This is a genomic window from Olegusella massiliensis (assembly GCF_900078545.1).
Taxonomy (GTDB): domain Bacteria; phylum Actinomycetota; class Coriobacteriia; order Coriobacteriales; family Atopobiaceae; genus Olegusella; species Olegusella massiliensis.
Window position 1 is genome coordinate 1 of the sequence record NZ_FLLS01000002.1, and the last position, 57,671, is coordinate 57,671.

General features: G+C 49.6%; 45 protein-coding genes (1 of these 45 running past the window's edge). 3 read left to right on the forward strand and 42 right to left on the reverse strand.

The window, feature by feature from the left end:
* Positions 1–355: 355 nt before the first annotated feature.
* The 17 genes from BN4314_RS00270 to ileS form a co-directional block, all read right to left on the reverse strand.
* Entirely contained in the window at positions 356–1,468 is a 1,113-nt protein-coding gene (locus BN4314_RS00270) for an IS110 family RNA-guided transposase (RefSeq protein WP_068539149.1), read from the reverse strand.
* Between the two features lie 224 nt (positions 1,469–1,692).
* Positions 1,693–3,063 (reverse strand): RNA polymerase sigma factor RpoD, encoded by a 1,371-nt coding sequence (rpoD, locus tag BN4314_RS00275; protein ID WP_021734834.1) that lies wholly within the window; start codon positions 3,061–3,063, stop codon positions 1,693–1,695.
* Positions 3,064–3,116: 53 nt separating this feature from the next.
* The gene (gene dnaG, locus BN4314_RS00280; RefSeq protein WP_068539151.1) at positions 3,117–4,979 is read right to left on the reverse strand and encodes a DNA primase; all 1,863 of its coding nucleotides are present in this window, start codon (positions 4,977–4,979) and stop codon (positions 3,117–3,119) included.
* Positions 4,972–6,045, reverse strand: a complete 1,074-nt coding sequence (gene ribF, locus BN4314_RS00285; RefSeq protein ID WP_068539153.1) for a riboflavin biosynthesis protein RibF — start codon at positions 6,043–6,045, stop codon at positions 4,972–4,974. Before ribF ends, dnaG begins: the two co-directional genes overlap by 8 nt.
* On the reverse strand, positions 6,042–7,013 hold the full coding sequence (gene truB, locus BN4314_RS00290) for a tRNA pseudouridine(55) synthase TruB (protein WP_068539155.1): 972 nt from the start codon (positions 7,011–7,013) through the stop codon (positions 6,042–6,044). Before truB ends, ribF begins: the two co-directional genes overlap by 4 nt.
* Positions 7,010–8,095 carry a DHH family phosphoesterase gene (locus BN4314_RS00295; RefSeq protein WP_068539157.1) on the reverse strand — a complete coding sequence of 362 codons (1,086 nt, stop codon included), beginning with the start codon at positions 8,093–8,095 and terminating at the stop codon, positions 7,010–7,012. Before BN4314_RS00295 ends, truB begins: the two co-directional genes overlap by 4 nt.
* 8 nt (positions 8,096–8,103) lie before the next feature.
* Complete coding sequence (rbfA, locus tag BN4314_RS00300; RefSeq protein WP_021734991.1) at positions 8,104–8,502, reverse strand: 30S ribosome-binding factor RbfA; 399 nt, start codon at positions 8,500–8,502, stop codon at positions 8,104–8,106.
* A 64-nt stretch (positions 8,503–8,566) separates the two neighbouring features.
* Positions 8,567–11,197, reverse strand: coding sequence for a translation initiation factor IF-2 (gene infB / locus BN4314_RS00305; protein ID WP_068539158.1), 2,631 nt, complete (start codon positions 11,195–11,197; stop codon positions 8,567–8,569).
* A gap of 49 nt (positions 11,198–11,246) precedes the next feature.
* On the reverse strand, positions 11,247–12,506 hold the full coding sequence (gene nusA / locus BN4314_RS00310; protein WP_021734940.1) for a transcription termination factor NusA: 1,260 nt from the start codon (positions 12,504–12,506) through the stop codon (positions 11,247–11,249).
* A 78-nt stretch (positions 12,507–12,584) separates the two neighbouring features.
* On the reverse strand, positions 12,585–13,079 hold the full coding sequence (locus tag BN4314_RS00315; RefSeq protein ID WP_068540728.1) for a ribosome maturation factor RimP: 495 nt from the start codon (positions 13,077–13,079) through the stop codon (positions 12,585–12,587).
* A 135-nt stretch (positions 13,080–13,214) separates the two neighbouring features.
* Complete coding sequence (locus BN4314_RS00320) at positions 13,215–14,618, reverse strand: L,D-transpeptidase (protein WP_068539160.1); 1,404 nt, start codon at positions 14,616–14,618, stop codon at positions 13,215–13,217.
* A gap of 81 nt (positions 14,619–14,699) precedes the next feature.
* The gene (gene leuS / locus BN4314_RS00325; RefSeq protein WP_068539162.1) at positions 14,700–17,249 is read right to left on the reverse strand and encodes a leucine--tRNA ligase; all 2,550 of its coding nucleotides are present in this window, start codon (positions 17,247–17,249) and stop codon (positions 14,700–14,702) included.
* Positions 17,250–17,366: 117 nt separating this feature from the next.
* Positions 17,367–18,887 (reverse strand): IMP dehydrogenase, encoded by a 1,521-nt coding sequence (locus BN4314_RS00330; protein WP_068539164.1) that lies wholly within the window; start codon positions 18,885–18,887, stop codon positions 17,367–17,369.
* 133 nt (positions 18,888–19,020) lie between these two features.
* Complete coding sequence (locus tag BN4314_RS00335) at positions 19,021–20,340, reverse strand: glycosyltransferase family 2 protein (protein WP_068539166.1); 1,320 nt, start codon at positions 20,338–20,340, stop codon at positions 19,021–19,023.
* 47 nt (positions 20,341–20,387) lie between these two features.
* Positions 20,388–21,431 (reverse strand): RluA family pseudouridine synthase, encoded by a 1,044-nt coding sequence (locus BN4314_RS00340; protein ID WP_068539168.1) that lies wholly within the window; start codon positions 21,429–21,431, stop codon positions 20,388–20,390.
* Positions 21,424–22,008, reverse strand: coding sequence for a signal peptidase II (gene lspA, locus BN4314_RS00345; protein WP_068539170.1), 585 nt, complete (start codon positions 22,006–22,008; stop codon positions 21,424–21,426). Before lspA ends, BN4314_RS00340 begins: the two co-directional genes overlap by 8 nt.
* A gap of 3 nt (positions 22,009–22,011) precedes the next feature.
* A complete protein-coding gene (gene ileS / locus BN4314_RS00350) occupies positions 22,012–24,831 on the reverse strand; it encodes an isoleucine--tRNA ligase (RefSeq protein ID WP_068539172.1) in 2,820 nt (939 codons plus the stop codon).
* 168 nt (positions 24,832–24,999) lie between these two features.
* On the opposite strand from ileS, the gene BN4314_RS00355 reads away from it, so the two are divergent.
* Positions 25,000–26,910: a fructose-bisphosphatase class III gene (locus BN4314_RS00355; RefSeq protein WP_068539174.1), complete on the forward strand. Its 1,911-nt coding sequence runs from the start codon at positions 25,000–25,002 to the stop codon at positions 26,908–26,910.
* A gap of 2 nt (positions 26,911–26,912) precedes the next feature.
* Here BN4314_RS00355 and ftsH read toward each other — a convergent pair whose 3' ends face one another.
* Positions 26,913–28,808: an ATP-dependent zinc metalloprotease FtsH gene (ftsH, locus tag BN4314_RS00360; protein ID WP_068539176.1), complete on the reverse strand. Its 1,896-nt coding sequence runs from the start codon at positions 28,806–28,808 to the stop codon at positions 26,913–26,915.
* Between the two features lie 77 nt (positions 28,809–28,885).
* Positions 28,886–30,427: a L,D-transpeptidase family protein gene (locus BN4314_RS00365; RefSeq protein ID WP_068539178.1), complete on the reverse strand. Its 1,542-nt coding sequence runs from the start codon at positions 30,425–30,427 to the stop codon at positions 28,886–28,888.
* A gap of 136 nt (positions 30,428–30,563) precedes the next feature.
* Between BN4314_RS00365 and BN4314_RS00370 the strand changes: the two genes are divergently transcribed.
* On the forward strand, positions 30,564–31,382 hold the full coding sequence (locus tag BN4314_RS00370; protein WP_068539180.1) for a TrmH family RNA methyltransferase: 819 nt from the start codon (positions 30,564–30,566) through the stop codon (positions 31,380–31,382).
* An 8-nt stretch (positions 31,383–31,390) separates the two neighbouring features.
* Here BN4314_RS00370 and ffh read toward each other — a convergent pair whose 3' ends face one another.
* From ffh to BN4314_RS00450, 16 genes are all read right to left on the reverse strand, one after another.
* The gene (gene ffh / locus BN4314_RS00375; RefSeq protein ID WP_068539182.1) at positions 31,391–32,809 is read right to left on the reverse strand and encodes a signal recognition particle protein; all 1,419 of its coding nucleotides are present in this window, start codon (positions 32,807–32,809) and stop codon (positions 31,391–31,393) included.
* A 54-nt stretch (positions 32,810–32,863) separates the two neighbouring features.
* Entirely contained in the window at positions 32,864–33,772 is a 909-nt protein-coding gene (gene ftsY, locus BN4314_RS00380) for a signal recognition particle-docking protein FtsY (RefSeq protein WP_021735114.1), read from the reverse strand.
* Positions 33,772–37,314 carry a chromosome segregation protein SMC gene (gene smc / locus BN4314_RS00385; RefSeq protein ID WP_068539184.1) on the reverse strand — a complete coding sequence of 1,181 codons (3,543 nt, stop codon included), beginning with the start codon at positions 37,312–37,314 and terminating at the stop codon, positions 33,772–33,774. The genes ftsY and smc overlap by 1 nt, the downstream gene beginning before the upstream one ends.
* A complete protein-coding gene (rnc, locus tag BN4314_RS00390) occupies positions 37,314–38,081 on the reverse strand; it encodes a ribonuclease III (RefSeq protein WP_021734887.1) in 768 nt (255 codons plus the stop codon). The genes smc and rnc overlap by 1 nt, the downstream gene beginning before the upstream one ends.
* Positions 38,082–38,090: 9 nt before the next feature.
* Positions 38,091–38,327 carry an acyl carrier protein gene (locus BN4314_RS00395; protein ID WP_035097881.1) on the reverse strand — a complete coding sequence of 79 codons (237 nt, stop codon included), beginning with the start codon at positions 38,325–38,327 and terminating at the stop codon, positions 38,091–38,093.
* A gap of 67 nt (positions 38,328–38,394) precedes the next feature.
* Complete coding sequence (plsX, locus tag BN4314_RS00400) at positions 38,395–39,393, reverse strand: phosphate acyltransferase PlsX (protein WP_021735026.1); 999 nt, start codon at positions 39,391–39,393, stop codon at positions 38,395–38,397.
* A gap of 99 nt (positions 39,394–39,492) precedes the next feature.
* Positions 39,493–39,672 (reverse strand): 50S ribosomal protein L32, encoded by a 180-nt coding sequence (gene rpmF / locus BN4314_RS00405; RefSeq protein ID WP_021735096.1) that lies wholly within the window; start codon positions 39,670–39,672, stop codon positions 39,493–39,495.
* A 163-nt stretch (positions 39,673–39,835) separates the two neighbouring features.
* Positions 39,836–40,387, reverse strand: a complete 552-nt coding sequence (locus tag BN4314_RS00410) for a YceD family protein (RefSeq protein ID WP_035097883.1) — start codon at positions 40,385–40,387, stop codon at positions 39,836–39,838.
* 5 nt (positions 40,388–40,392) lie between these two features.
* Positions 40,393–40,884 carry a hypothetical protein gene (locus tag BN4314_RS00415; protein ID WP_021734844.1) on the reverse strand — a complete coding sequence of 164 codons (492 nt, stop codon included), beginning with the start codon at positions 40,882–40,884 and terminating at the stop codon, positions 40,393–40,395.
* A gap of 89 nt (positions 40,885–40,973) precedes the next feature.
* The gene (coaD, locus tag BN4314_RS00420) at positions 40,974–41,483 is read right to left on the reverse strand and encodes a pantetheine-phosphate adenylyltransferase (RefSeq protein ID WP_068539186.1); all 510 of its coding nucleotides are present in this window, start codon (positions 41,481–41,483) and stop codon (positions 40,974–40,976) included.
* A complete protein-coding gene (gene rsmD / locus BN4314_RS00425) occupies positions 41,464–42,099 on the reverse strand; it encodes a 16S rRNA (guanine(966)-N(2))-methyltransferase RsmD (protein WP_232309692.1) in 636 nt (211 codons plus the stop codon). Before rsmD ends, coaD begins: the two co-directional genes overlap by 20 nt.
* Positions 42,096–44,198 carry an ATP-dependent DNA helicase RecG gene (locus tag BN4314_RS00430; RefSeq protein WP_325062662.1) on the reverse strand — a complete coding sequence of 701 codons (2,103 nt, stop codon included), beginning with the start codon at positions 44,196–44,198 and terminating at the stop codon, positions 42,096–42,098. The genes rsmD and BN4314_RS00430 overlap by 4 nt, the downstream gene beginning before the upstream one ends.
* 84 nt (positions 44,199–44,282) lie before the next feature.
* On the reverse strand, positions 44,283–45,947 hold the full coding sequence (locus BN4314_RS00435; RefSeq protein ID WP_021734882.1) for a DAK2 domain-containing protein: 1,665 nt from the start codon (positions 45,945–45,947) through the stop codon (positions 44,283–44,285).
* Positions 45,948–46,034: 87 nt separating this feature from the next.
* Complete coding sequence (locus tag BN4314_RS00440; protein ID WP_035097790.1) at positions 46,035–46,379, reverse strand: Asp23/Gls24 family envelope stress response protein; 345 nt, start codon at positions 46,377–46,379, stop codon at positions 46,035–46,037.
* Between the two features lie 162 nt (positions 46,380–46,541).
* A complete protein-coding gene (gene rpmB, locus BN4314_RS00445; protein WP_021626077.1) occupies positions 46,542–46,730 on the reverse strand; it encodes a 50S ribosomal protein L28 in 189 nt (62 codons plus the stop codon).
* A 275-nt stretch (positions 46,731–47,005) separates the two neighbouring features.
* Complete coding sequence (locus tag BN4314_RS00450; protein ID WP_021735091.1) at positions 47,006–47,209, reverse strand: FmdB family zinc ribbon protein; 204 nt, start codon at positions 47,207–47,209, stop codon at positions 47,006–47,008.
* A 133-nt stretch (positions 47,210–47,342) separates the two neighbouring features.
* Between BN4314_RS00450 and BN4314_RS07970 the strand changes: the two genes are divergently transcribed.
* Positions 47,343–48,701 (forward strand): thiamine diphosphokinase, encoded by a 1,359-nt coding sequence (locus BN4314_RS07970; RefSeq protein ID WP_082911102.1) that lies wholly within the window; start codon positions 47,343–47,345, stop codon positions 48,699–48,701.
* A 56-nt stretch (positions 48,702–48,757) separates the two neighbouring features.
* Here BN4314_RS07970 and BN4314_RS00460 read toward each other — a convergent pair whose 3' ends face one another.
* The 7 genes from BN4314_RS00460 to BN4314_RS00490 form a co-directional block, all read right to left on the reverse strand.
* The gene (locus BN4314_RS00460) at positions 48,758–50,194 is read right to left on the reverse strand and encodes an RsmB/NOP family class I SAM-dependent RNA methyltransferase (RefSeq protein ID WP_082911103.1); all 1,437 of its coding nucleotides are present in this window, start codon (positions 50,192–50,194) and stop codon (positions 48,758–48,760) included.
* Positions 50,194–51,120: a methionyl-tRNA formyltransferase gene (locus BN4314_RS00465; RefSeq protein ID WP_325062663.1), complete on the reverse strand. Its 927-nt coding sequence runs from the start codon at positions 51,118–51,120 to the stop codon at positions 50,194–50,196. Before BN4314_RS00465 ends, BN4314_RS00460 begins: the two co-directional genes overlap by 1 nt.
* Before the next feature lies 1 nt (position 51,121).
* Entirely contained in the window at positions 51,122–51,673 is a 552-nt protein-coding gene (gene def, locus BN4314_RS00470) for a peptide deformylase (RefSeq protein WP_021734881.1), read from the reverse strand.
* A 104-nt stretch (positions 51,674–51,777) separates the two neighbouring features.
* Positions 51,778–54,111 carry a replication restart helicase PriA gene (gene priA, locus BN4314_RS00475; RefSeq protein ID WP_021735038.1) on the reverse strand — a complete coding sequence of 778 codons (2,334 nt, stop codon included), beginning with the start codon at positions 54,109–54,111 and terminating at the stop codon, positions 51,778–51,780.
* A gap of 14 nt (positions 54,112–54,125) precedes the next feature.
* A complete protein-coding gene (locus BN4314_RS00480) occupies positions 54,126–54,908 on the reverse strand; it encodes a TetR/AcrR family transcriptional regulator (RefSeq protein ID WP_187369517.1) in 783 nt (260 codons plus the stop codon).
* Between the two features lie 94 nt (positions 54,909–55,002).
* Positions 55,003–57,480 carry a YhgE/Pip domain-containing protein gene (locus BN4314_RS00485; protein WP_021734917.1) on the reverse strand — a complete coding sequence of 826 codons (2,478 nt, stop codon included), beginning with the start codon at positions 57,478–57,480 and terminating at the stop codon, positions 55,003–55,005.
* Positions 57,481–57,671, reverse strand: partial view of a P-loop NTPase family protein gene (locus BN4314_RS00490; protein ID WP_021734830.1) — the end only. Its footprint extends 541 nt past the window's final position; only the last 191 of its 732 coding nucleotides appear in the window; its start codon lies off the right edge, out of view; the stop codon is at positions 57,481–57,483.

Here is a 57,671-nt window from a genome sequence, read left to right on the forward strand (position 1 = left end):
TAATATGAGAGAAGCATTGTCAAGTGGCATGACGTAGCAGGTCCTAAAGTTTCCTTGGGACCTGCTACTACTTTCAACCGGGGATGGTCTGTACTGAGCATTCCTTAGTCGGCGCTTGCTTGGCAAGCTAATATTCGCGGGCTTTGATTTGTGCTCCTGTTGGTTATGAGATCCAACAGCTGGTAAGAGCACGGTACCGCAGTTCGATTCTTCGTCTGGGATCTTCATTGCGAATATCAGTCTTTAATGGCGGACGCGGCCCTTATGGGCTGTCCAAAAAAGGTCTCGTGAGCAGATCCCAGCACTGCGTCGATGCACAGGCATCCCTGGCAAAAGTCTTATGAAGGGTAGGCCCCTATCTTTCTTGATAGGTTCCTTCCACTCGCCGTCCTATCTCCCAGACCCAGCAGGCAAGCTCGCGGGCGACCGCGACATTGGCGATACAGCGGTTGTGCGTGGCTTTCGAGAGTTGGGCATGCCTTTGAGTAAGACGTTTAGTGCAGACATTGCCTCGTAAGCGTATGGAGGTGGGTACGCACCATTCGTCAGGAATCTGCTTGGGCTTTGCCGAACAGCTTGCGAAATGCCAAGCGCTCTCAACGAGGATGCGCCTGGAAGCGTTGTTTCCTGTCTTGGTAATGTGTCCTGTTGATTCTTTTTCTCCTGATGAGTGCTCGGAAGGAATGAGTCCACACCAGCTGGCATACTCTTCAGCAGATCCAAACCTGGAGAAGAGTCCGGCCTCTGCAGCAAGGCAAAAGGCACTCACCTCGTCTATTCCTTTGATAGTCGAAAGTGCTCTTACCGTTGGTGCCCACCTGTCTGTCCTTGCTTCTGTCTTTACGGCCTTTTCTAGAGATCTCTTGTCAGTCTCGGCGCATCTTACGCAGGTCACATAGTGGACAAAGGTCACCCTAGCGGGGCCTGTGAAGGTCATGGACTCAAGCCATTTTCTGTGATCTCTTGTCCAGGCGCTCTTCCTCTGGTTAAGCGCATTCTTTTCATCGAAGACATAACCTCTTCTCAACAGGAATTTCGAGAGCCTCTGGCGTGCTCTTTGCAGGTCGATTCTTGCATCGTCTAGGGCTCTTGAGAGGTCACGGACCGCCTCGATTTCTTCTGTGGGGATGAAGACCTCGACGATGTTGTGGCAAGCAAGCATGCGGGCAAGAAATGCAGCATCGCGCTTGTCATTCTTGCGTCTCTTGTCAGCTGAAGGCTTTTGCATCTTGGATACGGCAGCAACGCTGCAATCAACGCCGAGCGCCTTGAGCTCACGTGCCAGATGCCATCCGGTTGGTCCCGACTCATAGACGCACTTGGGACTTTCGAACTGCTTAGCCCATTTAGCTATTGGCTCGGCTTGTGCTGGAAACTCTGCTTGCGTTATCTCTCCTGTAAAGGGATTAAAAGCAGCAGCCGAGATTGAGCGGGCATGGACATCAAGGCCAATGGAGGTAACATACATAAGAGAAGCCCCCTTCCATGTGTGCGGTATGAGATTGCCGCACAAGCCAATATATCTAGCTCACATTGTGGCAGTCCTCTAGCCCGCGAGATGACATGAGCAAGGGGGCTTCAATGCTTCTCTCATATCGTCTTAAAAAAGTCCAGTTTGATTACAGCTGTTATAAAGAGCAAATCAGCCTAGCAGGATTGCTAGGCTGATTGGGATGCTAGGGAAAAATAAAACTACTCTTCCATGAAGTCTTTAAGCTTGCTCGAGCGACTAGGATGACGGAGTTTTGCGAGGGTCTTTGACTCAATCTGACGAATGCGTTCACGCGTTACACCAAATTCGCGGCCAACTTCCTCGAGAGTGCGAGGGTGACCATCTTCCAAGCCAAAACGGAACTTAATAACCTTACGCTCACGATCAGCAAGTCCATCAAGCACTTGTTCAAGCTGCTCACGAAGCATGGAATCAGACGCAGCCTCAGGAGGAGCAACGGCCGTAGAATCCTCAATGAAATCACCTAATTGAGAATCCTCTTCTTCGCCAATAGGTGTCTCAAGAGAGACAGGCTCCTGGCTAATTTTTTGAATCTCGCGCACACGATCGGCAGACATGCCCATCTCGGCACCAACCTCCTCGGGGGTTGGATCACGACCAAGCTCCTGCAAAAGCTGCCTCTGCACGCGAACAAGTTTATTGATAGTCTCAACCATATGAACTGGGATGCGAATGGTACGCGCCTGATCGGCAATGGCGCGGGTAATTGCTTGGCGAATCCACCAAGTCGCATAGGTGGAGAACTTAAAGCCCTTGGTGTAGTCAAACTTCTCAACCGCGCGAATCAAACCAAGGTTGCCTTCCTGAATCAAATCCAAGAAGAGCATGCCACGGCCAACATAACGTTTAGCAATAGAGACGGTGAGACGAAGGTTTGCAGAAATCAGCTGCTGTTTTGCATCAAGCCCCACCTGCTCAATACGGGTTAAACGACGTAGCTCAGTACGAGTGAGTTCAGCATCGCCGTACTCCGCCGCCTCAAGACGCTCCGCAGCATCGTTGCCTGCCTGAATTTTCATGGCAAGATGTACCTCTTCGGAGGCAGTAAGCAAATCAACCTTACCAATTTCCTTAAGATACATGCGCACAGGATCACCCGTCAGCATCACTGTGGAACCATCCTGGCGACGGGAACGAGCGCGGCTAGAACGTTTACGAGTGTGATTTTTAGGGGTAGAACGAAGAACCTCATTAGCTACACGAGCTTCTGCACGAGCCTCGCGCTCTTCTTTTTCTTCCTCGTCAAGACCCTCTTCATCATCATCTTCTTCAACGGTATCATCGATGTCGTCTTCGACATCAGATTCAAGTGCAACAGCAGCCACATCGGGGATATCGCCCGAACCAGAAATCGTGACACCTTTCGCACGTACGGCATCATAGACATCAGTCAGCTCATCATCATCAACATCGACATCCACAAGAGCTATTTGGATATCATCTTCGCTAATGGCACCCGTCTTGCCTGCTTTCTTAACAAGCTTCGTCACTACAGAAGCAAGCTCAGGAGTAAGTTTTGCAGTCTGAGCATCAGTCTTTTTCGTTGCCACATGAGTCCTTTCAACGCCATGAACCTACAGGATAATACCCGTTTTTAGAAGTCTTATACCTCTGTAGGAATAATTTGATTAAGTTCGTGTTCTCGTTTACGCAATTCCACCGCACGACCCAGTAATTCAGCTAAGTTTTTGTCCTCACGACTCGTAAGCTGAGCCTGAATTGCCTTGATTTCGCGGCGCGTGGAATAAAGTTCAAGTACATCAGCCAAAAAAGCTGCCTTATGATCTGCATCCATACTCTGCGCCAACGCCAAACCACCACCAGCAAGAATCTGCGGAGCCTCAGGGACTGCTACAGAAGCTGCACGCACTAGCTCGGCAGGAGGAGTATCCACAGCTGTTGCCAGCATCGCCCATGCCATCGTCTCATGGCGAGAATCCGCCCAGAGCACCGATCCCAATCGCTCGGCATAAGAGCGCACTGCTCCGGGAGAATTAGCCATTAATGCCAATAGTTCTCGTTCGGCCGCTAACTGACCTCGCGCATCATGCGAAAGGAGCTTATCGATACTTTGATACGTAGGCGCTACTGCAACTGATGAGTCTTGCGCAGGAGCTACGGACTCATGCGCTGTTTGATACGTCTCATATTCTTGGCGAAGTTTTGCTTCGCGAGCTACGGCACTGTGTGCGTATTCGCGTATAACCTGCTTGGTAGCGTCTACGTCCATATCCAGCTGATGAGCTAGATTGGTCGCATAGCCATCAAAGCTCACAGAATCCCTAAGGGGTGCAAGCACTTGAGCGGCTGCATCTAAAGCTTTTGCTCGTTGTCCAGGAATGCCCAAATCAAAGCCCGCAAGCTTCTTTTCAAGCACAAATTCAACCAGCGGTCGTGCATCATCAAGCTGCAGCTGAAGCTCCGAAGGCTCATGCAGTGAGAGAAACTCCATCGGATCTAGGTTGTTTGGAAGAACCACACAAAGCATTTCTGCATCTGTCTTATCCACATACTGGACAGAGAGCTCTGCCGCTTTTTGACCTGCCGCGTCGCCATCGAACATGCAGATAATACGCTGTGCCCTAAAACGCGAGAGCATCTTTATATGGTCAAGCGAAAGGGCCGTTCCTAACGCTGCCACGGCATTGGAAAAACCATGTTCATGTAAGGAGATAACGTCAGTATAACCTTCCACCACGAGCGCTGTACCCGTAGCAGTAATCTGCGTCTTGGCATGATCTAGCCCAAAAAGATGCTTTGATTTGTGAAAGACAGGAGTTTCTTTTGTATTGAGATATTTTGGCTTAGCATCACCCAAAACACGTCCACCAAAACCAATAGGACGACCTTGTTCATCGTGAATGGGAAACATCACGCGCTCATAAAAACGATCTTGCGTACGACCGTTACGATCGACAACTAAGTCTGCAGCTAAAAGTTCATCTCGAGAAAAGCCTTTTTGGGTCAGCGTTGATGCCAAGCTGCCATGACCAGGAGCAAAACCGAGCCCCCAGCGACGGCATACGGCAGAACCAAAACCACGACTCGCAAGATATTTTCGTGCAGACGCCGGACCTGTTCCCCTGCCACGCATCAGCATGGTCGAGTAAAGCTTTTCGGCTTCACCGAGAGCCTGCTGAAGCCTATTGCGCTTTGGTCCTCGCTGCGCTCCACGCTCCTCAATAAGCTCTATTCCAGCACGATCTGCCAAAAAACGAATTGCATCGGGAAACTCCAGATGTTCTCGTTCCATAACGTAGTTAAAAACATCGCCACCGCGTTGACAACCAAAACATTTCCACAGTCCTGTTGCCGGATCTATATGAAAAGAAGGGCTCTTCTCATGGTGAAAAGGACAACAACCCCAGAGGTCTTTGCCACGGCGATGCAGCTCAACGGTCTCAGACACTAAGCTGACAAAGTCAGTAGCCTGACGCACGCGCTCTTTATCCCCATCACTAATCATGCAGCCCTCCCCTCCACAGTTTGCGCTCAAGCACTTTAAGGTTATAGATACCCCCGCGCGCAAGCTCAATACGCTTGGCGGCTAAGTGATTTTTGACCCAGTCAATATTGTCTAACACAGTTTGCTCAAGCTCATCAAGGGAATCAAACTTACGCGAAGCGCGTAGCCAAGAAGCAAAACTTACTGCTAAATCTGCTCCATACAAATCACCCGTAAAGCCGATAAGGTTGGCTTCCAAAAATGAGGGAGTATCTCCATCGTTAAAGCTGGGAGGCAGGCCCACATTAATAGCAGCTGGCCAAGCAGAACAATCCATTACCACCCAGCCCGCATAGACCCCCTGTGCCGGCACACAATCCATTCGATCTAACTGAACATTTGCGGTAGGAAATCCAAAAGAATTGCCTTCCCCGCGCCCATGTTGTACGGTCCCGCGCACAAAGTGCTGACGACCTAATAAATTACCAGCTTGTTCGACCTGTCCTTGGCGCAATAGCTCGCGAATATGCGTCGCTGACACCACAACATCTGCAATCCGCATCAATTCATGGTCAAAAAGCTCAAAGCCAAGCTCAGGGGCAAGTCGTTTGAGTTCAGGAATGCCACCCTTGCCTCCACAACCAAAATGAAAATTTTGACCAACGTGAAGACTGTGGGGGCGCAGATACGCCCAAAATGTACAAGAGAGAAAGTCTTGCCAGCTGGTAGTTGCGAGCTCAAAGGTAAAGTCCAGGCATAAAATACCATCAACGCCACAAGACGCCAGCAAAGCAAGACGATCTTCTTGACGAAGAAGATGGCTTAAGGACTGAGGTTCAAAAACGACATCAGCAGGATCAGGACAAAAGCTCACCACAATACAGGGCAGCTTGCGTCGACGGGCATCTTGACAGGCAGCCTTGATTAAACTCTGATGCCCACGATGCACTCCATCAAAGACACCCAGTACACAGACCGCTGCAATCTCTGGCCTATAGTTCAGCTCTGAGCGCAGATACAGACAAGCCTTTGCAAAGTCGTAACGCCTCATGCCTTCAAGCGCAATCTGGGGACTTTGCGCACTCATGCACGTACCCCTGTCACGCCCTGAGGAAAATTTGTATCACAAAGCAAATAAGAGCCACGACACTCCCAGACACCATACAGTTTGTTTTTCCATACCAAAGAGATGCGCTCGGAAAACTTTGGTGCACGCAGAGCATTTTGTGCTGTGTCTTCGTCAAGATCGAGCACAAGGCCTGCAGGAATCTTTCTACCACAAACAATATCTTCAAGTTCTGCTTGCTCGAGAAGACGCACGGGCAACCCAAGAGTACGCGCGGGGTCAAGCTCGTTATCTGCTAAAAGTTCTTTGCCCTGACAAGACAGCTCGTCTAAAGATACGCAGTTCTTAAGAGAAATAAGTCCCGATGCCGTGCGTATCAATCCACTGAGATGAGCGGCACTATCCAAGCTACGTCCTAAATCACGAGCGAGAGCACGAATATAGCTACCCTTGGAAACACGGAAGTGACAGCGCCAAACAGGCTGGTTATCCTCGTTTTCAATCGACAAGAGTTCTGCTTCATAAATATGGATATGCCGGGGAGCAAGTACAACTTTTTCGCCTGCGCGCGCACGTGCATAGGCACGTTTGCCGTCAAGCGAAATAGCAGAATAAGCAGGTGGCACCTGCAGGCAATCTCCCACCAAATCTGCAAGAGTTTGGCGGGCAAAATCAGCATCAAAAAGGCGCTCATCGGGCTCGACACGATGTGTTATTTCGCCTTCTGCATCATCAGTTTTGGTTTCATAACCAAAACTGATGCGAGCCTCATAGCATTTTTCATCGAGAGTCAGCAGGCCCATCAACCTCGTTGCCTGACCTACCCCCAACACAAGCACCCCACTGGCAAGCGGATCGAGTGTGCCTGCATGCCCTACTCGTGTCTCGCCTAAAACATGACGGACACGAGAAACCACATCATGACTCGACAAACCAAGAGGTTTATCTATGGCAACAAGGCAACAAAGTCCACTCGACTTTCGTTTCAAAGCAGTGCACCCCCATCTCCCGCTATGTTGATGCGGGGAAATGAAGTGGTACCTCCAAAGGCAACATCATCGGGAAAAAGTGCACGCAGACGGGGCAGGGCGAGGGAAAGCACCTCGTCAATATCGCCATCATAAGAAAATCCTGAAGCAGCCGCATGTCCGCCGCCACCAAAAGAGCGAGCAACCCCTGAAATATCAAGATTGGTCTTGGAGCGTAGGTTGCCGCGTACTTGACCGCCAGGCACTTCTTTGAGAAAAAGCGCTACTTCCGAACCAGAAACTGAACGAACAACATCTACGAGTCCATCAGCCTCATCAAGATTGGCACCTGTACGCTCTAGATCGGCTTTCGTGGCATAGCTATAGGCAATACGACCATGCGCAAAAGTCACAATACGTGACATTACTGCTGCTTTAAGATGCAAAAACTCAAGACGGAAGTTTTGATAGACGTTGAGCGACACCTCAGAAGGAGATGCGCCTGCGTCCACCAAAAGTGCCGTCGCAGCAAGCGCTTCCGAATTGGTATTTTGATACTGAAAACGTCCTGTATCGGTAATGATGGCGCAGAGCAAACACAGACTTATCTCAGTATCGATCGGCATTCCCAAATAGAGTGCATACTCCAAAATAGGTACCGCAGCAGCGGCAGCATCAGTGCGAATAAGCGACACCTCAGCAAAAGGATCACTGCAGGGATGATGATCGATGATGGCACAATGGTGTGAGCGCTTAAGTACGGCCTCGCCATCATTCATACGTGACGGAACTGAGAGATCCACCGAGATAAAGAGATCGGGAGTTCTGTGATAGTCGGCTGCGCACACCAAACTCTTACTACCTGGCAAAAATTCATAGATGCGGGGGATGGGCTTGGGATCGGCAAGCAATCCGGTAATTTGCTTGGATGGCCAACGCCACTGAAGGAGTTTGAGCAGACCCAAGGTTGAGCCCAAGGCATCTCCATCGGGATTGGTATGTGCACAAATAACAATCTCGTGGGCTGCTTCAATAAGTTGAGTAAGGCGTCCAAACAGGGCAGCCTGCTTGGGGCTCACCTCTAGGGAATGAGAAATGTCCATTGCGAAAACTAGGCCTCCTCAGCCGAGTGATCAACGGGATAACCCTCGTCGTTTTTCTCAATTTCCATGGTAGGAGGAACATCTTGGAGCGCACGTTCGATACGTTCTGCTTCATCAACGGTCGTATCAATTTGCCAAATAATCTCAGGCGTCACGCGCCAACCAAGAGCGCGTCCTAAAAGCGACCGTACTCGACCACGAGCGCGGGCAAGCGCAGCAGAAACTTCATCATAGCGCTCGGACTCGCAGCTAATGTAGGCGCGAAGCACAGACTTATCAACAGACACCTCAACACCAGTAAGCGTTACGAGCATAAGGGCGGGGTCAGAAATTTCAAAGAGCAGAATTTGAGCGAGCTTTTCGCGAGCTTGGGCATTAATCCTGCGAGAATTATGATTTTGTTTCATTGTTCTCATCTCCGTAGTGCGGCAGGAGATCTTCTCCCCTGCCACAACTAGGGTTTACTAACTATTACTCAGTACGGGCAACCTGCTCGATGCGATAGCATTCAATAATATCGCCTACATGAATATCCTGATAGCCGTCAAGGCCGATACCACATTCATAACCTGCCTTGACCGATTTGACATCATCTTTATAGCGACGCAGAGAGGCAAGCGAACCTTCCCAAACCACAACACTATCGCGTACAAGGCGAGCCGAGTCATCGCTTGAAATCTCGCCTTCCTCAACCATGCAGCCAGCAGCAATGCCAACCTTGGGTACCTTAAAGGTGCTACGAACCTCAGCGGTACCTGTTTGGACTTCCTGCTCGGTAGGCTTGAGCATGCCAATACGGGCAGCATCTATCTCTTCAATTGCCTTGTAGATAACACTGTAGGTACGAATTTCAACGCCTGCCTGCTCGGCCGCATTACGTGCCTTTGCCTCGGGTCGCACGCCAAAGCCAATGATGATTGCGTTGGAAGCATCTGCAAGCGTGACGTCAGTTTCATTGATGGCACCAACTGCCGAGTGAATCGTATTGATACGAACCTCGCTTTGGTCCATCTTGTCCAGCGAGTCTTGGAGAGCCTCGATAGAGCCTTGAACATCGGCTTTGATGATGAGGTTAAGCTCCTTGACCTCGGCATCTGCCATCGTGTCAAAGAGGTTTTCAAGGGTAATATGCTTGACCTTATTTTGTTCTTCGATACGAGCTTTGAGAGCGCGCTCATCAGCAAGCGCACGTGCATCGCGATCATCCGTAAAGACACGGAACTCATCGCCTGCCATAGGTACACTTTGCAGACCCAAAATCTCTACAGGATCGGAAGGCCCTGCTTGCTTGACGCTCTTGCCCTTGGGATTGAGCATGGCACGCACATGACCATACGCTGTACCTGCGACTAAAGCATCACCTACGCGTAAGGTACCACGGTTGACCAACACTGTTGCGACAGATCCACGACCACGATCAAGTTTTGCCTCAAGAACATAACCAGATGCAAAGGTATCGGGATTGGCCTTAAGCTCCAAAACATCAGCTTCAAGCAATACGGACTCAAGCAGGTTGTCGATACCTTGATTCTTCTTTGCAGAAATATCGCAGAAGATAGTCTGACCACCCCACTCCTCAGGAATCAAACCGTACTCGGTCAGCTCCTGACGAACACGCTGGGGGTCGGCACCAGGCTTATCGACCTTATTGACCGCAACAACAATAGGCACGCCTGCTGCCTTTGCATGATTTATAGACTCAATGGTCTGGGGCATGACACCGTCATCAGCAGCAACAATCAAAATAACAACGTCGGTAACTTTTGCACCACGAGCACGCATTGCAGTAAACGTCGCATGGCCAGGGGTGTCGATAAAAGTAATCACACGACCGTTGATGTGCACCTGTGATGCACCAATAGCCTGGGTAATACCACCAGCTTCGCCCTCAGCAACACCAGTATGGCGGATAGCATCAAGCAAGCTAGTCTTACCATGGTCAACGTGGCCCATGACGGTAACAACGGGCGAGCGTGGTTTGAGCAAAGCAGGATCATCATAGAAGGTGAAGCTATTTTCTTCTTCCTTAGTCATGATCTTAATATCAGCACCGAGATCCTCAGCAACAAGCTCAATTAGCTCATCAGACATTGACTGAGTCATCGTTAAAGCGGTACCCAGCAAGAAAAGACGCTTAATAATCTCATTGGGTTCAACACCAATGAGTTCAGCAAGCTGTGCCACCGTTGCACCTTGAGGTACAGAGATGGTATCCAGCTGGGAGAGGTCTTGATCGTTGAGGCGTGCCTCTTCGATGCGCTGCTCACGCTCAGCTTCTGCCTGCTGCTGGCGACGGCGCTCCTTGCGGCGCTTACGACGGCCTTGTGACTCTTCAGCTGCCTCAGCTACCGCCTGACGAGCTTGCTCAAGAACATGATCACGGTTGTACTCTTCGGCCTGGCGAGCCATACGGCTATAGCGGTCATCGGAGTCGTTCTCAACACTATTGCGCTTGTTTTTGCGAGCACGGCCCCGTCCAGAGCTCTTGGGCTTCTCATCATCGTCTCTATCAATATTGGCTCGACGATCTTGTTGAGGAGCAGCAGAGCGCCTCGAGCGTCCACCATCACGAGCGGCACGCGCCTCTTCCTTGCGCTGGACCGCTTCTTCAGCTTGCTGGGCAAGAACCTGCTCTTGCTGAGCAATTTGATCGAGCAAGCTATTAAAAGTCGGCAGAGATTTGGGGGCTGTATCCTTGGGACGAGCAGCCTCCTCTTCCGCCTTGCGACGGGCTTCTTCAGCAGCTTTTTCTTCTTCTGCCTTCTTGCGAGCGGCTTCTGCTGCAGCGCGGCGTTCTTCTTCCTCACGACGCTCGCGTTCACGGCGCTCCTCAGCAGCAATACGCTCGGCCTCTGCCTTGGCAGCAGCCTCTGCTTCTGCAGCTGCCTTCGCCTCGGCTTCTGCCTTCTTTTGAGCCTCAATCTCTGCAGCACGAGCCTCAAGGATGGGCTTGAGCTTTTTACGCACCATCGATACGTAGGCGTCTTCAAGCGTAGAGGACGGAGACTTTGCAGGGATGAGCATATCTTTTAAATGACCAAGCATTTCTTTGCTGGTCATGCCATATTCTTTGGCAAGATCATGTACGCGCGTTTTTGCCATGTGCACTACCTTCCAGTGAAAGTTGCGGACCTATCAAAAAGTCACCAACTTAAATCAACGAATCAGGGTCATCAGAAACGGGAGCATCCATAATTTCTGCAAGGTTTTCGTGGATACCGCAGTAACGTGCGCCGGGACGTGCCATGTTGCGACACTGAATACCGGTAGGACCCACATATTCGCAACGATGTGCACCGTCTTCCGTCTCTTCGTCAACCAACTCGTCACGGACGGGCAATGACTCAAGTACCTGAGCTGCCAAAGATTCGTTCTTAATGTCGATATGATAACCCGTCAGACGTGCAGCAAGACGAGCATTCTGGCCCTCCTTGCCAATAGCCAAAGAAAGCTGGTCATCAGGGACGATAACGGTAGCGTAATTATTCGCATTATCGTGATCAATAATCACACGGCTCACGCGTGCAGGAGAAAGCGCTGCAGCGATACAGCGAGCGGGGTCATCAGACCAAGCAACAACATCAACACGCTCACCGCTGAGCTCGGAGACGACGGTACGCACACGGCTACCCTTAGGACCAACACAAGCGCCAACAGGATCAAGACGATCGTCTACAGAAGAAACTGCGACTTTGGACCTCACGCCAGGATCGCGGGCAATAGAACGAACCTCAACAATTCCATCGTAGACCTCAGGAACTTCAATCTCAAAGAGACGCTTAATGAGGTCAGGATGAGTGCGGGAAATCACGATACTAGGGCGCGAACGCTCGCCACGCACGGGAGGCTCGCTCGAATTGGGATCGCGTACATCAACGATGATTGCCTTGATACGCTTATTGTGCATATAGCGCTCACCAGCAGGGCGTTCATTGCGCTCATCAGGATGCGTACGCAAATCAAAGTGTGGCAGCTCAGCCTCAACACCCTCACGAATCTTAACGATAGTAAAGTCGGGTGTGGTCTGAAGGACGGTACCTGTGATGATATCGCCGATACGATCCGAAAACTCTTCGTAAATCTGCTCGCGGGCAGCATTGCGCACCATAGCATTAATCTCAGCTTTGGCATGTTGAGCAGCAATACGGCTGGTGCCTTTGGGGGTCACATCCTCTTCGTCAAATTCGGTGTACTCGCCAGTTTCTGGATCGGGCTCACCTTTGGGAATAAGCTTATAGACATAAACCCTGCCGGTCTGAGGGTCAATCGTAACGCGTGCACCATAATCAAGATGCAGCACGTTGGCATAGCTTTCTGCCAAAGACTTCTCAAGCCTACCAATAAGATACAGTTGGTCGATATGACGCTCTTCGCAAAGCGCCATAAGCGCTTCCATCATCTCAGATGCCATCTATGTGTCTCCCTTTTCCCAAGGACGCCATGCGCCCATTCCCATTTCTATCAATCACCGTAAAAGTGCTCGTATCCCCTACTTCTTTTTGCCTTTGCCTGCATCATAGTCAGGTTTGATATGAGCAGATTTAATATCTGCAAAAGCGATACGCTGCTCGCCTTCGTCGGAGACGATAACGACTTCATCGCCATCTATCCCCAAAAGTTTGCCACTAAAGCGACGTCTGCCCTCAGTAGCAGTTGTTGTCACTTGCACATTCTCAGCTGCAAAGCGCTCAAAGTCATGGGCTCGACGCAGGGGACGAGCCATACCAGGAGAAGAAACCTCAAGGGTATAGCTTGAAGACAGAGGATCTAACGCATCAAGCGCATCACCAATCCATGCAGTCTGCGCGGCTACCTCATCAAGAGTTATGGTAGGAGCAGCTTCATCGACATGATCTATACGAACGCGCACAACAGGAGTTGCCTTAGCACCAGTAATCTCGACATCAACAATATCAATGTCATGACTCGGCGCTAATGCCTCAAGGGCATCAAGGATTTGCTGCCTTATATCCTGAACAGCCACGAAAGACTCCCCTCCTTCAAACAAAAGGAAGCGGGGCAAAAAATCCACCCCACTTCCTTCTACCGTGCAACTTTAGTTTTTCCATTAAAACACAAATGAACGCGCAGGTCAAACCTTATAGACAATACACAGAAGCTACCAATGTACCACGACAGGATCCCCAATCACCACCAGGTTATAAAGAGTTTCTGCCTTAAGTGGTGGCAAATTAAGACAACCATGGCTGCCAGCATACTGATATATATCTCCACCAAAATATGCACGCCAAGGCGCGTCATGCAAACCATACCCACCCGAACGGAATGGCATCCAATAACTTACAAACGTTTTGTAATCGGGCTTGCCATCTTTATCTTCATCATCACCTATCAGGGTCTGATTACGTTGCTTTGCCTGTATTGCAAATTCACCTGTAGGCGTACCATGGCTAGTTGCAAGGTCACCAGAAACGAGGTAAGTCTCCCATATAACCTTGCCCGAAGCGTTGTAGAAGCGAGCATACTGGGTCGAAAGATTGATATCGAGATGACGACCGCGCTTTGAGGCACCAGGGGTTATTGCAGGCTTGGTCGCGATGGTTGTCGTAGGTACCTCAATCTCTGTTGCCTTACCTTTATCAAAAGCAGCAACAATCGCATCTACCATAGCCTTTTGATCAAGCGCATAAACACCTTCATCATCTTCAAAAGATGCCTCATCACCAATGTTTTCGACATTCCACTTGTCAATTGCAGCACGGTCATAGTTAATTTTGTTCTTGCTATCGATTGAAATCCAGCTTGCAATCTGCTTTTTTTCAATTTTAGCAAGTATTTTGTCGCCCTTTACAAGCGGAAAGCTTTGCTCCAAGAGCTTATTTGCAACATCACAGGAAGCAAGCAATTCTTTGTTATCAGAGCTAATGGAAGGTGCGAGCAGCTCGTCTTTTCCTAGCTCCAGCTCAGATGACAATGAGCTAAGGGCGACGGTAATACGTTCATAGGACTTTGTACTATCAAGAGCGGTACCTTTAGCGTCAGCAGATACCACAAAGGCATGTTTGTCCATGTCATAGCTTGCCGCTGCGTTGGTGGGCGCTTCTGCCTTTTTATTAAAGCTATCAATGGCAGAACTGACACATGCCTTAAGCGCTTCTTCGTCATAACTAATAGAGTCATCAGTCACAATTGCCTGAGGATGCAACAGGTCAAGCGGCCAGGTATAAGCGGTGCGCTGGGAAAAGGCTGCCTTGGATACCCTGATACCATCAGCTGAAAGTTTAATATCTGCACCTGACAGTTCGAGCAAAAACCCACCTTTACTCTGTACCTTACAAGACCAATTCTTTGCTTCATTTTCGACCCGTGTAGCAAAATCGCTTGTACTCAACAACGACACGTCTCGACCATTGACCGTGGTCCCTGGTACAAAATGAGTCGTGAAATAAAAGCATGCAGCGAGATAACAAATGAGTAATACGCCAACGACAACGCCAAGACCCACTATAAAGTTACGGCCGTGATGCGTTTGAGGCTGCATTTGTACATCTTCGGTTTGCACGAGGCCCTACTTCCTTCTTTTATATCTAAGCATCCCTGCACTGCTGCGCACTGCAGGGATGACAAGGTGGTCACAGCTTGTTTATGAAGCAACAATATTTACAAGACGCCCTGGCACAACAATAACCTTGCGTATCTGCTTGCCCGCAAGCTGTTCGGCAAGGGCGTTCTTTGCCGCTACTTCCATATCCTCACGACTTGCATTAGTGGCAACCAAAATATGTCCGCGAACTTTGCCCATAATTTGAACAGCAAGCTCTACGGTATCGCTCACCGCCAAAGCCTCATCAAACTCAGGCCAAGGCTCATCGTAGGCAGACCCCTCAAGTCCTAGTGCCTCGTGATAAAGTTCTTCTGCCCAATGCGGAGCAATAGGTGCCATCATGGCCACAATATCATGAGCCACACGCTGGCAGAGCTTGAGGTTTCGAGCACCTTCGGGTTCGTCAAGTAGATACTTACTTGCAGCGTTTACCAGCTCCATAATTGAAGAAATCGCCGTATTGAACTGCTGACGATCAAAGTCTGCTGTACACCTCAGACCCAAACGATGAAGTTCGTGCATGAGTGTTTTTGCGTTGCTGCTCAGCTCACCAGTCATACCTGCAGTCTTGTCAGAAAGCTGCCAAACAATACGCCATGCACGCTTGAGGAAGCGATTGGCACCCTCAACTGCCTTAGGATCCCAGTCAAAATCCTTTTCGGGGGGAGCAATAAACAGAATAGCGAGACGCATGGTATCAGCACCATAGGGCTCAATAACTGAACTTGGGGGCACCACATTGCCCTTGGATTTGCTCATAACATCGCCATGTTCGTCTTTGACCATACCTTGGCAAAGTAGGTTGGCAAAAGGCTCATCGACATCAATCATGCCCAAATCACGGAGAACCTTGGTCCAAAAACGCGAGTAAAGCAAGTGCAAAATTGCATGCTCAATACCGCCAATGTAGTTATCAACAGGCATCCAACGGTCAACGCTTTTTTTGGAGAAAGGCAGCGTATCGTTATGAGGATCACAATAGCGAAGGTAGTACCAACTTGAACAAGTAAAGGTATCCATCGTATCGGTAATACGACGAGCAGGACGTCCACACTGAGGACAGGTGGTCTCATAGAAGGGTGCATATTCAGCAAGTGTCTGACCAGCACCAAGATCCAAATCTTCAGGAAGCATCACAGGCAAATCTTCCTCAGGCACAGCTACATCACCGCAGCAGTCACAGTGGATCATGGGAATGGGATTTCCCCAATAACGCTGCCGACTAATAAGCCAGTCGCGCAGACGGAACTGAACCGTCTTACGCCCTACACCATGCTCAGACAGCCACGACACGATAGCATCTACTGCCTCAGAGTGCTTACCACCCAAAAGACCAGTAAACTCACCAGACTGTACAAGGTAGCCCTCGGCATCCATTGCGTGATCCCAATTCACGGAACGCATACGCAACTCACGTTCATCTTTAAGCTCTTCATACAGCGGGTCATCTTTGGTGCAAATGATAGGTGCAATTTCTAGGCCATACTTCTTGGCAAAGTCAAAGTCACGCTGGTCACCACAAGGAACACCCATGACAGCGCCCGTACCATAATCCATCAAAACATAGTCGGCAACCCAAATAGGAACCAGGCGACCATTGATGGGATTGATGGCATAACGGCCCGTAAATACGCCATTTTTCTCTCGCGCAGAACCCTGGCGATCAACGCTCGATACCTTTTCGGTAGCATGCTTGAGCCCAAGGAAGGCTTCTTCATATGCACTGCCTTCGACAAGTTCGGCTGCAACTTTTGACTCAGGGGGCAGTACCAGGAAAGACACACCAAAAAGCGTGTCTGCACGCGTGGTAAAGCAGGTCAGTTTGCGTCCAGTGGGCGTGCTACCATCGGCATCTACCAACTCAAAGTCAATTTCTGCACCTTCAGAACGACCAATCCAGTTTTTCTGCTGAGCGCGCACATTGTCAGGCCAGCCCTCAAGCTTATCAATATCATCAAGAAGCTCCTGGGCATAGTCGGTAATCTTGAGATACCACTGAGAGAGCTCGCGCTTTTCCGGCACGCTACCACAACGCCAGCAACGACCATCCACAACCTGCTCGTTTGCCAAAACGGTTTGGCAATGAGGACACCAGTTAACCGGAGAGGTGGCTCGATAAGCCAAACCCTTTTCCCACATCTTGATAAACATCCACTGACCCCAGCGATAATACTCCGGGTCACAGGTGTTAAACATGCGGTCATAGTCATAAGCAAAACCCATGCGCTTCATAGTTTTGACTGCTTGAGTGATGTTTTGATGGGTCCACTGAGCAGCCTGAGTATGGTGTTTGATGGCTGCATTTTCTGCAGGCAAACCAAAGGCATCAAAACCCATGGGATGCAACACGTCATAACCCCTCATACGTGCTTGACGAGCCAAAGCATCACCAATGGTGTAATTGCGCGCATGACCCATATGCAAATCACCCGAAGGATAGGGAAACATTTCGAGTACATATTTTTTGGGTTTAGCAGGGTCCTCATCAGTCGTATAGAGACTAGTTTTTCCCCAAGCCTTTTGCCACTTTTCTTCTATCGCCTGAGCGTCATAGGCAGGGATTGTACCTGCGTTGTTCTCTTCAGCCATGTATATCCTCTCAGCAGCTATATTGTGCAGTCAAAAAGTATAACCAAACAGGACGCCTGGGTACCAAACCACGCCAGACGTCCCGTCAATAAAGTCAAAGCATGCAACAAACCAAACTTAGGAACGGAAGTTCACGTTTTCCTTGTTTGCATCCTTGAGTACGACGTCATGAGCGCCACCCTCAACCAAAGAGGTAGAAGAGACAAGTGTAATCTTTGCCTTATCACGCAGTTCCTCCAAGGTCAGAGCGCCGCAATTGCACATCGTTGAACGAACCTTAAGCAACGAATTATCAACATTTTCCTTGAGCGGACCCGCATAAGGCACATAGGAGTCAACGCCTTCGACAAAAGATAAGTTCTTTTTATTACCGCCTAGGTCATAGCGAGCCCAGTTGCGCGCACGGGCAGAACCCTCACCCCAATATTCCTTCATATACGAGCCATTGATATTAACGCGACGCGTAGGACTCTCATCAAAGCGAGCAAAGTAACGACCCAGCATTAAGAAATCTGCGCCCATAGCGAGAGCTAAGGTCATGTGATAGTCATATACAATGCCGCCATCAGAGCAAACAGGAATATAGACACCCGTCTTTTCGAAGTATTCGTCACGGGCACGACAGACATCAATCAAAGCAGATGCTTGGCCACGTCCAATGCCCTTTTGCTCACGCGTAATGCAAATGGAACCTCCACCGATGCCAACCTTGATGAAATCTGCACCTGCATCTGCAAGGAAGCGGAAACCTTCGCTATCAACGACGTTGCCAGCGCCTACCTTGACGCTATCTCCGTAGTGTTCACGAACCCACTCAAGCGTAATCTTTTGCCACTCAGAAAAACCTTCCGAAGAGTCGATGCAAAGCACATCAGCACCAGCATCTACTAACAGAGGCACCCGTTCGGCATAATCGCGCGTATTGATACCAGCGCCTACGATATAACGCTTCTGCGAATCAAGTAGCTCACCAGGATTGCCCTTATGAGAGTCGTAATCCTTACGGAATACAAGCGCAATAAGATGACCATCCGCATCAACAATAGGTAGCTGATTGAGCTTGTTATCCCAAATGATATCGTTTGCCGTTTTGAGCGTGGTATTTTCATCGCCCACAATAACGCGCTCACGAGGAGTCATGAAATCGCGCACCAGCGTGTCGCGAGAATCACGAGAGGGACGATAATCACGAGAGGTCACAATACCTAACAAGTGACCATGAGCTGTGCCATCGTCGGTAACAGGCATGGTGGAGTGACCAGTCTGTTCACGCATATCCATAACTTCTTGCAAAGTCATATCAGGCAGCAACGTAGAATCAGAAATAACAAAACCCGCCTTGTATTCCTTGACCTCGCGCACCATAGCTGCCTCAGACTCAGCGGACTGAGACCCGTAAATAAAGGAGACACCACCCTGCTGAGCTAAAGCTATAGCAAGTCGAGTACCTGAGACTGACTGCATAATGGCAGAAGTCATAGGTATATTCATAGATATAGCGGGCTCTTCACCACGGCGATATTTAACAAGAGGAGTTTTAAGGCTTACTCTATTGGGCACATTCTCACAAGAAGAGTAACCAGGTACCAAGAGGTACTCAGAAAAGGTATGCGATACACCCTCAATAAAAGTTGCCATGCTCTATGCTCCTCTTTCTACCTTTTACCGATGAAACGAATGCGTTGGCGGTATTGTAATGCACTTGTCAGCGATAAACACCCACAGCTTTATGACTCGCAAAATGCGTACTATAAATGGATAGTGAGAAAATTTAATCCGAACCATGAGAAATGTCTTGAGTGCTTCCAACCACCTGGTCAAAGTTGATAGCAATATCATGCTTGGTGGGCACCCACTCAACCTTCTTAAAGAGAGCTACCACTGCAATGGGAATGTAGCTCGCCATAAAAATCGGAAACATTATGACACCCCACGCGATGCGCCAAATATTACGCGCATGAATATGCGAGCGCTCAACTATGACGGTAAGCAACGCCATCATAAAGAAAATCACATACCCTGACTCAAATACGGCAACCAATGAACCCATGCACATACTAAGCTCTGCTTCTGTGGCAACAAACCCATGACTTAAGCCGCCAACAATAAGATAGGTGCCATTCACAAAGACTGAAAGAATCGTCAATATCGAAGCGGGGGCGAGCACCATCAGCATGTCATAGGCAGCAAAGCGCCCTCGTGCGATACCACGAAATAAATCCCATCCATATGAGAAAAATACCTGATAAATACCCTTAGTCCAGCGAAGACGTTGAATCCACGATGCATGAAAGGTAACAGGTTGTTCGTCAAAAAATTCTGCAGGCACATATCCAATTTGAATATTGTTTGCGCAGCAAAAGGCTGAGAATTGAATATCTTCGGTCAAGGTGTGGAAATCCCAACCATGCATGCCTCGAACAACGGAGGAAGCCACCATCCAGCCCGAACCAGAGATGGCAGCACTGGTATGAGCCATCATGCGTGGATTATTAAGAAAGCGCGCTTCTCGAATAAACCAAATAGCATATGAAGCGCTCACCCAGCTAGAATCAAAGTTCTTAGAATTGCGGTAACTCGTACATACCAGATAACCTGCATCATAGGCATCATTCATGAGGCGTACATAGTCTGGTGAAACGATATTATCGGCATCGAAAATGAAAAAAGCTTCGTAACGATCGCCATATTCATTGAGGATGCGATTAAACCCATAATCCATAACCCAACTTTTGCCCTTACGAGCAAGGTCATGACGGTCCCAAACAATAGCACCTGCACGCTGGGCTTCTTCGTGAGTATTATCGGTACAGGCATCGCAAACAACAAAAACATCAATGAGCTCACGAGGATAATCTTGTGCAAGGATTGAGCGAACAAGATTCCCGATAACGGGCTCTTCATTGTGTGCTGCGATAAAAAACGCATAGCGATGCAGCTCTTTTGCCTTGGGCAGACGAACGGTACCCCTGAGGAGGGCCATAATCATATATACAAATTGATACAGATAAGCCACGGTAAAGAAAAGCGCAATCAGGACATTAAAGATAACAATTGGCGTTAAGTTATTGAAATTAAGCGTAAACTGCACCCCTTGCCCCCTTGCAAGAATATAGGATCTGCTCCCTTTAGCGTTCCTTATACCTGTTGTCCCAACAACTGCGGAACAATACGCTGGCCCTCCGCAGTCCGACCCATAGAACGTGATTCTAACTTCTCTAGTATATCGCGGAGATCTTCAGGTAGGGCATCTGCCATAACAAGGGACTCTCCCGTCACAGGATGGTCAAAGGCAATATGCCACGAATGTAAAAATTGGCGGGTGAGACCTAGATTTTGTCTGAGATCTCCACGCCCATAAAGTGGATCACCTATGACACAGTGACCTATATGACGCATGTGCACGCGGATTTGGTGTGTGCGCCCTGTATAAAGATGACACTCCAGTAGGGCATATCCTTCATCACGCAATCCTGCTTCAAATCGTTCAAGCACGCGAAACGTGGTAATTGCCTCTCGAGCGTCAGGATCATTACTCACGCTCATTCGCAGGCGATCACGGCGACTACGAGCAATACCGGTAGTCACCTGTCCTTCATCTAAGGCAACAGGGCCATAAACCAAAGTCACATAGCGTCTGTCAAGCACACGCAAGCGTATCAAATCCTGCAGTGCTTTTTGAGTTGCGTCATCTTTGGCTGCAACCATCAAGCCTGAGGTATCGCGATCAAGTCGATGAACTATACCTGGCCTATCGTCTCCTTGAAGCAGACCTAGATGCTCATAGCCACAATGTGCCACCAACGCATTTGCCAACGTATCATCATAATGTCCAGGTGCTGGATGACAAACAAGGTCAGCTTGCTTTGAAAGAACCATGAGATATTCATCCTCAAAACGAATATCGAGAGGAATCTCTGGATTAGCAACGAGAGTTCCCGAGACAGGTTCCAAAACGGGTAGCTCTACACTGATCCTGTCACCTAGTCTTACGACTTCACTTTTTGAGTCTGCCAAGGTAGCGTTGATATGCACTTTTGCAGACTCAATGAGCTTTGCTACGGCACTACGCGAAGGCATGTTGGGGCAAGAAGCTATATATGTATCAAGTCTGCTGCCATCATCATCAGGACCTACAAGAAGTTCATGTAGAGAAGAGCTAAAACTGGAGTTCTCAGGCATTGTTCTGCCTCAAATCCGACTTTGCCACTTCCTTATGAGGCTCGGTTGCCGTGTCTACAATGTCGAGATCCTCTTTAAAGCTCGTGCTCGTCCTTTGGCCATCCCAAGTGATATAGAGGATAAACGCCACAAGCACACCGAGCGTCACACAGATATCCGCAACATTAAAGACAGGAAAATCAATAAAGTGCAGTGACAAAAAATCGGTAACAGAGCCCGTCGAAAGACGGTCAACCATATTGCCGACTCCCCCACCTGCAACACTCGCAACACTGACAACGAGGCGCAATGGTAGACGTTCGCACATGACCCACCAAGCAGAGCCAATCAAAACGGCCAATGCAAACATAATGAACACGACACTCGCACCTTGACCAATACTAAAAGCAGCGCCCGTATTCTCTACGTGCCACAGGTCCAACAAGCCCGGGACGAGCGGACGAGCGGGAGAGCCCAGCGGCGCAACAAAACGCACTGCAGCCTTTGTTGACTGATCTACAAGAACCACAAGGCTCACGACTGTCAAAAAGGTAGCAAGGCGTCCTGCACGCTTTGAGAGAATACGGACAACGTTCAAGCGCTATTCCTCCTCTGGCTTGCCAACCACATTGTGGCAGCGCTGACACAATCCCGCTTCGTCAACAGGCTCACGCCAGTTCCAGCAACGAGGGCATTTCTGACCATTTGCGGGCAAAACCTCACACACAAGCTCTGCGCCCTCATGGATGCAAACTTCAGAGCACACAAAGACCTCTGCCATATCAGGTGCAGCAGGTCCCATCAAAAGCTGCGCAGTCTCCACCGGAAGGGTCAACTCAGCACGAGCAGCCTGTGTCGTCTTTTCGCTAATGATACCAGCGCCAAGAGCCTCCTCATATGCCTTGGTAAAGGCGCCACGTGCCTCATTCATAGCTTCATAGGCGGGCAACAACTTACTATAACTTTCCTTCTTAAGCGGTGCCTGATACCAGTCAAGCAAAGCCGCATAGCTTTGTCCGTCACGAAGGCACGCCGGCATGTGAGCCAAAGCCTCATCGCAGGTAAAGGGCAAAATTGGCTGCAGATCATGAACTAACATTGAGAGTACGTGACTCCACACCGTCTGGGCGCTACGGCGCTCAAACGAATCAGCGGCTCCGCAATAGGTGCGGTCTTTGGTTGCATTGAGATACCCGCCAGATAGCTCGGTGATGATGTAATCGTACAAGGTGCGGTAAACCATGTTAAAACGATATGTCTCATAGGCATGGTTAACCTCATCATGCACCTGACACATACGTGCCAAAGCCAGACGGTCGTAAGGAAGCAAATCCTCAATTGCTACACCCTGAGTCTCTAGATCAAACTGGTCTTCAATCTCACCCATCAAGAAACGTAGAGTATTGCGAATCTTACGGTATGCATCGCCAACGTGAGACAAGATATCGTTGTCGCAAGGCACATCGGTAGACGTATCTACAGAGGCAACCCACAAACGCAAGATATCGGCACCAATAGTGCTACATACCTTATTGGGGTCGATGACATTACCCAAAGACTTGCTCATCTTGCGACCTTGACCGTCGAGAGTAAAGCCTTGAGAAATTACTGCCTTATAGGGAGCTTTTCCATAGGCACCCACCGAGGTTATGAGACTACTCATAAACCAACCACGGTGCTGATCAGAACCCTCAAGATAGATATCAGCAGGAAAAGTCAGGTTGTCGCGATGCTTACACACTGCAGTATGAGACACACCAGAGTCCCACCATACATCCAAAATGTCTGAATTGGCTTTAAGATGGTGACCCCCACATTTGGGGCAGACGCAGGCATCGCCTAGATACTCTGCAGGATCATCGGTAAACCAAGCGTCAGAGCCCTTCTTACGGAAAAGCTCAATAACAGCATCAAGCGTCTTGTCATTGATAACCGTCTCACCGCAGTCTTGACACGTAAATGCAGGAATAGGTACACCCCAGTTGCGCTGACGACTGATGCACCAATCAGGACGACCTTCAACCATCGAGCCAATACGTTTGATGGCATGGCTGGGATAGAAGTTTACGTGAGAGAGTGCCTCAAGTGCCTGCTTGCGCAAACCCGTCTCATCCATAGAGACAAACCACTGACTTGTGGCACGGAAAATAACAGGGTTCTTGCAACGCCAGCAGTGCGGATAGCTGTGGGTAATATCTTCATGCAAAATGAGCATGTTACGCTCACGCAGCCACTCAATAATTTTTGGGTTGGCTTCGTTGACCTCCATACCACTCCAAGGGCCGCCAGTGCCTATACCGTCTCCCTTAAAGAAGTGCCCATCATCATCAACAGGCATAACAACGGGAATATTAAATTTCATACCAGCGTTGTAGTCATCCACGCCGTGTCCAGGCGCAGAATGAACGATACCCGTACCATCATCAAGCGTGACATAATCCGCAAAGATGAACTCGCCCTCTTCTCCCTGCTCCCCAAAAATGGGTTGCTTGTAGCGGTTATGAGCAAGTTCGGTGCCTGTTTTGCGCCAAACCTCTCCGTCTGCGCCAACAATCAGCTCGTAGCTCTCATAGCCAAACTTGATACAGCACTTCTCTACTAACGCTTCAGCGAGAATCTCAACGCGGTCCTCAAGCTGGATGGCAACATAGTTGGCATCGGGATGCAGAATAACTGCATCGTCGGCAGGTAACGTCCAAGGAGTTGTAGTCCAGATATCCACAAAGGTCTTGCCCGCATAGGCCTCAAGACCCTCTGGCACTGAGGTCAACTCAAAGCGAACAAAAATTGCAGGACTAACTTCGTCACCATACTCAATTTCTGCCTCAGCAAGAGCTGTATGACAATGAGAACACCAGTGCACAGGCTTGCGACCGCGATAGACGGCACCCTTGTCATAGATAGCCTTAAAGATTTCTATATCGGTCGCATCGTAGTCATCGGTATAGGTGAGATAGGGATTATCCCACTCACCCAACACGCCCAAACGCTTGAAACCCTGGCGCTGAGTGTCAACCTGCTCCACCGCCATCTTACGGCAAAGCTCGCGAATTTTGGCTGTCGGCAGCTGGTTGAACTTATCGATGCCTAGCATCTCCTCAACCTTGTGCTCAATGGGCTGACCATGGCAGTCCCAACCGGGCACATACGGCGTCTGATAGCCTCTCATTGACCAATAACGATTAATAAAATCCTTGGAGATTTTGTTCTGAGCATGACCTAAATGGATGGGACCATTTGCATAAGGAGGGCCATCATGAAGGATAAACTTTTCATGTCCTTCATTTTTGGCAATCATCTGTTCATAGACGTGATTTTGTTCCCAATCAGCAAGCCTCTTAGGCTCGTTGGTCGCTAGACCAGCGCGCATCGAAAAACTTGTTTTGGGAAGGTTTGTCGTCTGCTTATATGAATTCGCCACGATGAGTCCCCTCCATGTGTGTCATGTCCTTGTATGCCTTATGAGACAAACTATAATTTTAGCACGCTCGCAGCGTAAATAATACCGTTCACCGCGGCTTACCTCTGCAGTCCTCACACAGACAGCAGTTATACTTCAGGCATTGATGCTTTTAAATGAGGAGGCGTTGTGGATAAAGCGGTAGAGTGTGTTTCCACAAGCAAACAAAAGTATCTCAAATTGCTTGGAGAAAAATTTCCTACAACGCAATCGGTGTTTACCGAAATCATTAATCTTGAAGCCATCTTAAACTTACCGGCTGCAACCGAACACTTTATGAGCGACGTACATGGCGAATACGAGGCGTTCGTTCACATCCTTAATAACTGTTCGGGTGCTATTCGTGAACAGATAACAAAGCTCTTCTCCGCTGAATTGGACAAGCAAGAACTGGCAGATTTTTGTACCCTCATCTACTACTCACAAGAAAAACTCCGCCGCCTTCATGGTACAGGTGACATTACTTCTGAATGGTACCTACGTACGCTCAAACGCCTCATTGTGCTAGCACGTACCCTTGCAAGCAATTACACTCAATCAAAAGTTCGAAAAGCTATGCCTGTTGAATATGCTTATATCATCGATGAGCTACTACATGCCAATGCCGAAGACGAGCAGCGTCGTCAGGACTACCATGCCCGCATTTTCCAATCGGTAGTAGACACAGGCGCGGCAGACGATTTCATAGTATCGCTCTCTTCCCTAATCAAGCGTCTCGCGGTCGACCACCTGCATTTGGTGGGTGATATTTTTGATCGTGGACCACATGCCGATCGTATCCTTGACCACTTAATGAACTATCAATCTTTGGATGTGCAGTGGGGCAACCACGACATTGTATGGATGGGAGCTGCAGCGGGTTCTAGTTTGTGCCAGATAGCAGTCATACGCACGAATATCCACTACAACTCACTTGATATGCTTGAGAGCGCCTACGGTATTTCTCTGCGTGAGCTCGAAAATTTTGCGCGAAGAAACTACACCACCTATGACAATCTCACGCCACTCTACAAGGCTATCTCTGTCATATTATTCAAGCTCGAAGGTCAGGCAATCGCACGCCACCCCAATTGGAAAACTACTGCCAAGCGTCGTTTACTTGACAAGATTGATGTTACCCATGCAGTTGTCACTATTGATGGGTACAAATATCCCTTGCGCACGCGTGACTTCCCTACCGTTGATTTCACAGGCGATCCTTTTGCTCTTTCAAAAGAAGAGCAAGACATCGTCGATAAACTTGCGAACGCCTTTAGCCAAAGTGACCGACTACGCCGTCACGTGGGTTTCTTATACGAGACAGGATCGATATATCTTGTGCACAACGGCAATTTGCTATTCCACGGCTGTCTACCACTGACACCAGAGGGTAAATTTGCCCACGTTGCTTGTGATGATGGGGTTAAAAGATCAGGTAAAGACTATCTCGATTTCTGTGACCGAATTGCACGTCGCGCTTGGAAAACAGGAGAGCAAGAAGCATTGGATTGGATGTATTACCTCTGGTGTGGAGCACACTCGCCTTTATCTGGACGCGTAGTCAAAACCTTCGAACGTACTTTTGTTGAAGATGAAAGTTGCTGGAAAGAGCCCAACGACCCTTACTTCAGTCTGACCCAAGATCCTGCTATTTGTGACGCTATTCTTCAGGAATTTGGTTTGGGACCTGAAGGGCATATCATCAACGGGCATACACCCGTCAAAGTACGAGCAGGACAAAGTCCTGTGCGCGCAGGTGGAAAGTTACTGGTAATTGATGGAGGATTTGCTCAAGCCTACCACGCAAGAACAGGTATTGCAGGTTATACCTTGGTTCAGAGCGCACATCATCTACGTATAAAAGCACATCGACCCTTCCGTAATCTCGACGCTGCACTTGATACCAACGCCGACATCATGAGTGAGACCGATGTGCTAGAACGCTATGACATTCCTCATCTCGTGGGTGATACAGACAAGGGTATCGAACTAAGAGAACAAATCGCCGACCTCAATGAACTACTTCGTTGCTATCGCTCAGGTGAATTAGCTGAAGGCTAACCCTAGTTAGAACGAGCCTCACTCACAATTGCAGGAGCAAAACCATCGTTACGGGAGAGAATGTTCATAAACTCTTCGCCCGTAATGGTTTCTTTTCGCTGCAGATAGTGAGCGATCTCATGAAGCTTAAAGCGATTCTCTCGAAGGGTAGCCAATGCAGTCTGATGACCTTCTTCGACCAAGCGACGGACCTCATCATCAACTTCTCGTGCAGTGCCTTCAGAGCAGGTCAATTCGCTGCCACCACCAAGATACATATTGCGACGTTCGCCCAGCGCCATCATGCCAAACTTATCAGACATACCCAACTGCGTTACCATAGCGCGAGCAATCTTGGTGGCTTTTTCAATATCGTTTGCAGCACCTGAACTCATATGACCGAAGATGAGTTCCTCTGCTGCACGACCACCACAAAGCACTGCAATACGTTGCTTAAACTCCTCACGTGTCGTGAGATAGCGCTCATCTTCTTCAGCTTGCATCGTAAAGCCCAAAGCACCCGAAGTACGAGGAACGATTGTAATTTTGGATACGGGGGTTTTGCCATCTTGGACTGCTGCGACAATAGCATGGCCCGTTTCGTGATAGGCAACAATTTCCTTTTCGTGCTCGGATAGCACGGTAGACTTCTTCTTCTCACCTGCGATAACCGTATCAACCGACTCTTCGATGTCTTCTTGGGTGACATACTTTCGGCCTTGACGAACAGCACGTAAAGCCGCCTCATTAATCATATTAGCGAGATCTGCACCAGAAGCACCCGGGGTCGTACGTGCGATTTGAGCAAAGTCGACACCGGATTCCATCTTTACATCATGAGAATGCAACTTGAGAATGGACTCACGGCCAGTAAGGTCTGGCAGCTCTACAGGAATTCGACGGTCAAAACGACCAGGGCGTAAAAGTGCAGGATCGAGCACATCAGGCTGGTTGGTCGCTGCAAGCACCACAATACCTTTGTGATTGTCAAAACCGTCCATCTCGGTCAGCAGCTGATTTAAAGTCTGCTCACGTTCATCATTAGAGTTAAGCGAGACGCCACGTTTTTTACCGATGGTATCAATCTCGTCAATAAAGACAATACAAGGTGCTTTTTCGTTGGCCTGCTTGAAAAGATCGCGCACACGAGCAGCACCACGACCAACAAACATCTCAACAAACTCAGAGCCTGCAATTTGGAAGAAGGGCACCTTTGCTTCACCAGCCACGGCCTTGGCAAGCAGGGTTTTACCTGTTCCTGGAGGACCTACCAGCAGGGCACCACGAGGACAACGGGCGCCAATCGCAGCATATTTTTCGGGATGTTCAAGGAAGTTGACAATTTCTGCCAAAGACTCTTTAGCCTCATCCTGGCCGGCGACATCTCGAAAAGTAGTGTCATTATCCTTGTCTGCCACAATTTTTGCGCCGGACTTACCAACACCACCAAAACCAAGACCACCACCAAAATTCATCGAGGGGCCATCATCACCCATTTGCTTACTCAAACGACGACGGAGGAACCAAAAGCCCAACCAAACCAAGGCAATAGGAATAAGATAGCTGGCTACGAGGTACATCCACATTCCAGAAGACTTGTCATCTACCGTGGAAGCAAAGGTAACTTTGTGCTGCTTGAGCAACGAAGTTAAAGCAATATCATTAGGCCATGCAGTGGTGACATAGCTAATGTCTTTGTTATCAGTTTTAAAGCTAATTTCGTTATTTGATTGATTGAGGTTTACAGAGTTTACCTTGCCATCTTCAACCATTGAAACAAACTTGCTATAAGTCACCTGCTCTACCTTTGCAGCTGAAATATTGGTAAAGAGCGCCCTTTGCAACGCAAAAGCGAGCACAAGACCAGCAATGAAATACATAATCATTGTTTGGCGTCGGCGCTTATTGTTCATTTCCATCTAAAGCTCCCATCAGCAAAGACAAGTCGTGCGAGAGTTTCTATATTCTTCCCATTGATACCCATAGCAGATAAAAATTAGTCGTGAACCACAACAACATCGCCCACTGAGACTAATTTATAGAGAGCTTTTGCCTTATCAGGAGGAAGGTTAATGCAGCCGTGACTGCCATTGGACTTGTAGGTGTCACCGCCAAATTCACTAGACTTGCGCCAAGAGGCATCGTGGAAAGCATATTGGTTGTCAATAAAAGGAACCCACCAGTCTACATAGCTCGTATAGGTGGGCTTGCCCTTAGAATCTTTAAAGGGCGAGACAAGTTTTACTGGAGAACCTGAAGATGCCTTAGAAGTCATATTGGAGTTGATTGAGTAAACTCCCGTCGGGGTGCTGTAACCCTTGTTGCTATTTCCAGAAACAAAACTAGACTCCCAAAGCGTTTTGCCCTTGTCATACAACACGGCATGTTGCGTGCTGAGATTGACATCAACCCAGCGGTCCCCCCAGTCTGCTCCCCCATCAGCATGCTTGACGGCTTTTTGTTTCATCGAAACTTCAATGCTTGCTGATTTGCCTGCTTTAACATTACTCACAATACTGTCAGCTACATCAGCACCATCAATAACCCAGCCATAACGACCACCACTAACACTAACTTTGCCGCCATCAGGCAACGAATAGGTACGGGTAGAGCCCACGGTATCGAGTTGCTTTGATAGATCCCCTTGAGTCCATTTCTTGATTGCATCAGCATTAATAGTGGCTTCATTTTTATCAGAAATAGAAACCCAACTGCCAAGCTTATCTACATCGACTTTTGCTACTTCTTTGCCCTCAATCGTCAAAGACTGGGTTGCTTTGAGCATAGAATTTGCCTTTTCAACCGCTTTTTTGAGCGTCTCATCATCGTCTTTGACGGTAGGTTGGATATACGCATCTTTGGTAAGTTCAAGAGTTTCTTTGAGATCGGTAAAGGCTTTTGCAACCTCAGTCTCAACATAATCTGTGTTGAGCGTGGTGCCTTCTTCAGCTGGAATAATCTGGAAGTTTTTCGACTTATCATCAAAGCGAGCACTGGCATTTTTGGGCTGCTTTGCCCCAGAGTTATGCTCTTCTACAAGCTTAGCTACAACCTCTTTCAGTTTGCTCTGATCAAAATTTGCTGAAAGGGGAAGTTTAACCACATGAGAACCCCAAGCACGCACTGGCCAAAACCAGGGTTGCTGAGTGGTCATGGCACTACGAGCGTAGGCATCGCCATCGATTTTTAGTGACACATCAGAACCATTAAGCTCAAGCGTCTGACCATCAGGAATGCTGACCGTAAGATGCGAACGCTCTCCTGTTTCAACTTGAGCTTGGGCGATTTCTTTAGCAAATTTCAGCGACACATCTTTGCCGTCTAAAGTGGTCGAAGGATAAAACGCATTACTAAAGAGAAAGACTCCGCCAAAATACACCACAAGCAAAACTCCAAGTACCACCAAAAGGGGAACCAAAGAGCTTTTCTTTTTTGGTTTGTCATCCAAAGTGGGTGTAGGAGATGGACTAACACTTGTCTGTTCAACACCCAAATGTGCATATGCCGCACTGTGGCGCGGGTAATTATTTTGAGCCATATCAACATTCCCCCGGCGACGCAGCTTATATGCTGCGCTGAAAAACACCTCTGAACTCTTAGATACAAGAAATTGTTCCCATTGTTAGATAATGGTAACGCTCTCTGAGAAGATTTTACGGAAGCAAGAGGTTTTCATGCAGCGCATAGATATTTCCAATCTTGACGACCCTCGTCTTGCAGCATACCTATCTTTAAGCGGCAGACAGCTCAAACATGTACTCAATCCCGACGCTGCAGTCATGATTGCAGAATCACGTTTAGTAATTGAGGTTGCCCTTAAGGAGGGATTTTCTCCTCGTTCGCTTTTTATTGATCAGCGCCGTTTTGAGAGCTGTGCTGATATCTTTGCCCAGCTTGACCGTGATGTACCTGTTTTTGTCGCTCCAACTGAGCTCATGAGCAAGGTGGTGGGCTATACCGTTACCCGTGGTATTCTGGGCTGTTTTTCTCGGCCAAAGCTACGCGATGCACAAGAGGTATTAGCGGGTGCAAAAAGGATTGCCGTACTTGAAGATATTGTTGACGTAAGCAATGTAGGTGCGATTTTTCGCTCAGCAGCAGCACTTGGTGCCGATGCAGTGCTCCTTGCTCCCACCTGCGCTGACCCGCTCAATCGTCGCTCCTTGCGCGTTTCTATGGGGACCGTACTGCAGGTGCCCTGGGCATATCTTTCCGCGCCTTGGCCGCAGGAGGGCCTGGGGCTCCTACATAAGGAAGGGTTTTTCTGTGCTGCACTTGCTTTAGATGAGCACGCACTACGCCTTGACGATCCCGCACTAGTTCAACATGAAAAGCTTGCGCTTTTCTTGGGCACTGAAGGCAGCGGACTTGCGCCTGAGGTATTAGCTGGTTGCGATGCCAGCGTTATCATCCCCATGAGTCATGGGGTCGACTCTCTCAACGTTGCTGCTGCGAGTGCTGTTACCTTTTGGCAGCTCTGCCAAAAGGAGTAAAGAGAACACTAGAAGCGGCGCCCACGCTTGCCACCAAAGCCGGGCATACCACCCATACCAGGCATGCCGCCCATACCGCGCATCATCTGCTGCATCTGGCGCTTTGCTTGTTTGGAATTACCACCCATAGTGCCCGTCATTTGACGCATCTTGCCCATCATCTTGTTCATTTCGCCCCACTGCTTGAGCAGTTGGTTGACTTCCTGAACGCTGCGACCAGAACCCGCTGCAATTCGCCGACGACGCTGACCGTTAATCTGCTTGGGGTTGGTGCGCTCCCCCGCTGTCATTGAGTGGATCATGGCCTCAATGCGTGTAATCTGCGTATCATCAAGATTTCCACCCGCTTGAGCCATCATGTGTTCGCCACCAGGAATCATGCCGATCAGCTTGCCCAGACCTCCCATTTTGCGGATCTGTTGCATCTGCGAGAGCATGTCATCCATCGTAAAGCCAGACTTGAGCATGCGCTCAGCATCAGCAATATCCTGCTCAGAAGCAAGCTTTTCAGCCTGTTCGATAATGCCAATAACATCACCCATACCAAGAATACGCTTGGCCATGCGGTCAGGATGAAACACCTCGAGCGAGTCGGGTTTCTCACCCATAGAAACAAACTTAATAGGCTTACCCGTAACGGCACGTACCGAAAGAGCTCCACCACCGCGCGCATCACCATCAAGCTTGGACATGATGACACCATCAAAGTCGGTACGCTCGGCAAAGGTAGACACAACATTGACGATATCCTGACCACCCATAGCGTCAACTACCATGAGGATCTGATCGGGCTTGACAGCCTGCTTGATTGCAATTGCTTCTTGCATCATAAGCTCATCGATTTGCAGACGGCCTGCAGTATCGACAATAACGATGTCACACATGCGATCAACAGCGTTTTGAACGGAGCCACGTGCGACCTCAACTGCATCTTTGCCCTCCCCGCGCCAAACAGGCACACCAATCTCTCCGCCAAGGGTCTCAAGCTGATCAGCTGCGGCGGGACGGTGAGTATCGCAGGCAGCAAGCAAAGGACTGTGGCCTTGCTTCTTGAGCAAATAGGCAAGCTTAGAAGCCGCAGTGGTCTTACCAGAACCCTGTAGACCCACCAGCATAATGACATTAGGTGTGCGATTCTGGGCAAGTGCAAGCTTGGAATCAGTGGTACCCAAAAGCTCAGTCAGACGGTCAAGAACAATGCGCACAACATTTTGAGCAGGACTTAACGAACCTAAAACCTCAGCAGTCATGCAGCGTTCCTTGCAAGCTGCCACAAAATCCTTGACGACACGATAATTAACATCAGCTTCAAGCAGAGCCATGCGAATCTCACGCATAGCTGCATTAATGTCGTCCTCAGTCAAGCGGCCTTTGCCGCGCAGCTTGGAAAAAGTATCTTGCAAGCGATCAGAGAGACTGTTGAACATATATATCCCTTCTAGGGTCATACGCTAAAAGACCTACGCAAAGTCATAGCTAAGCTATGCCGTGACATCTCCCACCAATGCTGTCGTATAAGAAAGCGCATCAAAGGACTGTAAATCCTCAATACCCTCACCGACGCCTATACGATAAATCGGCAGTTTTAGCTCATGTGAGATAGCAATAGCAATACCGCCCTTGGCTGTACCGTCAAGTTTGGTAACAATCAGACCATCAATATCAAGCGCATCATTAAACTCACGCGCCTGAGCAAGACCATTTTGCCCAGTTGTAGCATCAATCACCAAAACTACCGATACGGGAAATACACCATCGGCACGTTTGCGCGTGACGCGCACGACCTTTTCAAGCTCACGCATAAGTTCAGGCGAGGTATGTAGACGACCTGCTGTATCGATAAGCACGAGCTGACTGTCATTTTTCTCAGCAGCATCTAGAACGTCATAGCAAACGCTCGCAGGGTCTCCTCCACGCTCGCGCGTAATGACAGGCACATCGGCTCGATTACCCCAAATTTGCAGCTGCTCGATAGCAGCGGCGCGAAAAGTATCCGCACCACCAATCACAACAGCTTGACCAGCAGATTTTGCTGCGCCAGCTAGTTTTCCTACCGTGGTAGTCTTGCCCGCACCATTGATACCAACAAAGAGCACACAGCTCGGCAAATCAGAAAATGGGTCACATTCAGCGGGTGTAAATGCCTGTGCGAGACGCTTTGCCAAAGCAGAACGCAACTGATCAGGACGAACAAGATTTTCACGAGCAGCCTGCGCACGTAAATCATCGGTAACCTGCATTGCTACTTCGCCACCGATATCGCCCATTACCAGACGATCTGTGAGGTCCTCCCAGAAGTCCTCATCAACCTCGCCACCCATATAAAAAATCTCAGAAAGCGCCTCACGAGAACGAGAAAGACCTTTCTGCAGGCGGTCCATAAAACCCATTAGGCATCAACTACCTTTCCTGTTGCGCGATCAAGTCGCTGACTGATCACACGACTGACACCATCAGCACGCATGGATACACCATACAAGACATCCGCTTGTTCCATCGTGCGCCTTTGGTGGCTGATAACAATGAGCTGGGTCGTTTCCTTGAGACGTTCAATGGCATCCAAAAGCTTTGTGAGGTTGGCATCGTCTAGCGCGGCTTCAACCTCATCAAAGATATAGAAAGGTACGGTACGCGTCTTGTATACGGCAAAAAGCAACGCCAAAGCCGTAAGCGATTTTTCTCCACCGCTCATCAGAGTCATTTTTGCAATACGCTTACCGCGTGGCTGTGCTGAAATCTCAATACCCGTCTCATCGGGATGATCGGGATCATCCATCTCAAGATGTGCTTTGCCACCAGGGAAAAGCAAAGAAAAAACCTCAGAAAAATTGGCGTTAACCTGATCAAAAACGCTAAGGAACCTCTTGCGCATTTTGCGTTCAATAGCCGAGGTAATTTTGCGCAAGGAAGTACGCGCACGCTCCAAATCCTCAACCTGAGAGGCTATGTAGTCAGCGCGTTCTTTGAGCTTGCCATACTGATCCATTGCAGCCTCATTAACAGGACCTAAGGATTCCAGCTGATGAGCAATACGCTCGGCGCGACGTTCGCTCTCCTCACGATTGTCAGGAGCGGGCAGCTCAAGCGCCTCCTCAAGAGGCATTCCAGTCGCTGCAATAGCCTCAACAGCGTGCTTGACTTCGACTTGAACTTTACCAATCTCAATTTTAACTGACGCTTCTTCAGCCTTAGCGGCATCCAGCTCTTTTGCTGCAGTATCAGCCGCTGAACGTGCCTCCGAAATGGTCTTTTTCAAAGAATCAGAGCTTGCTTCTTCAAGAGAAGCGCGGTCGCGAAGACGCTCTGCCCACTTAAACGCATATTTTCGTACGGCATCATAACGCTCATGGAGCGGCTCTACACGCAGACGTACCACATCCAGTGATGCAGCAGCTTGACGTGTTGTCTCAAGACGCTCGGTAAGTTGTTTAACCGAGCGCAAAAGTTCACGCTCACGAGACTCAAGATGAGTGCGGCGCTCAGAGGTTGTCGCAAGACGGAGCTTGGTTTCCGAATACCTGTCTTGGGCTTCGCGCTCTGCGCGACTTGCACGACTACGCTCAGCATTGATCTCCTCAAGCTGAACAGCAATTTCTTTTGCACGCGTCTGTGCATCATGGGCTGCTTGTTTATGGCGCTGTACCTGTTCGCGAGCCTCAGAAACCTTATCAGCAGCGGCCTGACGAGTACGCTCAACTTGCTGTTTTTCGGACAAGGCCGAGTCATGCTGAGCTGCAAGGCGACCCAATTCAGAGGTAGTTGAACTCAGCTCACCCTTCATGCGTGCAAGTTCACCACGAGCAGCAGAACTTTCATCCCGTGCTGTAGCTAAAGCAGCCTCAGCGTCAGCAAGACCTGTGATTGCTGTTTCCAAATTAGTCTGAAGCTGTGGTATAGCTGCGCGGAGAGTACGCAGACGACGTTTGCGCTCAAGAGCACCTGCCGAGGCAGAGGCAAGCTTACCTACTGATGTGCGACCATCACCATGAACCACTGCACCATCAGCAGACACAAAGCTTAGTCCGGGATACTTCTCATGTGCTTGCAAAGCCTGCTCAGCGCTTTCTACATAGCGCACACCATCTAACAGGCGCGCAACTAATGTCTCACAGCCTGCTTGCGCCACAACTTTACTTGCCAAGGCAATGCCTGGTAGATTGTCTGCATCCTCATGCGAAATCGAGGGATTCTCAAGGAAAAGCAGCGTTGCTGTTCCCTTGCTATTCATCCCAAGAGCAGTTTGTGCAAGCAGACCTGCTTCCTTGACACTATCGACTACCAGAGCTGCTAGATCGCCGCCAAAAAAAGCTTCAAACGCCGCCTCAAATTCAGGTGCTGCCTCCATCACATCAGCTAAGCGATAGCGAATCAAATCCTTTTGAGGACCCTGAGCTAGGGCTGCCATCAAGTCACTTTGATTTTCTCCTGCACGATCGAGAGCCTCTGTCGCAGCAAGATCTGCTTCTGCGGCAGACAGGGCCTTACGTGCGGATACTTCATGCTCACGTGCCAAAGACACCGCCTGGCGGCAGTCAGCAATATGTTGCTCGGCAATATCTTGGTCAGCATGTGCCTGAGCAAGCGATGCCTCAAGCTGAGTTTTACGTGCTTCAGCCTTTTCTGTGGCGGCATCATTTTGGGTGAGCTGCTCGGAAATGCGAGACAAACGCTGCTCATAGAGTTCGTCTGTTGTCTCAGCAGACTCAATCTGATCACGCAAGCGCGCATACGCAAGCGTTTCGGTATCAGAATCATGCTGTGCCTGACGCTGCTCATTGTTGAGCTTGTTGACTTGCGCTCCCAATTCACGACGCTGCGCCGTAGCTTCCTCAAAGCTCTGCTTGAGTTCCTTCACAGAACTACGCAGCTCAGTTTCGGCACCTCGCGCTTCGGCAAGCTCAGATGAAACTGCAGAAAGCGAATGTTCAGCATCCGCACGCTGCGTCTCTGCAGTCGATAAACTCATACGCATTTCAGAAAGGCGGGCAACCATGTTTTTGCCCTTCTCCTCCAAAAGACGTATATCCGAATCCATGCGCCCTAACAAATCTTGAGTACGGCGACGCTGACCATCGAGATCACCAACAAAAATGCCTTTTTGTTCAAGCAGCGACTGATATTTCTCAAGTTCATGATTGCGCTCGTCAAGACGATACTGAGCAAGCTCTACTCGAGCCGCTGCTTCATTGCCAGTACTACTCAGCTCACGATGACGCAGTTGCAACTGACGCAAGTCATCAACGGCAAGCGAGGTGCGAATGCCTTGAAGCTGCGTTTTTAGATCCTGATGACGGCGTGCTTGATCTACCTGACGTTCGAGGGGACGCAATTGACGATTGAGCTCGCGCTGCACATCTTTGGCACGAACTAAATTGACATCCATTGCTTTCAGCTTGCGCTCGGCGCGCTCCTTGCGGCGACGATGCTTGGAAATGCCTGCTGCCTCCTCGATAAGCTCGCGGCGTTCCTCAGGACGTCCTGACAAAATTGAATCCAGCTTGCCCTGACTAATAATAGAATGGGTATCTTTGCCCAATCCTGAATCATGCAGGATGTCTTGAATATCGCGCAAACGCGAAGGGGCACCATTGACCAAATATTCAGACTCTCCAGAGCGATACATACGCCGTGTGAGTGCCACTTCAGAAAAATCAATAGGAAGTGTATGGTCCTCATTATCCAAAACAAGGGTAATTTCTGCCACACCCACTGGCTCACGAGCAGAGCTACCTGAGAAAATAACATCTTCCATAGCTTGACCACGCAACATACGCGCGCTTTGCTCGCCTAATACCCAAAGCACCGCATCAGATACGTTTGATTTGCCCGAACCGTTAGGTCCTACGACAACGTTAAGACCAGGGTCAAAAGACATCTGCGTTTTGTCAGCAAAGGATTTGAAACCCTTGAGGGAGAGTGACTTGAGATACATCAGTCTTCCTCCTGATGTTGGGAAAAATAATGCGAAAGTGTCATGGGGGCTGTGGGGTTGGGGGCTGTAGCATCCTCAATATAGCCTAGACGCGCAAGAGCATCTTGGGCCGCAGCACTCTCGGCATCTTTTTTTGAGCCACCGCAACCACGGCCAATACGCCTACCCTGTACTAGCACTACAGCATTGAAAGTGGGTTGATGAGCAGGGCCACTTTGTCCTACGATTTTATATTCGGGACCCTCATGCAAATCACGCTGGGTTACTTCCTGCAGGCGCGACTTAGGTGAAATAGGTCGCTCGGCAATTTCAGGGGTAATATGTGGGCCCAAGGTACGGTGCACAAAATCATGTGCTTTTTCGTACCCGGCATCCAAATACAGTGCACCAACAACTGCCTCATAAACATTCTCAAGAGCAGATCTCATACCGCGAGCGCCCGTACCACGCTCTGACTCACCAAACACGATAAGTTCGCCGATGCCCAAATCCTCCGCCACCTCGGCCAACATAGGGCCTGAAACCAGAGAAATTTTGAGACGGGTAAGTTCACCTTCATCCATCTGAGGAAAACGCTCAAATAAATCCGTAGCGACAATGGCTCCCATAATGGAATCGCCTAAAAACTCAAGGCGTTCGTAGGAGTCGGAGACAGGATGGCCCTCGACGGCTGAGGGGTGCGTAATGGCAGAACTAATCAACCGCTGATTGAGAAAATGATGTCCAAGAATTTCCTCAATAACGGCGATGCGTTGGTGCAATTTCAAAAGAGCCCCTTACTGTGCTTTCAAAATGACGTCTATCGCGTCGCCAATAGTCTCAATCTCACCCAGGCCATCCTCGTCCACGGTGACTTCAAACTCATCTTCCATGGCAGTTACCAGCTCAAGCATGTCAAAGGAATCAGCACCCAAATCGTTGAAGCTTGTAGTTTCGGTCAACTCGTCAGCATCAACCTCAAGGGTCTCAGCGATAAGCATGGCGACCTTGTCAAAAATTTCGCTGCGATCCATCATTGCGTCCTCTCTGAAACAACAAATCAAACAAATACTTCGAGAAGATTGTAACTCCATAAGCACCTTATTTTGTTGCCACAAGCTCATCGGCTATTTTGGCAACAAGTCCAGAATTGACTGCAGCAGCAGCTGCAAGGGTACCGTGCTTAACTGCCTGAACTGAAGTAGCACCGTGACCAATAAAAACGGGTGCTTTACAACCCAAAAGTACTGCTCCACCGTATTCGTCACCCGAAAGTGCAAGGGCTACTTTTTTAAGAGGCGATTTAATAAGCAGTGCGCCAAGACCAGCTACAGCTGATGTCTTGGCAGCTTTTTTGATTTCAAAACCCAAAAACTTTGCGGTGGCTTCAAGGGTCTTGAGTGCCACATTGCCTGTAAATCCATCGGTCACAATAACGTCAAAGGCATCTCCAAAAAGATCAGATCCCTCACAGTTGCCCGTAAACCAGCCTGTATCAGCTGCAGCCTCTACCAGCGCTTTATGAGCTGCAAGCGTTGCCTCAGAACCTTTGGTCTGTTCTGTGCCGTTAGAAAGCAGAGCCACTTTGGGGTCTGCTATCCCCAAGGTTACCTTGGCAAAAGCGCGTCCCATTTGAGCAAACTGCACCATCATTTCGGGACGAGCATCTGCATTGGCTCCAAGATCCACAAAAATCGTCCTATGCGCGCTGCCACTTGGCAGAGCTGCTGCTAAAGCAGGACGCTTTACGCCGCGAATCCTACCCACGCCAAGAGTTGCTGCTGCAAAAATCGCACCTGTTGCTCCTGCAGAAAAGAAACCGTCGGCCTTGCCCGCCCTCAGCGCTGCACAAGCGCGAACAATTGAAGAATCCTTTTTGTTGCGAACTGCCTCAGCCGGATGTTCTTCCATGCCTATGACCTCAGTTGATATCAAAGCCTCAACACGAGGTTGCGCAGCAGCAAACGGCTCCACAAACTCAGCTGCACCAACAGCCAAGATATGTAATTGAGGATCCTCAGACAAAGCAGCATCAATTCCATCAAGAACTACCTGAGGCTCTTTGTCTCCGCCCATCACATCAACACAGATGCAGGTCATGCGGAACTCCTCTCAATTGGCAAACCACGCCTAAACCTAATAAAAAAGGGTCGACCCCGCATGGAGACCGACCCTCAGACTGACCCTTGCAGCATGAGGCTACTCGGTGACAATGACCTCGCGGTCCTTGTAGTAGCCACAGTTGGGGCACACATGATGCGGCAGCTTGGGGGCGCCGCAACGGGGGCACACCGAGCGGCTAGGTGCCGTGAGCTTGCTGTTTGCCGAACGGCGGGTGTGGGTGGCACCGCGACCCTTCTTTTGCTTAGGAACTGCCATGTTGACCTCTGCTTCCAACTCATCTCGCACCGTCTGTAGTCTATGCGACGGCACGGTCCTACCTAATCACACAAAACGAAATTGTAGCACGCATATAGACTGTGTGCCACTATCTGCATATCTTTCTCTCAAAATGCCGCAGGAGCACGTATGCGACACGATGTTAATCCTCCAGTTTAAGCTCCTTGAGCTTGGCAAAAGGACTTGATGACAATCTGTCCTGCTCAATTTGAGCTGCATGACCACAATCTTGTTCATTAAGGTTAGCGCCACAGACGGGACAAAGGCCGCGACAGTCAAGCTTACACAAAACGATGAAGGGAGTTTCCATCAGCAGTGCTGCATTGAGTGCTTCAGATAAGTCTATGGTCATATCAGTCGAGACTAACGAAAAGTCAATCTCATCTTCATCGTCACTCAAGCTAGCAAGATCAGGCTCATGGAAGAGAAAATACTCGTCTACTTCACCCGTAACATCAAACTCAGCCTTCTCAAGACAGCGATCGCAGGAGCCAACAACATGCGCATGGAGCATGCCTGTAGCCAAAATGCCTTCACCAGCATTGGTGAGCATCAAATCATAATCAATACCTGCAGGGAGCGTGAAGTCACGATCGCCGAGGGTATAGCCTTCTTCATCAAGATGACCCATCAGCGGTAGGGTACTACCAGGATCTGCAAGTCTTGCGTCTAAAGAAATAATCAGCGGCTGCATGCCGTCTACCAACCTGCCTCTTCACGACGAGAGGAAGAGCCTTCCTCTATCGTCTGACGGACTCGCGTAACTGAGCTCGTCATCGACTTAAGGTTGTCCTCAAGATGAGCAAGCACAGAGTCTGCATAGGACTCGGCATTGTAGCGTGTATCTCGCTCATACTGAGAAGCTTGGTCACGAATCTGATCGGCTTGATGCTGAGCCAAACGAACTACCTCTTGGTCGCCAGCCAAAATCATCGCCTGTTGCTGAGCATCAGCGATGATAGCATCAGCCTGCTGCTGCGCACGATCAAGAGTCTCCTGCTCTTCCTTGACAATGCGACGTGCGTCGGCGAACTCCTGGGGGAAACGATCACGAATCTCATCCAGGATCTCGTAGATCTCCTGGGCGTCGACAACCTTCTTTTGAGGACCGCCAGCAAAGGGTTGCTTTGCCTCACTGATGATCTGCTCGAGCTCGCCGACCAGGCTCTCGATCTCCTCACCTGGCTGCATCTGGGACTCCTTCCGTCCTGAGTTCGTTTTGAGCAAGCTTACGTCCAAGCTGCTATATTTCACACTTATTTTAGAATGGTAGCAGAAACTTAAGCACCATAATGCTCAAGCAAGCAAGACTGCACATTGGGCGGTACCAAAAAAGACACATCGGAGCCCAAAGAGGCCAACTCACGCACAATTGATGACGAAACATAGCCATATTTGCTTGCCGACATAACAAAAATAGACTCAATATCCGAATCAAGACGTGTGTTCAGAGCTGCTTGTTGAAGCTCATACTCAAAATCGGTCATTGCACGCAGACCCTTGACCACGCCACGAGCATCGAGCTGCTGACAAAAACTCACCAGCAGACCACTAAAGGGCTTTACGTCCACATCATCAATACCTTCTGCATGAAGCGCATCGACAATCATAGATACTCGCTCGTCCAAAGAAAATGCCGTACCTATCCCATTTTTGCCCTGAGAAGCTGCTACTGCTACCGTAACTTTGGGAAAGAGGCGCCGCGCACGTTCAATGACATCAAGATGCCCAAAAGTAACGGGATCAAACGTACCAGGCACCACTACATGATTAATTATTTGCGCACTCATATACACATCCCTCGTCAGCTTCATTCGTCTTGTTGACATCATATATCAGCAGATCAACAGTAGTAATTCCTTGCTTTTTTGACTTCATAAGCATTGCGTTAGGCAAAGTAAGACCAGAATTCTTGGCTTCATGCTCATAGAGTATGCGTGCTGATGGAGCAAGCAGGCCTTGTTGATCAAGATTTATAACCAACTGAGAAATCTGCCCCGCTGAAATCGCATAGGGCGGATCAAGCAAAACGAGGTCAAAGGGAGCGCCCCAAAGACCCCCGCGCTTTACGAGCGCCCATACATCACCTGCGACTACTCGTGTCATTCTTTGTGCCTGTAGCGCTGCGCAATTACATTTGATTACCGTAGCAGAATTACGATTGATATCGACAAAAGAGCAGCTTTCTGCCCCGCGAGATAGCAGCTCAAGTCCCAACGCTCCGCTTCCCGCAAAGGCATCAAGTATGTGTACACCACTCAAATCCAAAGCAAAAGATGACAAAACCATTGAGGCAATACGTTCACGTGTGCGGTCTGTTGAGGGACGTGTTACCTCACGACCTTTGGGTGTCTCAAGAGCTTTTCCTTTCCAAATGCCACCTACAATGCGCAGCCGCCCATTCATACGCGTTCCACCTCTTCAAAATACACCCCAAAGCGATCGCGCAATTCTATGGCAAGGGGAGCATGCTCAGGTAGCTGAAGTTTTGGGTCTGCTTGCATCAAAGCAAGTGCATCCTCGTGAGCCCACCCAATCAAATCCTGATCGCTTGCAAGATCAGATAGTTGCAAATTCATGCCGCCGTGTTGGCGATAACCTAACACCTCTCCCTCATGACGCAATTGAAGGTCGAGCTCTGCCAATTTGAAACCATCGGAGGTTGCTTCTAGCGCATCAATACGCCTCCGAGCAGGGCTATTTTTCTTTGCTGCACATACCATCCAAGCAGAACCTGCATACTGTCCTCGACCAACACGTCCCCTCAGCTGATGCAAGGTTGCCAAACCAAATCGATCAGAGTCAAAAACCAGCATGACGGTAGCCTGAGGCACATCAACACCAACCTCAACAACCGTAGTGCACACCAGCACCTGAATCTCGCCACGGCGAAATTGCTCCATCACAGCATCTTTGTCAGAAGCACTCATGCGGCCAGTCAGCATAGCCACCTGTGCCCCAGGTACCATGCGCTGTACCTCAGACAAGGTAGAAACAACCGAGTGTAGCTGCTGAGTAGCAGCTTTATTCATCTCGGGAATATCTTCAAGATCGCCACCCTCATCACTCTCGTCAATCAAAGGGCAGACTACATAAGCAGCTTGACCTGAGGCGACAGCAGTGCGTATAGCCCCCCAAGCAAGATCTAAATTGGCGGGAACCACCGACCTCGTTGTTACACCAGCGCCTGCGAGGGGACGTTTTTTAATGACAGAAGAGTCCATGTCGCCATAGAAAGTCAAAGCAAGAGTACGCGGAATAGGTGTTGCTGTCATGGCCAACAAGTCTGCACCAGGACCTTTTCGCCGCAACGCTACACGTTGGTCAACACCAAAACGGTGCTGCTCGTCAACCACAACAAGACTGAGCTTATGAAATTGCAGCGTATCTGAGAGCAAAGCCGTCGTACCAAATACAATGCTGCATTTTCCTGCTGCTATAGCTTCTGTCATATCAGCGCGCTCAGAGCTCGAAGTTGCACTCGTCAACAAAGCCCAGCTAATGTTTGCTCTATCGAGCAGAGGCCCCAGTTTTTCAGCATATTGACGAGCCAAAACTGAAGTCGGTGCCATCATAGCCGCCTGAGTACGACTATCCGCACAAGCCGCCAAAGCCAAGGCAGCAACGACAGTCTTGCCTGTACCTACATCACCAAGAAGCAGACGATTCATCACTTGGGGAGCCGCCATATCTTGCAGGATCTCTCGACTGGCACAGCTCTGCTCGTCTGAAAGCTTAAAAGGTAAAGCAGCAGTGAGAGCATGCAGATGCTCTCCATGTATACAGTGTTGCACAGGCTGCACGCCCGCATCTTGTAGACGCTGTCGCACGCGTAGAGTTAATTGCAAACAGAGCAACTCATCATAAGCAAGACGCCGACGGGCTTGTTCGGCCTCCGTTTTGCTATCAGGGTAATGAATTGCACGCAAGGCAGGGGCAAGGCCCATGAGCTGACGGTGCGCCAGAAGAGTTGCCGGCAAGAGATCGCAAACGTCTCCAATATCTGCAAGGGCTGCTGAGGTTAAACGCCTCATCCAGCCCGCACCCAAACCCTCCGTTAACGCATAGTGGGGAATCAAACGAGCGAGATGCGCTTGGTCATTATCACGGTCAAGCTTTTCCCAAAAAGCAGGATTCATGCGTCTAAAACCATAGCCAAAGCGCACCTTGCCCGAAAGCATAATGCAATCCCCCGGCTGTATCTGATCGGCGACCCAAGGCTGACGAAAAAACGTTGCCAACATAATGCCCGAGTCGTCTACCAGTGCAAGTTCAACCAATTGCAGACGAGGTTTAGGGTGCTTAAGCTCAACCTTATCTACAGTCGCAATAATCGTTGCATCGCTTCCCACCTGCGCGAGCGCAATGGGAACTACGCGAGAATAGTCACTGTAGCGCGTAGGAATATGCAGTAGCAGATCTCGAGCACGCTCGATATCCAACCTTGCCAAAGCTCCGCCGCCCGCAGCGCCAGAAAAACGAGATGCATACCTCAATCTGGACACCCCGGCTGCAAGCAAAGCTGTCCTTTGCAGGCGACCTGCCGCCTCACTAATACTGGGAGCATGCCCCATAGGGACTCCCATCACCTACTCGATAGAAAAAATCACAGGGTACAGAGGTTGCTCACCGCGCTGGGCATCAATTTCGAGATCAGGCTGTGCTTCCTCAATACGCTCTTGGAGCTGCTCAAAAGCCTCATCATGCATTTCAGAACCAGCAAGCAGCGTGAGCGTATCGCCTTCCTCCTCATCCATCATTTTGGCGATAAGGTCAAGTGTAACCTGAGCTATATCGCTACCAACAACGGTAATTTTGCCGCCCTCAATACCCATAATGTCACCGGAGTGGATGGGGCTGCCATCAGCTGCCTGTGAATCGCGAACCGCGGTAGTAACCTCACCATCACGAACATCAGCAATTGCAGCGCGCATCTCTTCAATGTTGTCCTCAAGACTTGCCTCGTAATCAACAGCAAACATGGCAGCAAATGCCTGAGGAACCGTCTTGGTAGGAACAACCGCTGCTTTCACATCTTCGCAGGCGCTTACCGCTGCTTCGGAAGCCATACGAATATTGCCATTATTGGGAAGCACAATAACCTGCTCCGCATGAGCACTTTCAATAGCCTCAAGAATATCGGCAGTTGACGGGTTCATCGTCTGACCACCAGAAACTACCACATCAACACCCAAAGACTTCAAAATCTCTGCTTCACCACTGCCTGCAGCAACAGCGACAAAACCTAAGGGTTTGCGAGGCTCATGGGAAGCTGATTTTGCATCCTTATCAGCAGCAATCTTTTCGGTACGCTCTTGAGCCTCAAGGTCCATATTGTGTACAAAAACATTGTAAATCTGGCCACGATGCAACATATGACGCAGAACATGATCGGGCCTGTTGGTATGCACATGAATCTTATAATCAGGGTTGGAGCCAACAAGCAGCTCACAATCGCCCTGAGCAGACAAGTAACCAAGGCACGCTGCCTCATCAAACTGGGCACTATCTGCATGGAAGAGGAACTCCGTGCAGTAACGGAACTCAGAACCCTCCCAATCATCGTTAAGCTCAATGTCAACCACATTGGCAACATCTGCTTTGGCATCAACGGTTGTCTTGAAGGCAGTAAGCTCGCCTGACTTTCCTTGATAAGCATTAACAAAGGCTTCAAAGAACGTTGCAAGACCAAAGGCACCAGAGTCAACAACACCATTTTCTTTGAGAACAGGAAGCAATTCGGGAGTACGTGCTACCGACTCATATGCCTCAACTACTAGTGCATCAAGCATGTCAGGAACCGAAATCTTGGTACGAGCAAGTTCATCTGCTTTGGCAGAAGTATCCTTGAGAACAGTCAAAATGGTACCTGCGACTGGTTTGCGCACAGCCTTGAAAGCAACCTTGACACCATTGCGTAGAGCAACTGCGATATCGCCAGGAGTTGCATCTGCGCCCTTGGCAAGAGTCAAACCCTCGGCCACACCGCGAAGAATCTGACTGGTAATAACACCTGAATTACCGCGGGCACCCATCAGGGAGCCATGAGTAATCGCCTTGGCAATGTCATCTACCGTAGCTGAACTCGGCAGAGACTCAACTTCCTTGACCACAGTACCCAAGGTTAAAGACATGTTGGTACCCGTATCACCATCGGGCACGGGGAAAACATTGAGTTTATTAATTTCTTCTGCCTTGTCGGCAACGACCTGAGCCGCAATCGGAAAGCATGTGCGGATAACTTTGGAAATCATCTTTGATCCTCTTGGCTGTGTGGGCAAAGGCGCAATGCGAATCTGCCGGACGGACGTCTCTTGCACGGGGTTGAACGTTTAAGCTGCCTAGCTTACGCGCATGCCCTCAATGTGAACTTTGACCTCAACATCATTGAGCTCGGCAATTTGGCTCAAGATGAATTTGACTGCGCTCACAAGGTTTGAGGAAACCTGGCCAATATTGACACCAGACTCGACTACCACATGCAGGTCAACAACAACCGAAGAACCCTCGGCGCTCACACCGATGCCCTTGCGCAGACGATAGGTTGGAAGCAGGCGAATAACACCTGTCTGAGACTCAGTGTCGGCCATACCCACGACGCCGTAGCATTCGAGGGCAGCGTAACCCGCAAGGTCTGCAATACAATCGTTGGAAACCTTGAGGATACCTGGGGTGGCGTTTGCCATGACCTCTCCTTCCATACGGTTGAGATGTCCTCTCAACCCAGAATATTCTTTGGAAAGTATAGCGCACCAATACATGCTAGCGGAGTTTTGGCACAAAAGCTGCTGACACACAAATGGGGCCCCCGAGGGAGCCCCTAAACTTCAGAGTAAATTCCACCGACGCTATGCGCGCACGAGATTGCCCTTCTTAAGGCAGCGGGTGCAGACATTAATCTGGACTCGACGGCCATCCTTGACGACATGAACGCGCTGGATATTGGGCTTAAACGCACGATTGACCGTACGGTGAGAGTGGCTGATTGAACGACCAGCAACGGCATGCTTGCCGCAGATATCACAAACCTTCGACATACTTCCTACCTCCAAGGCGGCGCTCCTGCGCCCGTATGGGCTCCGCGCCCGCAAACTGCATAGCCGTATTAAAATAGCACACAATGTGCCTCATGCAAGGGAAAACCCCTACTTATTGTGTTGATTGTGAACAAGAAACCCTCAAAGTACACAGTAATTACGACTACTTATTCCAAAAACTTTTTTCCCATACGCTCTGCTTACGTATTCCTATGGCACATACGTAAGCTACTTTCATTCTACCTGTAGTCTTACTGCTACAGCGCACACAGCAACTATTTGCCTGTGCTCGAAGCTAAACGACCACGTTGATCGGTGTTGTAGTAACCAGAACCTTTGAACTCAATACCATAGGTTTTGAACATACGCTCCGCGTGCAAGCCGCACTTAGGACAAGAAATCTCAGGATGAGCACTCATAGAATGCTCAATTTCAAAAACATTGCCACAGGAGCTGCATTTGTAGTCATAGCGTGCCATTATTCCTCCGAGTAAATACCTTTACGATGTGTTTCTCAAAAACACTCTACCCAACCTTGGGAAAATTCTCCACGTCACGTATCATCTGACAAAAATATGACAAGACAACAACAAACCACGAGGAGAGCTCCATATGAAAATTTCGGGTGCGATTTTTGATTGTGATGGCACGATTCTTGACTCTATGCCCATGTGGAACAAGATATTTCCCGATTGGCTGAATAGTCATAATATTCCTCATGCTCACATGCTTGCCGAAAAGTATGAATACATGAATTTTCAAGATGAATGCTTTTTCTTCCATGATGAGTTTGGCGTGTGTGCTAGTCGTGAAGAGGCTCTTGCTGAAGTGTGCGCACTAGTACGCGTAGCGTACAGGACTGAAGCTGCGCCATTTGAAGGTATTGACCTATGGCTTAAGACACTTAAGGCGGCAAAAATTCCGATGGTGGTTGCCTCGTCTACCACAACGTCTTTGGTCAAAGAGGCACTTGCCTATCATGGCTTGCTCGATTATTTCTTGGACATACTATACACAGGCGATGTTGGTGTCGATAAAACACAACCTGACATCTATTTTGCTGCTCGTGAGGTACTGGATACACCTATTGATGAAACATGGGTATTTGAAGATGCGCCATTTGGTGTGAGCACTGCTCATAAAGCAGGATTTCCCACCGTATGTCTTTTTAACGACCATGATGGACGCGATGAGAACTTTATGCGCGCCAACTGTGATGTTTTTGTCCATGGATACCCCGAATTAAGCTTAGATTTGTTAACTGACTATGCACGTTCACTCACCACAGCACCAACAGGCACCATGAATTGCTTGGTAATAGGAGGTTCTCCCGTACCAAGCTCGACAGATCTTGTTACACGTCTTGCCGCTGATGCTGACTGGATTGTCGCTGTCGATCGCGGGGCTGAGACACTAAAAGCCGCAGGTATTAAACCCGATGCATTTTGTGGAGACGACGATACGGCAAGTCCTGCTACCTGCGATTGGGCCCGCTCGGTAGCACGAACTTCTTTGCTGTATCCCACAAAAAAATATGCAACTGATCTTGCCATTGCCCTTAAGAGCGCAACGCATGAAGCAGCGCGGCGCAACTCAAATTTGCGCCTGACGCTCAGCTGTATCTCAGGTGGCAGGCAGGACCATCAGTTGGGCGTTTGGGGCAACTTAGCAGCCTACGTCAATGCCTGCCCGCATATTGTGGAAGACAATGAAGGCTCTGCTTGGGAGTGTCGTCTGCTCTCCCCTGCCGGAAAGACCAGCTGGACACTTAATGCTGAGGCTGTGGGTAAGACTTTTTCTGCAGTAGCATTGACGCCCAATACCCTTGTCAGCGAAGAAGGATTGCGCTGGGAAGTCAATCATAAAAGCTTCGCCTTGCTTTCCGATGTGGGCATCTCCAACGAAGTTATCTCTGAAAATGCTTGCATTAGCTGCCACCAAGGCATCCTTGCCTGCTTCTTGCTGTCCTAGCGACATTTTTTCTATCTTAACCTGCGATAAAGTATGAATCGCCGACACAAAATGGTTTAGACGCGGCGAAGAAGAGCGCAAAAATGACCATCAAAGGAAGTAATGCGGGGATGCGAGGCAAAGTAGCCCTCAGACGTAACACACGATGCCACAAGTCCGTATGCCGCATCGCTTAAGGAGCGCACGGCAGGAGCCTCGAGTACAGAGACTTGCTCAAATGAACGACCTTCGGAGCTCTCGAGAAATGCTCGAACTACGCCCGTATTCTCCTGCTCGAGCAAAGAGCAGGTCGCATAGGCCAAACTACCCCCCGGACGCACGCGCTGAGATGCAGCGCGAAGCATGCGTAGCTGTAAGGCGGGCAGTGAATCTGCTCTATGAGCCATCACCGACGCACGTGAAAGGCCCCAAACAATTTCTGGATGGCGGCGCAATGTGCCTGTGCCCGAACACGGCGCATCGATAAAGACCATGTCAAAACCGCCACTTAGTGCAGTGGGCAGTTGCGGCGAGTCGAGTTGGGAAGCGTCAAAACAAAGGTTTTGTGTGTGAGCAGAAACTCCCGCTACGGCCATACGGCTGGATGCAAGCCGCACCTTGTAATCTTCGGAATCAATACTCACTATTTCAGCAAGACCACCTTGCTCGAGCGCAGCCATTTGCAGTAACAATGTTTTGGTACCTCTGCCCTGACCCACTTCCAACACATGCTGGCCCGGAAGCGGTCCCGCAATTCGGGCAACCATCTGAGCGGCTAAATCTACGGGAAAGACAAGAGCATTGCGCACCAATCCCGAAGGCGCCAAGCGAGCAGGATTTGTCACCTGCCAAGAGCCCGGAATTGCTAACGGCTGTACTTCAAGACGAGCCTGTTGCATCCGTCGCATAGCTTCTTCGAGGCTCAACATCGCCAAGTTAGTTGCAATATACACTGGTGCTGGTTGGAGGTGCGCCAAAGCGCACTCACGACACACTTCTTCACCGCATGAAGCCAACAGTTGATATACCAACGGCTCGGGCATTCCACAGGCAATCGCAATATCTTTGGCAAGCAAATCTGAACTGCCCTCATATATACGGTGCTCAGCTTCACAGACAGCTGCAATATCGTGCTCGGACACACGATGCAAGACCGCATTGGCAAGACCTGCCGCACGCGGAACAACACGGCGCACCAACTCAACACCTTGACTTATAACCACTGCTGTTGGGGTATCCAACCAACAGAGCTCATAGCAAGAAACGCGCAGTGCATCCCGCACACGTGGCTCAATATGCACTCCATGTCGCAAGTGGGAGTCAATCATGGTATCAAGTGAGCCGACTGTAGCCGTCACACCCAAAGTCAAACGAGATGCTAAAGCCCTGTCTCGCGGCGCAAGCCCACTCATCGCTCGAGATGTGCGCAACAAATCGCGCATATGTGCCCCCCGCCGACGGCGCTCGGACACCATCTCAAAAGCAACTATGCGTGCAGGCGAGAGGACAGACACTAGCTATCACCCCAGACAAGGTCCCCGCGAAGGCCAGCTACCCAAGCTGAGACGGGCATTTCTCGCTTACCATCAGGCTTTACCAACAATAATTCCAACGCACCATCGGCACAACCCAAAAAGAGCCTCGCACCATCAATCAATACTTCGCCAGCAGCGATATGTACGGTAGGCGCAGCAAGCGCACGCAAGATGCGCACCCCACGTCCGCATACCATAGCACGCGCAGGAGCAGCATCAGTAGCCGCTCTAATACGTAACAAATTGGTGTATGCATCATCAGCAGGCGTCAGGCGCATTTCTGCTTTGCTTATCTTTTTTGCATAACAGACCTGAGCAATGTCCTGCTCAGTCCATCTGTCAGTACCTGCCTCCATCTCATGAATGGCCTCTATCAGCTCAGCAGCACCAAGTTCAGCTAAGCGCTGGGTAATTTCTACGGCCGATAGCCCTTGAGGGTCGATAGATGCTTGTCGGCACCAAGGTCCCGCATCAAGTTCATGGGCAATACGCATAATCGAGATACCAATACGATCATCATCAGCGAGGATAGCGCGCTGAATAGGAGCGGCACCGCGCCAGCGCGGTAGCAGCGACCCATGCACGTTAATCGCACCAAATCGCGCTAAATCAGTCGACAGGATCTCATCTGGCAAAATCGCACCATAAGCAGCAACAGCAATTACATCGGGTACTGCCTCACGAATGCGCGCAATCTCAGTTGCACCAATACGTTTTGCTTCGATAACACGAATACCCAGGTCAAGCGCACGCTTTTTAACAGGAGATGCTATGGGATCCTTGCCTCGCCCACGCACCGCATCAGGCATAGTTAGCACAAGCGCTACATCAAATTCATTTGATAGAGCAGATAGGGAGGGCACAGCAAAATCGGGAGTGCCCATAAAGACGACTCTCAAAGACATGCTAGTCTTCCTCCCCAACATCTCCAGGCTGAGCACCACGAGCAAGTGCAGCCTCAAAATTGCGCATAGCTGCTGCACGTGCCAAAGGACGCAGATGGTCAACCATGGTCACACCGTGAATATGGTCAATCTCATGCTGCAAACACACTGCCAATAGATTATCACGAGCCTCATATTGCATGAGCTCACCATCAAGATTGAGGGCTTGCACAATAACATGAGAGGGGCGCGTGACCTCACAAGTAATACCAGGATAGGATAGGCAGCCCTCCCCTGTTGTACGTTCAGGACCGTCCGCCACAATGATTTTAGGATTGATAAGCACATAAGGGTTCTTACGTCCAGCAGGCTCGGCGTAGTCAACATCAATAACAACCAGCTGTACCAGTTGACCCACCTGTGGTGCTGCCAATCCAACACCGTCAGTCGCATACATACCCTTAAGCATATGCTTTGCTAATTGCCGCACATCGTCATCAATAGTCTTAATCGGCTCACACTCAACATGCAAACGCTCATCAGTACCAAAGACAATATCTTGAGCCGCACTCATAGTTACTCCTTAGAAAAATGCTACCTAAAAGTAGCGCTTAGGCAACATAAGTGTTTCCTCACAATCATACCCATAAAACGGCATGAGGTATCGACCCATGAGACTCACATGAGGTCAGCGGCATCCACATCAATTGCCACCATAATGCCTCGCGGTAATTTTGCAGCTTTTACACAGGCAGAAAGCATGGGACCAGGTTTTGAATGAAGAGGAGATTTAACTAAGATATGCCGGCGGAAGCGATCCTTAACGCGCGCTTTGATGCATTCAGCGGGACCTAGCACCTCCCAGTTATCTGCATCATCAAAGTTTTTAATGGCAGCACGTATTGCCTCGGCAAGCTTTGCGCTACAACGTTTAACCTGAGGCTCGCATGTCCCCCAAAGCAACACATTGGAAAGACGAGTAAAAGGCGGATATGAGGCCTCAGCGCGCAGATTAAGCTCACTGTCCACAAACAACTCACGGCGATGCAACGCTACCGATGCAATAGCGGGATGGGCCGCCCAATAACTCTGTACAATGACACGCCCTGCTTTATCACCGCGCCCCGCACGACCCGCCACCTGTTCGAGCAAATCATAGGTGCGCTCAGCAGCTCTAAAATCAGGCAGCTTAAGTGTCGTATCAGCGTTAATAACGCCCACCAAGGTAACCTCGGGAAAATCGAGACCCTTAGCAATCATTTGCGTGCCCAACAAAATGGCGCAATTTGCATCATCAAAACGCTCAAGTAACTTTTGGTGCGCGCCCTTGCTACGCGTTGTATCTGCATCCATACGAATTATTTCGACATCATCCCCAGCTTCCCCCAAATCATTGAGCAAAATATGTAGTTCATCTTCCACGCGCTGCGTACCTACTCCATACGCCCCCATATAGTGACTCCCGCAATTGGGGCAGCGTGAGGAGGGATCGGGATAACTTTTTTGTGGCCACGAGCGCCCACAGCTATGACAAACCAGCTCATGGGTGCGTTCGTGATACGTCAGCGCGGTAGAGCAATGCGGACATTCAGGCACACAGCCACATTCTCGGCACATCAAAAAATGAGCAAAGCCACGTCGATTAAGGAGCAGTACTGCTTTTTCACGATGGCGTATGACATCTTCTAATGCCTGTGTGAGTGGTAAAGAAAAAAACGTCCGTCTACCTGCAGCAAACTGCTGAGTCATATCCACAATTTCAACTGATGGCAACTCTGTAGTACCTGGTCTCTCGGGCATCTCAACACGCGTCCAAGATACCCCCGCATAGCTGCCTTGACGGCAACGCTCAAGACTTTCAAGTGACGGTGTCGCAGAACCCAGTACCAAGGCGCAAGCGCGTTCCTTGGCCATGCGCGCCGCCACCTCACGTGCATGATAGCGTGGCATAGAGTCTTGCTTGTAAGAGCCCTCATGTTCCTCATCAATCACAATAAGACCCAAATTTGCCACAGGAGCAAACAAAGCAGAGCGAGCACCTACAACCACATGGGCCTGCTCACGGCGCAGCATATCCCATTGATCAAAACGCTCTCCCACTGAAAGACGGCTATGTAGCACCGCAACATCTTCGCCAAAGCGACTGCGAAAACGCCCGACAGTCTGTGCCGTCAAAGAGATCTCAGGAACAAGCACCAACGCACCCTGGCCAGCTGCCCGAGCTTGTTCAATAGCCGCAAGATACACTTCGGTTTTGCCTGAACCCGTCACACCATCAACTAAAACCACGTCACCACAAGCAGCAAGACGTGCCGCCTCAATTGCCTCAAGTGCGTTTTTTTGTCCCACAGTCAGCATGTTGGGTCGTGTTGCGTGAGCGCTTGATAAGCTCGTCGTCTCTTCACTTCCGCGAATGTGCCGGCGGAGTTCAATACTCACGACACTGCGTTTGGCAAGCGCGTTGACAACCGCACTTGCCCCTGGCACCATCGCCGCAAGCTCTGCCATGCGCTGAGGGCCCGCGGCAAGCGCAGCAAGTAACTCCCGCTGGCGGGAGGCATTTTTTTGAGGAACAAAAGAAAGCCCCGCTTTGCTCAAAGAAACCCAGCGGGTATCGATAGGCCCCGCTTTTTCACGCACAAGCTCCCAAGGTGCATCAGGTGTTACCCGATGCGCACGCAACTTTTGCCCTGGTGCCAAAAAAAGCCGTAGAGCCACCGCAAGCGGACAGGCGTATTCAGCCGCCAACCAAAATGCAACACGTGCTGCAGCTTCATCAAAAGCTGCTTCTGCTAAAACCTGCTTGATAGGCAAAATTTTATTACGCGGCACATCTGCAGGAGGAGTATCAGACAGCGCCACTACATAACCCACGGCAATTCTGCCAGAAAAGTTCACCAGAACTGTCACGCCTATCTTTACCTGGGACACAAGCTCAGCTGGAATAGCGTAGTCATAGGGACGATCAAGTTCGCGCGTTGCGATATCAACCACTACTGCCGCAAAGACCATGAACCCAACTCCCTCTATGCATCAGAGCTATGAGAAGCAGAGATACCAAACTCCACCATGCGAATAAGTCGCTCAATCAGCTCGTCCACATTGGTATTGGGTTCGATTTCAATTTGACGTGAAGCCCCAAAAAAAATCATGCCGCAAATACTTGCCGCAACCACTTCGGGATTGCCTTCAAAGTTAACCAATCCCTCACGTTGCGCGCGTATCAGTTGATGAGAAACCAAATGTGTAACGCGCGTATAGCGATTTTCGAGCCGCGGCAACATAGAAGTGCCATCCTTGAGTAGTGCTGTGGCCATTGCGGCAATAAAAACTCCACCATCATGCACTGAGTAACACAGCCGTCTTACCATCGCGCGCATGGCTTCGTGAGAGGAGCTCGCATGAGCAACATCAATCTCTAGAGAGCTGACAAAATCCTCAACCACTTGTGAAAAGAGTTCCTCCACAATGGCATCGCGATCAGCAAAGTAATAATAGAGCGCTCCTTTGGAAATGTTGCAACGTTCAGCAACCTCGCCAATCTGAAAATCAATGCCGCCACGCTCCCTGATAATGTCGGAAGCTGCTGCAAGAATACGCGCACGCGTGCGCTCGGACTTGCTCAATCGATTGGCTTCACGCATCTTTGCTGTTTTTGCTTCAACCGCATTATGAGCAACCTTGCGAGCTGCTGTACGCACAGCCTGATGCGCTGCTTCAACACGACCAACTAGTTCTTGGATGCCTGGCGCGTCAACTCCAACCACATGGTTGAGCGATTTGTTATTTTGAGCTTCTTTTGCAGCCATATCTCTCACCACATTTGGTATGTATGCGCCAAGTGCATAAGGCACCTGACGCATGCATTGATTGCGAGCGTTTTCTTAATACTAGCGCATCGCCTTAGAGCTGTACGAGCGGATGCAAGTCTCCCATCGTGACCAGACGCTTACGCGCTGCAATCAAGCAAGTCACCACAAAGGGTAGTGCCGTAAAAGCGAGTAGCATCCAGACATTTGGCGTAATCAGTGACATATCCAAACCTGTTGTTGCCACACGCAGAGCACGCACCGAATAAGTCATTGGCAGCAACGGGTTGATAATCTTGAAGAAATGCGGCACAACCTCAAGCGGAAAGGTGCCAGCAGCTGAAGTCAGCTGTAGCATAAGCAATACAACTGACAAGAACTTGCCGGGGAAGCCCAAACCTACAACGAGTGCTTGGTTCCACGCTGCAAAGCAAAGCGCAGTCAAGATACAAAGTGCGTAGTACGCTACAGGATGAAGTAAGTCAATTTTGAGGCCAAACTGCAATACCAAACCCATAAGCAGCGCTTGGATAACGCCTACCATCAGCGCAGGTAACAAGCCTGCCAAAGAGGCCACAATGGGGTTGGCACCAGAAGCGAGCAAACGCGGATTGAGCGGCTTGATAATAAAGGTTGTCATCAAGGCGCCTACCCAAAGACCCAGCGCAATAAAATAAGGAGCAAAACCTGAGCCGTAGTTAGATACGGTCGTGTAGTTGGAAGACTGAAGGTTGACAGGCTCGCTCATCATCTCGGACTTAGCATCGGAGTGAGCTGTAGATTCCTGAGCCTTTTTACAACCATCACTTAAACCATCTGCCAGCTGATCTGCACCATCTTGAGCAGAGCCAATGCCTTCGCTAAGCGTAGTTGCACCATCTGCGAGTTTTTTGATGCCACCGGCTAGGGAAGCAGAACCTTTCTGTGCATCACCCAAACCATCATTGAGACTTGTCGAGCCCGTATAAAGCCTATCAATGCCACCAAGCAATGAGCTTGAACCGTCCTTTGCAGACTGTGTGCCCGTCTTAAGCTGAGAGGCACCTGCAGATAGTGCAGTGGCGCCCGTCTTTGCAAAATCAAGTCCTCCAGATAGGTGACTTGCCCCATCTGCAAGCTGGCCAACACCTTGATCAAGCTGAGTGGCACCCGAGGAAAGCTGATTGGCTCCAGCAGAGAGATTAATGACCGCATCATAGAGCGTCATTGAAGAGGGATCTGTGCTACCAGTCGATACGGTAAGATTGGTTGCAAGAGCATCAGCACCATTTTTGAGTTGCGCCAAGCTTTCAGCATCAATACCACTTGCTGCCTCTGCCAAACCAGAGCTTGCTTGTGAAACACCAGAAGCGGCGGCATCAAGCGTACCCATAAGCTGCTGGCATTGTGCGGCAGTCAAAGTTACCGTTCCATCAGGACTAGCCTTTTGTGCGTCGGCCAAACTATTTTCGACACCTTTTATTGCAGCGTAGGCGCTACTGCCAGATGAAGAGCTCTCAGAACCCAATTGTGCAGCAGCATCGCTGAGCTTTTGCCCCGTTTGCCCAACGGTTCCCACAAGCTCATTGACACCATTATCCAAAGCCTGGATATTTACTTTTTGACCATCAAGGCTCTTTTTAAGCTGTGATGCACCAGCATTGAGTTGGCCCGCGCCCGTTGCAAGTGCTGAAGAACCCTTTTTGGCTTCGTTGAGTTTGTCGGCGAGAGTATCTGCGCCGTCCTTAACACTAGAAATACCGTCAGAAAGCTGGTCAGCACCATCTTGCACGCTACTTGCACCATCTGAGAGCTTCCCCAAACCTCCATCCAATGATTTGGCGCCATCTTTAGCAGTAGAAAGACCGTCTTTGAGCTGTTGGGAACCATCTGTTGCACGCACAATACCTGCAGCAAGCTCATCTGCGCCAGTACCTGCTACCAATAGATTGTCAGCAATCTTTTTTGAGCCATCCGTAGCCGACGCAAGACCATCACTAAGGGCTGCCGAACCATCAGCTGCAACCTTAATTTCAGCTGTTGAGTCATCAATGGTGTCAAAAATCTGTACATAGTAGTCCTGGCCAATAGCATAGTTGACCTTGGAAGTAATCACGCGAAACGCTGAGGTGCCCATTGTTGTTGCAATTGAATTGGCACTTTGATTAGCGATGAGCTTAAAACTTGCCTGTTGCGGCTTATCAGACTGAGCAGAGGCGACCTTTTCAGAGAAATCCTCAGGGATAATAAGTTCCATGTAATACGTGCCCGACTCAAGCTGCTGCTGAGCTTTGTCCGCGTCTTTCTCATAGCTAAAGTCAAGCGCTTGGGCATCACGGAGTTGCTTGACAACATCGTCACCAGCATTGAGCGTTGTACCGTCTTTGGTGGTCGTACCCTTATCTTGGTTGACCACCACAACTGGCACTTTGTCAATATTGCCATAGGGATCAAAAAAAGCTGCTAGGTAAAGCGCACCATAAATCAAAGGAATGCAGCAGATAGCCGCAAGTGCGACCTTCATACCTGCGTTGGCACGAGCGTTATGAAAATCAAGCAGAGAAAAACGCAGTCCACGAAATGGGTTTTTCATTTATGCCACCCCCAGAGGAGTCGTCTGAGCAGCTTGACCAAGTACTGCATCGCGCTGTGCACGCGCAGCCTCGGTCAGACAGCTGATACTGTCAAACTTGCTTGCAAGGCCGTAATCACACATGCCACAAACCACAGTCGCACCGCGACTGTGGGAGATCTCGTAAAGGATATCGATGAGTTGCAGGGTTT

What these genes read in the sequence shown, in the direction of transcription:
- priA (WP_021735038.1), bottom strand. Translation starts at nt 54,111, where the DNA reads ATGGTCTTTGCGGCAGTAGTGGTTGATATCGCAACGCGCGAACTTGAT.
- BN4314_RS00465 (WP_325062663.1), bottom strand. Translation starts at nt 51,120, where the DNA reads ATGTCTTTGAGAGTCGTCTTTATGGGCACTCCCGATTTTGCTGTGCCC.
- ribF (WP_068539153.1), bottom strand. Translation starts at nt 6,045, where the DNA reads ATGAGTGCGCAAAGTCCCCAGATTGCGCTTGAAGGCATGAGGCGTTAC.
- BN4314_RS07970 (WP_082911102.1), top strand. Translation starts at nt 47,343, where the DNA reads ATGAAAATTTCGGGTGCGATTTTTGATTGTGATGGCACGATTCTTGAC.
- rsmD (WP_232309692.1), bottom strand. Translation starts at nt 42,099, where the DNA reads ATGAATGGGCGGCTGCGCATTGTAGGTGGCATTTGGAAAGGAAAAGCT.
- nusA (WP_021734940.1), bottom strand. Translation starts at nt 12,506, where the DNA reads ATGGCATCTGAGATGATGGAAGCGCTTATGGCGCTTTGCGAAGAGCGT.
- def (WP_021734881.1), bottom strand. Translation starts at nt 51,673, where the DNA reads ATGAGTGCGGCTCAAGATATTGTCTTTGGTACTGATGAGCGTTTGCAT.
- BN4314_RS00480 (WP_187369517.1), bottom strand. Translation starts at nt 54,908, where the DNA reads ATGGCTGCAAAAGAAGCTCAAAATAACAAATCGCTCAACCATGTGGTT.
- plsX (WP_021735026.1), bottom strand. Translation starts at nt 39,393, where the DNA reads ATGACCTGCATCTGTGTTGATGTGATGGGCGGAGACAAAGAGCCTCAG.
- BN4314_RS00330 (WP_068539164.1), bottom strand. Translation starts at nt 18,887, where the DNA reads ATGGCAACTTTTATTGAGGGTGTATCGCATACCTTTTCTGAGTACCTC.
- dnaG (WP_068539151.1), bottom strand. Translation starts at nt 4,979, where the DNA reads ATGATTAGTGATGGGGATAAAGAGCGCGTGCGTCAGGCTACTGACTTT.
- coaD (WP_068539186.1), bottom strand. Translation starts at nt 41,483, where the DNA reads ATGAGTGCGCAAATAATTAATCATGTAGTGGTGCCTGGTACGTTTGAT.
- BN4314_RS00395 (WP_035097881.1), bottom strand. Translation starts at nt 38,327, where the DNA reads ATGGATCGCAGCGAAATTTTTGACAAGGTCGCCATGCTTATCGCTGAG.
- BN4314_RS00485 (WP_021734917.1), bottom strand. Translation starts at nt 57,480, where the DNA reads ATGAAAAACCCATTTCGTGGACTGCGTTTTTCTCTGCTTGATTTTCAT.
- rpmB (WP_021626077.1), bottom strand. Translation starts at nt 46,730, where the DNA reads ATGTCGAAGGTTTGTGATATCTGCGGCAAGCATGCCGTTGCTGGTCGT.
- ftsH (WP_068539176.1), bottom strand. Translation starts at nt 28,808, where the DNA reads ATGGAAATGAACAATAAGCGCCGACGCCAAACAATGATTATGTATTTC.
- BN4314_RS00450 (WP_021735091.1), bottom strand. Translation starts at nt 47,209, where the DNA reads ATGGCACGCTATGACTACAAATGCAGCTCCTGTGGCAATGTTTTTGAA.
- infB (WP_068539158.1), bottom strand. Translation starts at nt 11,197, where the DNA reads ATGGCAAAAACGCGCGTACATGATCTTGCCAAAGAATATGGCATGACC.
- BN4314_RS00295 (WP_068539157.1), bottom strand. Translation starts at nt 8,095, where the DNA reads ATGGACATTTCTCATTCCCTAGAGGTGAGCCCCAAGCAGGCTGCCCTG.
- BN4314_RS00365 (WP_068539178.1), bottom strand. Translation starts at nt 30,427, where the DNA reads ATGGCTCAAAATAATTACCCGCGCCACAGTGCGGCATATGCACATTTG.
- smc (WP_068539184.1), bottom strand. Translation starts at nt 37,314, where the DNA reads ATGTATCTCAAGTCACTCTCCCTCAAGGGTTTCAAATCCTTTGCTGAC.
- BN4314_RS00270 (WP_068539149.1), bottom strand. Translation starts at nt 1,468, where the DNA reads ATGTATGTTACCTCCATTGGCCTTGATGTCCATGCCCGCTCAATCTCG.
- BN4314_RS00440 (WP_035097790.1), bottom strand. Translation starts at nt 46,379, where the DNA reads ATGGCAAACGCCACCCCAGGTATCCTCAAGGTTTCCAACGATTGTATT.
- rpmF (WP_021735096.1), bottom strand. Translation starts at nt 39,672, where the DNA reads ATGGCAGTTCCTAAGCAAAAGAAGGGTCGCGGTGCCACCCACACCCGC.
- BN4314_RS00370 (WP_068539180.1), top strand. Translation starts at nt 30,564, where the DNA reads ATGCAGCGCATAGATATTTCCAATCTTGACGACCCTCGTCTTGCAGCA.
- BN4314_RS00340 (WP_068539168.1), bottom strand. Translation starts at nt 21,431, where the DNA reads ATGCCTGAGAACTCCAGTTTTAGCTCTTCTCTACATGAACTTCTTGTA.
- leuS (WP_068539162.1), bottom strand. Translation starts at nt 17,249, where the DNA reads ATGGCTGAAGAGAACAACGCAGGTACAATCCCTGCCTATGACGCTCAG.
- ftsY (WP_021735114.1), bottom strand. Translation starts at nt 33,772, where the DNA reads ATGGGTTTTATGGACCGCCTGCAGAAAGGTCTTTCTCGTTCTCGTGAG.
- ffh (WP_068539182.1), bottom strand. Translation starts at nt 32,809, where the DNA reads ATGTTCAACAGTCTCTCTGATCGCTTGCAAGATACTTTTTCCAAGCTG.
- BN4314_RS00435 (WP_021734882.1), bottom strand. Translation starts at nt 45,947, where the DNA reads ATGATTTCCAAAGTTATCCGCACATGCTTTCCGATTGCGGCTCAGGTC.
- BN4314_RS00415 (WP_021734844.1), bottom strand. Translation starts at nt 40,884, where the DNA reads ATGCAGCCAGGTGAGGAGATCGAGAGCCTGGTCGGCGAGCTCGAGCAG.
- rbfA (WP_021734991.1), bottom strand. Translation starts at nt 8,502, where the DNA reads ATGAAACAAAATCATAATTCTCGCAGGATTAATGCCCAAGCTCGCGAA.
- BN4314_RS00410 (WP_035097883.1), bottom strand. Translation starts at nt 40,387, where the DNA reads ATGCAGCCGCTGATTATTTCTTTAGACGCAAGACTTGCAGATCCTGGT.